Source organism: Streptomyces sp. NPDC098101 (assembly GCF_044760185.1).
Classification (GTDB): domain Bacteria; phylum Actinomycetota; class Actinomycetes; order Streptomycetales; family Streptomycetaceae; genus Streptomyces.
Map to the genome: position 1 here is coordinate 273775 of NZ_JBIWAS010000006.1, position 56101 is coordinate 329875.

Below are 56101 nucleotides of genomic sequence, written 5' to 3' on the forward strand. Positions count from 1 at the left end.
GGGGGGCCCCGCCCCCGCCCCCCCCCCCCCCGCGCCCCGCCCCCCCCCCCCCCCCCCCCCCCCCCCGGGGGGGGGGGCCCCCCCCCCCCGCCCCCGGGGGGGCCCCCCCCCCCCTCTGTGCGCAAGGGGCCTACGCGGCCTTCGCCTTGGTGGCGTACATGTCCACGTACTCCTGCCCGGAGAGCCGCATCACCTCGGCCATCACCGAGTCCGTCACCGCCCGCAGGACGTAGCGGTCGCGGTCCATCCCCTCGTACCGCGAGAACTCCATCGCCTCGCCGAAACGGACCGTCACCCGGCCCGGACGCGGGAAGCCCGCCCCGCCCGGCTGGATCTTGTCGGTGCCGATCATCGCGAACGGCACCACCGGCGCGCCCGTCATCAGGGTCAGCCGCGCGATGCCCGTACGGCCCCGGTACAGCCGGCCGTCGGGGGAGCGGGTGCCCTCCGGGTAGATCGAGAAGACCTTGCCCTCCTCCAGGATCCGGCGGCCCGTCATCAGCGCCGCCACACCGCCCCGGCCGCCGTCCCGGTCCACCGGGATCATGCCGACGCTGGTGAAGAACCAGGCCATCGCCCGGCCCTTGATCCCCTTGCCCGTCACGTACTCGTCCTTGCCGATGAAGTAGACCGGACGGTCCAGGCAGATCGGCATGATCATCGAGTCGATGAACGTCAGGTGGTTCCCCGCGAGGATCACGGGACCCGTCCCCGGAATGTTCTCTGCGCCCTCCACGCGGGGGCGGAACATCAGGCGCATGACCGGCCCGAGCACTGCCTTGATGATCGCGAGACGGGACAACGGTTCCTCCGGTGGGAAGCGGGTCGGGCGAAGGTGGCCGCACCGACGGTGCAGGTGGCGACGATACTCGCGGGTCACCACCGCGCGCACATCGGGTTCACCGGGTGGATACGCAGTGTTGACACGTGTTTCCGCCATGTTCGGCGCAGGTCTGCCGCCCGTAGGGGCTCCGTGCCTAGCGTCGGGGTCACCGCCGACAGGTGCGGGACATCACACCCCGGTCCACTCAGGAGGATCCCTTATGACCCAGGGCGAACGCCGGACCCCGGCACGGCGGACGGTTCTCGGCGCGGCGGGCGCCACCGTCCTCGGCGCCTCCGCGGCCCTCACCGCCGGCCCCGCGCAGGCCACCCCCGCCGCGGGGACGAGCGGCGCGCACGGCCACGGCCGCGGCTACCGCTCCCTGCCCGTCCCCACGGTCATCGGCCACCGCGGCGCGAGCGGCTACCGCCCCGAACACACCCTCGGCTCGTACCGGCTGGCCCTCGACCTCGGCGCCCACGTGATCGAGCAGGACCTCGTCCCCACCCGGGACGGACACCTGGTCTGCCGCCACGAGAACGACATCACCGGCACCACCGACGTCGCCGACCACCCCGAGTTCGCCTCCCGGAGGACCACCAAGACCGTCGACGGGACCGCGCTCACCGGCTGGTTCACCGAGGACTTCACGCTCGCCGAGCTCAAGACCCTGCGCGCCAAGGAGCGGATCCCCGGCAACCGCCAGGAGAACACCCTCTACGACGGGCGCTGGACGGTCCCCACCTTCGAGGAGGTGCTGCGCTGGGCCGACGAGGAGGGCCGCCGCCGGGGCCGCGAGGTCTGGCTGTACGTCGAGACCAAGCACCCCAGCTACTTCCGCTCCCTCGGCCTCGGCCTGGAGGAGCGGCTCGCCAAGCTCCTGCGCCGGTACGGACGCCACCGCGCGCACTCCCCGGTCATCCTCCAGTCCTTCGAGCCGAGCAGCATCCGGCGCCTGGCGAAGCTGGTCGACGCCCCCGGCGTGGTCCTGCTCTCCGGCGCGGGCAGCCGCCCCTGGGACTTCACCGAGGCCGGGGACCCGCGCACGGTCGCAGACCTGGTCACCCCTGAGGGCCTGCGGTGGATCTCCTCGTACGCGAAGGGCATCGGCCCCACGCTCGACCTGGTGATCCCCCGGAACGCGGAGGGCAGGCTCGGCACCCCGACCGCCCTGGTCCGCGACGCGCACGCGGCCGGGCTCGTCCTCCACCCGTACACGCACCGCAACGAGAACGCCTTCCTGCCCGCCGAGTTCCGCAGGGGCACCGACCCGAACGCCTACGGCGACTCCTTCGGCGCTCTGAGGACGTACCTGGAGACGGGCATCGACGGCATCTTCTCCGACAACCCGGACACCGCCCTGCTCGCCGCCGCGGACCTCACCGCCCGCCGCTGACGCCCCCGCGGGCCCGGCCCCCGGGCCCGCACGACCCCCTCCCGGGTGGTTTACGCCCCGTACCGCAACCACGGGCGCGTACCCCGGCATCGTGCGGGGCATGACCACCCCCGCCACCCCCGCCGACTCCACCACGGGCACCCCCGCCGCCCCCGACACCCCGGCCGACCTCCTCGCCGCGCTCGCCCCGCTCCTCGCCGCCGAGTCGGATGCCGAGGCACCGGCCGCCGGAGTCGAACCCGGCGACCTGGAACAGGCCGTCTGGCTCCGCCTCCTGGAACGCCTCCGGGACACCGGCGCCCCCGAGCGGCCCGCCGAATGGCTCCGCCGGGCCGTACGGGCCGAAGCCCGCCGCGCCCGCAGGACCGGCGACCGGGAACGCCCCTACCGGACCGAGCCCGTCCACGAACCGGCCGGCGCCGAGCCCCACGGCTCCCCGGAGGGCTCCCTCCTCGCCGCCGAGGGCCGCCGCACCCTGCGCGCCGCCGTCACCCGCACCCCCGGCCGCTGCCCCGGGGTCCTCGCCGCGATGCTCGACCCCAAGGACCGTACCTACCGCGAAATCGCAGGAGAGTTGGGTATCTCACAGGGGAGTCTGGGGCCGATGCGTTCCCGTTGCCTGGGATGCCTGCGCAGAATGCTGGCTGCGGAGGTTCCCGCCCCGAGCCGACGGGGAAGGGTGTGTTGAACCGATGATCGGCAGATGAGCGGGAGGCGTGCACACATGGGCCTGAGCGTGACCATCTCGGCGGCGGACGCGCGGGACGCGGAGCACATCCTGAAGCTGCAGTACCTCTGCTACCAGAGCGAGGCGGAGCTCTACGGAGACTGGTCCATCGAGCCGCTCACCCAGTCCCTCGACGCCCTGCGCACCGAACTGGAGGAGGGGCACGGGCTCGTGGCCCGCCTCGGCGACGAGGTCGTCGCCTCCGTACGGGCCCGCGCCGACGAGGACGGCACCGTACGGATCGCCAAGCTCATCGTCCACCCGCGGATGCGGCGGCACGGCCTCGGCGGCCGGCTCCTCGACGCCATCGAGCGCCACTTCGCCGACGCCCCCGAACCGGCCTTCCCCGCCAAGCGCTTCCAGCTCTTCACCGGCCACCGCAGCGAACTCAACCTGCGCCTCTACCGCAGCAAGGGGTACGCCCGGGTCGCCACCCGGGAAGTCGGCCCCGAGCTCACCCTGGTGACCCTGGAGAAGGCCGCCTAGGGACGACGCCCCAGTGCCGTCCGGCGGATCAGGGTCGGGAGGCCTTAGACGGCCTTGGACCTCCGCAGCCACCAGATCCCGGTCAGCGGCAGCAGCACCGGGATGAAGACGTAGCCGTAGCCGAAGTCCGACCAGACCGTCGCGTCCGGGAAGGCGGACGGCTCGACCAGCGTCCAGGTCCCCACGACCAGCACGCCCGCGAGCTCGGCGGCGCAGCACACCAGCGCCGCCCTGCGGGCCCTCTCCCCGCCCCGTACCAGCGTGTACGTGATGAAGACGTAGACGACCGCCGCCACCCCCGACAGGGCGTACGCGAGCGGCGCCCGGTCGAACTCGGTGGCGATCTGGTAGATCGAGCGGGAGACCGCGCCGACCGACATCACGCCGTACAGCCAGACGAGGAGCATCCCCGGCCCCTTGACCAGACGGGTCGTTCCCTCGGTCGCGGTCATGGTCAGCCCACCGTCCAGATGTCGTAGAGACGCACTTCGAGCACGGCCAGGACGACCGCGCCGGCCGCCACCGTCGCCGAACCCCACCGGCTGCGCTCCGCGAGCGACATGAAGCCGGCGATCGGCACCGCGCACAGCGCGCCGAGCAGATAGGCGACGAAGATCGTCGCGCCCTCCTCGGCCTTCTCGCCGCGCGCCAGCTGCACGATGCCGACGATCAGCTGGACCAGGACCAGGAAGGTCACCACGGCCATGCCGATGAAGTGCCAGTCCTTGGTCGGCAGGTCGCGGAAGGCGGCGAAGCCGCACCAGGCGGCGAGGGCGAGCGCGGCCACGGAGACCGCGACCGTCAGGGCGTCGAGCATGGGCCCGAGGGTATTACGGTCCGAATGACCCGATGCGCTCGGCCCTCCCCACCGCCCCCGCCCCCGCGTGGCCTTGGCCACAACCGGCACCCCGACGGGCCCCGCGCCCACCCCCGCCCGCACCGGCCCGCAGCCCCGTCCCCGCAGGCCACAGCGCGGTCCGCACGGCCGAAGGGAAGCGGAGGGGAAGCCTCCGAAGTGTCCGCATGGCGTCTCATCAACGTCCGCTATTCGGACAGCCCCCTTTCGCCCGCGACCGTGCGTGCTTTACTTGCAGACATGACCACGACGAGCAGCCGCACCCTTGCGACCGAGGCGATCACGACGCCCGGTGCTCGTTGTATGTGTCGAATGTGCGCCATCTGAGGGCTCCCGCTGCGTTTCGCGCCCCGAAGCGAGACCGACGGCCGCGCCGGCCCCCGCCCCACGGCGGCGGACCGTGCCCGCCCCGCGCACCCGCCGACGCCCGGCCATCCGCCGGACCGGCTCCGTGCGCCTGACTGTCCGATGACGAATGCCCCGTGCGTGACGGACCCCGCGTCGCGCACTCGACAGTGACGGAAACCCCTGTGATCACCACTTCGGGCCTGACCAAGGTCTATGAGTCGCGCGGCCGGCAGGTCACCGCTCTGGACGGCGTCGACCTCCACGTCCGCGAGGGCGAGGTGTTCGGCGTGATCGGCCAGAGCGGCGCCGGCAAGTCCTCCCTCATCCGCTGCGTCAACCTCCTGGAGCGCCCCACCTCCGGCACGGTGACCGTCGACGGCGTCGACCTCACCGCCCTCGCCGGGAAGGGCCGCCGCGCGGGCAAGGACCTGCGCCGGGCGCGCAGCAGCATCGGCATGGTCTTCCAGCACTTCAACCTGCTGTCCTCCCGCACGGTCAAGGACAACATCGAGCTCCCCCTGGAGATCCTCGGCATATCCGGCGCCGAGCGCTCCCGCCGCGCCCTGGAACTCCTCGACCTCGTCGGCCTCGCCGACAAGGCCAAGGCCTACCCCGCCCAGCTCTCCGGCGGCCAGAAGCAGCGCGTCGGCATCGCCCGCGCCCTCGCAGGCAAGCCCAAGGTCCTGCTCTCCGACGAGGCCACCAGCGCCCTCGACCCGGAGACCACCCGCTCCATCCTCCAGCTCCTGCGCGACCTCAACCAGCAGCTCGGCCTCACCGTCCTGCTCATCACGCACGAGATGGACGTCGTCAAGACCATCTGCGACTCCGCCGCCCTCATGCAGCACGGGCGCGTCGTCGAGTCCGGCACCGTCGGCGGACTGCTCGCCACCCCCGGCTCCCAGCTCGCCGCCGAGCTCTTCCCGGTCAGCGGCGCCCCCACCGGCCCCGACCGCACGGTCGTCGACGTCACCTTCCACGGCGAGGCCGCGACCCAGCCGGTCATCTCCCAGCTCTCCCGCACGTACAACATCGACATCTCGATCCTCGGGGCGGCGATGGACACCGTCGGCGGCAAGCAGATCGGCCGGATGCGGATCGAACTGCCCGGACCGTACGAGGAGAACGTCGTCCCGGTCGGCTTCCTGCGCGAGCAGGGCCTCCAGGTCGAGGTCGTGGAAGAAGCCGAGACCGCCGAAGAAACGGTTGTCCCGGAACCGGCGTCCGACGCGGCGACCGTACTGGTGAAGGAAGGTGCCAAGTGACCTGGTCCGAGATGCAGCCCCTGCTGGAGCAGGGCACCGTCGACACCCTCTACATGGTCCTGTGGGCCACCGTCGTCACCGTCCTCGGCGGCCTGCCGCTCGGCATCCTCCTCGTCCTCACCGACAAGGGCGGACTGCTCCAGAACCGGCCGGTGAACAAGGTCGTCGGCGCGATCGTGAACGTCGGGCGCTCGCTGCCCTTCATCATCCTGCTGATCGCCCTGATCCCCTTCACCACCTTCGTCGTCGGCACCTTCATCGGCCCGACCGCGATGATCGTGCCGCTCGCCATCGGCGCCATCCCCTTCTTCGCGCGCCTCGTCGAGACCGCGATCCGCGAGGTCGACCACGGACTCGTCGAAGCCGTCCAGGCCATGGGCGGCGGCATCCCCACCATCGTCCGCAAGGTCCTGCTCCCGCAGTCCCTGCCCTCCCTGGTCTCCGGCGTCACCACCACCGTGATCGTGCTCATCGGCTACTCCGCGATGGCCGGCGCGGTCGGCGGCGAAGGCCTCGGCTCCAAGGCCGTCACCTACGGCTACCAGCGCTTCGACACCACCTTCATGCTCGTCACGGTGGTCGTCCTGGTCGTCATCGTGACCGTCGTCCAGCTCATCGGCGACGGAGTCGTCCGACTCCTCGCCCGCCGGGGCCGCACGGCCTGAGCCGTCCCGCCCCGCCCCCCGACTTCGTCCTGCGAAGAACAGTCCGGACTTGTTGTCCAGACGACTACCACTCCACCCGAAAGAGGCACTCTTCGTGCGCAAGAACATCAAGCTCACCGCCGGCATCGCCGCCACCGCCGCCCTCGCCCTCGGTCTGAGCGCCTGCGGCACCTCCTCCGACCCGTCCTCCTCCAAGGACTCGGCCGGCGCCGCCGACAAGCCCCTCGTCGTCGCCGCGTCCCCGACGCCGCACGCCGACATCCTCAACTACGTCAAGGACAACCTGGCCGAGAAGGCGGGCCTGAAGCTGGAGGTGAAGGAGTTCACGGACTACGTCCTGCCGAACACCGCCACCCAGTCCGGCCAGGTCGACGCCAACTTCTTCCAGCACAAGCCGTACCTCGACGACTTCAACCAGAAGAACAAGACCACCATCGTCCCCGTGGTCAACGTCCACCTGGAGCCGCTCGGCCTCTACTCCAAGAAGCTGAAGTCGCTGAAGGACATCAAGCCCGGCCAGACCGTCGCCGTCCCCAACGACACCACCAACGGCGGCCGCTCGCTCCAGCTCCTCGCCGAGAACGGCCTGATCACCCTCAAGGACGGCGTCGGCACCAACGCCAAGCTCTCCGACATCACCGACAAGAAGGGCCTGGAGTTCAAGGAGCTGGAGGCCGCCACCGTGCCCCGCGCCCTGAACGACGTGGACGCCGCGGTCATCAACGGCAACTACGCCCTGGAGGCCAAGCTGGAGCCGGCGAAGGACGCCATCGCCCTGGAGAAGGCCGAGGACAACCCGTACGCCAACTTCCTCGCCGTCAAGAAGGGCAACGAGAAGGACGCCCGCGTGCAGAAGCTCGCCGAGCTCCTCAACTCGCCCGAGGTGAAGAAGTTCATCGAGGACACCTACAAGGGCTCGGTCATCCCGGCCTTCGGCGCCCCCAAGGAGTAACCGCCGTCCGAGGGACCGTCAGACCGGTTCCCCCGTACAGTCCTTGAGCGGAAGGCCCCGCGCACCCCGTCCGGTGCGCGGGGCCTTCCGCCGTACCCCACCCGGCCATGCGCACCGGCGGCGCCATGCTGCATGCTGTGCGTTCACGGTCGATTCGGACGGTCCACGGCATGGAGCTGCGCATGACTACCACCTTTCCGGACATCTCCATCAACACGGACCGGTTGGTGCTGCGCGCGTTCGAGGAGGCGGACGCCCCCGCGCTCGCCGAGATGATGAACGACGAACTCGTCGGCGCCTGGACCGCCGTGCCCCAGCCCTACACCGAGGCCGCCGCCCACCGCTGGATCACCGAGCACGCCCCCGCCGAACGCGCCGCCGGCCGCGGACTCGACCTCGCCGTCACCGAGTTCCTCACCCAGCGCCTCGTCGGCGTCGTCCAGCTGAGCAACACCGACTGGCGCGTCCGCTCCACCGAACTCTCCTACATCGTCGCCCCCTGGGCCCGGGGCGAGGGCTACGCCTCCGAAGCCGCCCTCGCCACCGCCCGGTGGCTCTTCAACGACCGGAAGTTCGAACGCCTGGAACTGCGCACCGCCGCCGACAACACCGCCTCCCAGCAGGTCGCCCAGAAGATCGGCTGCATCAGCGAGGGCGTCCTGCGCAACGCCTGCATAGCCCGCACCCGCACCGAGGACGGCGGCTGGACCGAGCTGCGCACCGACTTCATCCTCTGGGGCCTCCTCCCCGAGGACCTCGACGACGTCGCCGACCAGATGGCCGAGGCCGGATACTCCTCGTACACCGACTGGAGCTGACGACCGGGTACGCTCGGCACGCCCCCGACCTGCGACAACACCACAGGGAGACAGACGACGATGGCCGACCGCGTCACGGTGATCGGCTGGGACGGCTCGCCCCTTTCCCCGGCGGCCCTGTCCGCGCTCTCCGCCGCCACCCTGGTGGCCGGAGCCGGCCACCACCTGGCCCGGCCCGAGGTGCCCCCCGCCGCCGAACGCATCCGCCTCGGCAGCGTCGACCTCGCCGCCCGCCGCATCGCCGGCCACCGCGGCACCGCCGTCGTCCTCGCCGACGGCGACCCCGGCTTCTTCGGCGTCGTCCGCACCCTGCGCGCCCCCGAGCACGGCCTGGAGGTCGAGGTCGTCCCGGCCGTCTCCTCCGTCGCCGCCGCCTTCGCCCGCGCCGGGATGCCCTGGGAGGACGCCCGGATCGTCGTCGCCCAGCAGCGCACCCTGCGCCGCGCCGTCAATGTCTGCCGCGCCCACCCCAAGGTCGCCGTCCTCACCTCGCCGGGCGCGGGCCCCGCCGAGCTCGCCCTCCTCCTCGACGGCGTCCACCGCACCTTCGTCGTCTGCGAGGAGATCGGCACCGACCGCGAACGGGTCTCCGTCCTCACCTCCGACAAGGCCGCCGACCACACCTGGCGCGACCCCAACGTCGTCCTCGTCATCGGCGGGGGCGGCGGCACCCCGACCACCCCCTGGCTCGCGGGCCGGGACCCGTCCGTCCGCCCCGTCCGCGGCTGGGGCCTCCCCACCGAGGAGTACGACTCCGAGGAGCACGGCCCCGGAACCGATCGGGCCCGGCCGAAGGCGGGCGAGGACCCCGCCCTCCGCGCCGCCCAGCTCGCCCGTCTCGGGCCCCGCACCGGCGACCTCGTCTGGGACATCGGCTGCGCGGGCGGCGCCTTCTCCGTGGAGGCCGCCCGCTTCGGCGCCGCCGTCATCGCCGTCGACCCCGACCCGGCCGCCTGCGCCCGCACCGAGGCCGCCGCCCGCCGCCACGGCGTCCCCCTCCAGACCGTCCGGGGCCGCGCCCCGCACGTCCTGGAGAGCCTCCCCGAACCCGACGTCGTCCGGATCGCGACCGGCGGCGTCCAGGTCGTCACCGCCTGTGCCGACCGGCGCCCGGAGCGCATCGTCGCCCACGCCTCCACCCGCGACGAGGCCGAGGCGATCGCCGCCGCCCTCACCGCCGCCGGCGGCTACGCCGTCGAGGCCCTCCTCCTCCAGACCGTCGGACTCGACCCGGACACCTGGTCGGAACGCGATCGTTCGGCCGTCTTCCTGCTCTCCGGACGCAGGATCGACCGCGCCCCGTGACCCGGCCGCCCCGCCGGTCGGGGTAGGCTGGCCGATTGTTGTACCGCGTCCGGACGTTCGTCACTTCGTGTATCGATGTCCGGAAATGGTGGCCCCTCGGGGACACCGGTGTGGTACGCGACAAGGGGGGACCGCGCGACGTGGCGCAGTCCACAGCGCACCGTGGCGAATCTTCCTGCCACGGGGACCGAGGGCCGGGACAATGTGCAGGTGTCCGCGTCCTTCGTGCCGCGCGGCGCGCACGCTCGTTCTTGTCGACGGGCGCAGGTCTGAAGGAGCACAAGCGATGGGCGAGGGGTACGCATGACGGACACCGGCCAGGTCCCGGGCGAGGGGCTGCCGGAGAACGCAGGCATGGTCGAGCAGCCGGGCATCCCCGCACCGGGCGCGTACACCTTCCTGGACCCCTCCGAGCACACCCCCGAGGACGACGACCTGCTCCTGATGCCGGGCGCCCAGGGCGCCTGGAGCGAGCACCCGCCGGGCGTCGTGCCCGCACCGCCGGTCGCCGTGCCGCCCCCCGTGCTCCCGCACCAGGAGGCCCCGGTTCCGACGGGGGACCCGCTGACGGACCCCCTGCCGGACCCGCTCACGGACCCGCTCCCCGAGCCCGCCGCCCTCGGCGACGTCCCGTACGCCGGCACCCCGGCGCACGGCGTCCCCGCCGGTACTCCCGCGCACGGCGTCCCCGTGCCCCCGTACGAGCCGGTCCTCACCGACCACGGCTACGAGCCCGGCATCCTCGACACGGGCTCCGTCGACCTCGGCGGCGTCCAGGTGCCCCCGCAGGCCGCGGCGCAGACCCCGCCGCCCGCCCGCCGCCCGCTGCACATGGGCCCGCCCGTGCCCGAGGCCACCGGCGGAGTCGTCCGCTCGCTGGCCGACCGGGGCCCGGCCACCGCGCCCGCCCCCGTCCCGCAGCCCGCTCCGGAGCCCCTGGTGGCCACCGGCCCCGCCCCGGTGCCGGTCCGGAACCCGGGCCCGCCGACCACGGGCCCCGAGTACTTCGAGATCGCGCAGGAGCAGCAGCTCGCGCCGCAGGGCGCCGAGCCGTGGACCGCGCAGGAGCCGGTGGCGCAGCCCCCCGCAGAAACGGTCGTCCCGCAGCGGGACCACTCCGGCCAGTTCGTCCAGGTCGACGGCACCGTCCCGACGACCCCGCACCTGGCCCCCGAGCCGCCGGCCGAGTCGATTCCGGCGCCGGAGGAGCCCGCCGCCACGGCGGAGCCGACGCCCGAGGCCGCCCCGGAGATCTGGGAGGAGCCGACCGCCCCCGAGGCGATCGTCGTGCCCGCACCGCGCGAGCCCGAACCGACGGCACCGGAAGCCACCGAACCGGAGCCCGTCGCGCCCGTGGCCGAGGAGACGGCTCCCGAGCCCGAGGCCCCGGCGGAGCAGCCGACCGTGGAGCCGGTCGCGGAGGCGACCCCCGAGCAGCAGCCGCAGGAGACCCCGGAGACTCCGGAAGAGCCCCAGGAGCAGGCACAGGAGCAGGCACTCACCCCGGAGCCGACCCCGGCCCCGGAACCGGCCTTCGCCCCGGAACCGCTCCCGGCCCAGGACCAGGTGCCCGCCCAAGAGCCGACCCCGGCCCCAGAACCGACACAGGAGCCGACCCCGTCCCCGGAACCGGCACCCACCCCGGAACCGATCCTGTCCCCGGAACCGACCCCGGCCCCGGAACTGGCACCCACCCTGGAACCGGTATCCACTCCCGAGGTGCTCTCCACCCCGGAACCGGCACCCACCCCGGAGGCACTCCCCACCCCGGAGCCGACTCCGGCCCCGGCCCAGGAGCAGGTGTCCACCCCCGCGGCCCCCGAAGACCTCGCTGCCCCCGAAGCCCCCACGGCTCCCGCGGCCCCCGGCTACGACGACGCCGAGCGCGAGGCGGTCCTGCGCGTCATGCGCGAGCGCCGCGACATCCGCAACGGCTTCCGCTCCGACCCGATCCCGCACGAGGTGCTGCTCCGCGTCCTGGAGGCCGCCCACACGGCCCCCAGCGTCGGCCACTCCCAGCCCTGGGACTTCGTCGTCATCCGCTCCGCCGAAACGCGGCAGACGATGCACGAGCTGGCCCAGCGGCAGCGCGAGGCGTACGCCAGGTCGCTCCCGAAGGCCCGGGCGAAGCAGTTCAAGGAACTGAAGATCGAGGCCATCCTCGACACCCCGGTCAACATCGTGGTGACCGCCGACCCCACCCGGGGCGGCCGCCACACCCTCGGCCGCTACACGCAGCCGCAGATGGCCCCGTACTCCTCCGCGCTCGCGGTCGAGAACCTCTGGCTCGCGGCCCGCGCCGAGGGCCTCGGCGTCGGCTGGGTCAGCTTCTTCGACGAGCGCGAGATGGTCCGCGCCCTCGGCCTCCCCGAGCACCTCGAAGTGGTCGCGTACCTCTGCGTGGGATACGTGGACGAGTTCCCCGAGGAGCCCGAGCTGATGCAGGCGGGCTGGTCCAAGCGCCGCCCGCTGGCCTGGGTCGTCCACGAGGAGACGTACGGCCGCCGCGCCCTGCCCGGCGAGGAGCCGCACGACCTCCTCCAGGAGACCGTCGCGAACATCCGCCCGCTGGACGCCAAGGCGCTCGGCGAGGCCTGGGAACGCCAGAAGCGCATGACCAAGCCCGCAGGGGCCCTCGGCATGTTGGAGATCATCTCCGCCCAGCTCGCCGGCCTCTCCCGGATGTGCCCGCCGCCGATCCCGGAGCCCGCGGCCGTCGCGGTCTTCGCGGGCGACCACGGCGTCCACGCCCAGGGCGTCACGCCCTGGCCGCAGGAGGTCACCGGCCAGATGGTGGCCAACTTCCTCGGCGGGGGAGCGGTCTGCAACGCGTTCGCCAACCAGGTCGGCGCCGAGGTCTGCGTCGTCGACGTCGGCGTGGCCTCCGAGCTCCCGGCCACCCCGGGCCTCCTGCCCCGCAAGGTCCGCCCCGGCACCGCCGACTTCACCACGGGCCCCGCGATGACCCGCGAAGAGGTCCTGGCCGCGATCGAGGTGGGCATCGAGACGGCCCGCGACCTCGTGGCAGCGGGCAACAAGGCGCTGCTCACGGGCGAGATGGGCATCGCCAACACCACGGCGTCCGCCGCCCTGATCTCCGTCTTCACCGACGCGGACCCGGCCGAGGTCACGGGCCGGGGCACCGGCATCAACGACGAGACGCACGCCCGCAAGGTGGACGTGGTCCGCCGCGCCCTCGCCCTGCACACCCCGGACCCGGAGGACCCGATCGGCGCCCTCGCGGCGGTCGGCGGCCTGGAGCACGCGGCCCTCGTGGGCCTGATCCTGGGCGCGGCCTCCCTGCGCACCCCGGTGATCCTGGACGGCGTCTCCACCGGAGCGGCGGCCCTGGTGGCCCGGGCGATCGCCCCGGAGTCCCTCGCGGCCTGCATCGCGGGCCACCGCAGCGCCGAGCCGGGCCACGTGGCGGCCCTGAACAAGCTGGGCCTGCGCCCCCTGGTCGACCTGGACCTCCGTCTCGGCGAGGGCACGGGCGCCCTGCTCGCCCTCCCGCTGGTGCAGAGCGCGGCCCGCGCGATGCACGAGGTGGCCACGTTCGACTCGGCGGGAGTCACCGAGAAGTAGCACCACGGCGCGGCCCCCACCCACTCACGGGAGTGGGGGCCGCGCAGGAACAGGGTTCGGGACGTAAAGCGTGATTTGTGGCGCGACCAGCGGGTGAGGCTTCCATGGGCCTCGGGCGCCGTAAATCATGCAGTCCCGAACCCTGTTCCGGAGCGGCCCCCACGTCACGCCCCACGGCGGGGAGATCCGTCACAGGGTGACCCCCCGGGGCCACCGATATCGTGGGACCCGAAACCGGAACCGGACCCGGAACCCGAAGCCGGGACCCGAAACAGCGTCCCACCAGCCGCTCCACCGCCGCAGCGGCCGCACCTGCCACGCCCCGAGGAGCCGCTCACCCATGGCCGAGAACACCGAGAAGGCGACCCCCGACGCCCACCCCGCCTACCCGGTGGGCCTCCGCCTCGCCGGCCGCCGCGTGGTCGTCCTCGGCGGCGGCCAAGTCGCCCAGCGCCGCCTCCCGGCCCTGATCGCCGCGGGCGCCGACATCACCCTGATCTCCCCGTCCGCGACCCCGTCCGTGGACGTGATGGCGGAGACGGGCGAGATCACCTGGCTCAAGCGCCGGTACGAAGAGGGCGACCTCGCGGACGCCTGGTACGTCCTGGTGGCCACGACCGACCCCGTCACCAACGAGGCCGCCTCCGCCGAGGCCGAGCGGACCCGGACCTGGTGCGTGCGCTCGGACGACGCCGAGGCGGCCACCGCCTGGACCCCGGCCACCGGCCGCGGCGACGGCGTCACCGTGGCGGTGCTCACCGGCCACGACCCGAGGCGCTCGGCCGCCGTGCGGGACGCGATCGTGGAGGGCCTGCGGGACGGCTCGATCGCGGCGCCCCAGCACCGCGCCCGCACCCCGTTCGTCGCCCTGGTCGGCGGCGGCCCCGGCGACCCGGACCTGATCACGGTGCGCGGCCGCCGCCTGCTCGCGGAGGCGGACGTGGTGATCGCGGACCGCCTGGGCCCCCGCGACCTCCTGGACGAGCTGCCCCCGCACGTCGAGGTGATCGACGCGGCGAAGATCCCGTACGGCCGGTTCATGGCCCAGGAGGCGATCAACAACGCGCTGATCGAGCACGCGAAGGCGGGGAAGTCGGTGGTCCGCCTGAAGGGCGGCGACCCGTTCGTCTTCGGCCGGGGCATGGAGGAGGCGCAGGCGCTCGCCGCCGAGGGCATCGCCTGCACGGTCGTCCCGGGCATCTCCAGCTCGATCTCGGTGCCCGGCGCGGCCGGCATCCCGGTCACGCACCGGGGCGTGGCCCACGAGTTCACGGTGGTCAGCGGCCACGTGGCCCCCGACGACCCGCGCTCCCTGGTCGACTGGGCCTCGCTCGCCAAGCTGACGGGCACCCTGGTGATCCTCATGGGCGTCGACAAGATCGGAAAGATCGCGGAGGCCCTGATCGCCCACGGCAAGGCCCCGGAGACCCCCCTGGCGCTGATCCAGGAGGGCACGACGGCGGCCCAGCGCCGGGTGGACGCGACGCTGGCGACGGTCGAGGAGACGGTCAGGACCCAGGAGGTCCGGCCGCCGGCGGTGATCGTCATAGGCCCCGTGGTGACGGAAGGCCCGAACAGGCCGACGGCGTAAAAACACAATCCCACACCCGACCCCGAACGAGGCAGCAGCACCCCGTGGCCGAACTGATCACGATCGATACCCCCGACGACCCCCGCCTGCACGACTACACCGGCCTGACCGACGTCGAGCTCCGCCGCAGACGGGAGCCGGCCGAGGGCCTGTTCATCGCGGAGGGCGAGAAGGTCATCCGCAGGGCGGGGCAGGCCGGGTACGCGATGCGGTCGATGCTGCTCTCGGCCAAGTGGGTCGACACCATGCGGGACGTCATCGACGGGGCCGGGGCACCGGTGTACGTGATCGACCCGGACCTGGCGGAGCGGGTCACCGGCTACCACGTGCACCGGGGCGCCCTCGCGTCCATGCAGCGCAAGGAGCTTCCGGAGGCGTCCGGGCTGCTGGCGGAGGCCCGCCGGGTGGTGGTGATGGAGTCGGTCAACGACCACACGAACATCGGCGCCATCTTCCGCAGCGCCGCCGCCCTGGGCATGGACGCCGTCCTGCTCTCCCCGGACTGCGCGGACCCGCTCTACCGGCGCTCGGTGAAGGTGTCCATGGGCGCGGTCTTCTCGGTCCCGTACGCCCGCCTGGAGGGCTGGCCGCACGGCCTGGGAACGGTACGGGAGGCGGGCTTCCGGCTTCTCGCGCTCACTCCGGCGGAGCGGGCGGTCTCCATCGACGAGGCGGCCCCGCACAAGCTGGACCGGGTGGCGCTGATGCTGGGCGCGGAGGGCGAGGGCCTGTCGCAGAAGGCCCTGAAGGCCGCCGACGAGTGGGTCCGCATCCCGATGGCCCACGGCGTGGACTCGCTCAACGTGGGGGCGGCGGCGGCCGTCGCCTTCTACGCGGTGGCGACGGGCCGCCCCGAAGCCTGAGGCCTCGGGAGGCTCGGCCCCGGACGGCTCAGCTCTGGAGCGCCTGAGCGGCGGCGATGCCGAGGGCGACGACCAGGGTGACGACCACGAAGACGAAGAGCCGCTGCCGCAGCAGCCGGGGGTTGGCGGGGCGGCGGCCCGTCGAGGTGGAGCGGACGCCGGGCCGGGTGCCGGGCCGGGACTGCGGGGACCGCGAGCCCCCGGTCCGGGGCCCGGCGGAGGACCGGGAGGACGCCCCCCGCCCCTGACCGCGCTCGCGCTCCCGATCGGAGCCGCGCTCGACCCCCCGTTCGCCTGTCCGCTCGGGTCCACGCCCGCGTGTGTCCCGTTCGGTGTACTCGGTGTACCGCTCGGTGGGCCGGACGGTGTTCCGCTCCTCGGCGCGCTCCCGCTGCACGGGCGGCCGGGACACGGGCAGCCCCTGGGCCTCGCGGGCCGCGATCTCCTTGAGCCGCATCGACAGCTGGAGCGTGCTGGGCCGGTCCTCGGGGTCCTTCGCGAGACAGGCCCGGACGAGGGGCGCCAGCGCGTCGGGCACGCCGTTCAGGTGCGGTTCCTCGTGCACGACCCGGTAGAGCATGACTTCGGAACTGCCGTGTCCGAAGGGGGAGTCGGCCATCGCCGCGTACGCGAGGGTGGCGCCGAGCGAGAAGACGTCGGTGGCGGGGGTGACGGCGGCGCCGCGCACCTGCTCGGGGGCGAGGAAGCCGGGGGAGCCGACGGCGGTGCCCACGTGGGTGAGGGTGCTGGCGCCGGTGGCCCAGGCGATGCCGAAGTCGATGATCCGAGGGCCCTTGGGGGAGAGCAGGATGTTCGACGGCTTGAGGTCCCGGTGCACGACGCCGGCCTCATGGACGGCGACCAGGCCCTCCGAGAGCGCGGCCCCGATGGAGGCCACGTCGGCGGCCCGTAGGGGTCCCTCCTCGGCGACCCGGTCGTGCAGGGAGGGGCCGGGCACGTACTGGGTGGCGAACCAGGGGCGCTCGGCCTCCAGGTCGGCGGCGACGAGCCGGGCCGTGCAGCCGCCGCGGATCCGCCGGGCCGCGGACACCTCGCGGGCGAACCGCGACCGGAACTCCTGGTCCTCGGCGAGGTCGGGCCGGATGACCTTCAGGGCGACCCGCTGGCCGCGCCGGTCGGACCCCAGGTACACGACGCCCATTCCGCCGGCTCCCAGCCTGCGGTGGAGCCGGAACGACCCGACGATCCGCGGATCCTCGCGCCGGAGCCGCATCATCGCCATGTCCGTCCCCTCGTCCGTTCGACGTGGCACAGCTTACGTAGTGGCGCCCGCACGCGCTCATAGGCCGCGCCCTCGCACCGGGATCGATTGTCAGTACTGGGAGAACCCTCCGGAGCCCGACGGTCGCCCCCGCCGCCCAACCCCCTTCCCGCCCAGCCCACTTGAAGAGCCCTTCGGACCCCTCTCGCCCGCCCCCGGGGGAAGGCCTCCGGGACCCCGCAGACCGGGGCGCACCCGTGACGATCAAGGAAGTGAGCGATGTCACGCCGCTCGCCGCCCGTACACCTCTCCTGGACAACCCCTCGGGGATGACCCGGGGTTGTGCGCCCCCGTCTCCACCCAGGGGAGTACGCCGTGTGGGCGGCCGTCATCCTCCGGGAGGCCCGGAAGTCGGTACGCGGGCATGACGTGCCGGGGCTTCCCGCTTCCTAAGGTTGTTGTCACGCGGCGGGTGCAGCACTCGTCCCCCGAGGTTACGCACCCGCCGCGCCACACGACGGGAGAGGAACCATGGCCTACACGGCACCGAGGACGACCAGCCGGCCTCCGGGCCGCCGTCACCCCCTGGTGGCCACGGCCATGGTTCTTCCTCTCGCGGCCCTGCTGGTGGTCGTCTTCGGCGGCTGGGAAGCGGTGGTCACACAGGCGTCGTCCGTGGGCGTGATGCTGGGGCGCTGAGCGGCGCCCCGGACCCGGGAGAGCGGCCCGGGTCGGGACATCCGGCCATCAGCCCCGTGGGGACGGGGGTGCGACGGACGGCAGCGTGGGGCCGGTCGGCTGGGGAGCCGACCGGCCCTCGCGCGTTCCCACCCGCCTGCCGTACGAGCACCCCGCACCGAATCCCCCTACGGCCCCGCACGTGACCCCGCACCACCCTGGCGCACGAGCACCCGGCACCGCATCCACCTACGGCCCCGCACGTGACCCCGCACGGTCCTGCCCAAGGCGCCCCCGCACCCGACCCGTGCCCCAGCCCCCCGCACGGCCCTCCCACGAGAACCCGCCGCCCCACCCCGTACGCTCCCCGCGTGACCCCCACCCAGCCCCCGTCCGCCCGGCCGGCCCCCCTCGACCACCTCGCCGCCCTGGCCCGCGCCGCCGCCCACCCGCCCGGTGCCGCCCCCTGCGGCTGCGCGGACGGCGGGCTCGTCGGGGTGCTGGCGGACCGGGAGGACGGGACCGTCGTACGCCACGGGGCGCTCGTGGTGAAGGCGCACGCCCCCGACACCGACCCCGAGGCGCACCGCGCGCGGCTCGCTCTGGCCGCCCGCCCGGACCTTGCCGGGATCCTCCTGCCGCCGCTGCCGCTCCCCCCGTCGCTGGCCGTTCCGGACGGGCTCGGCGGGCGTCCGGTCACCGTCTGGCCGTACGGCCCGCCCGTGGACCCGGGGGATCCGGACGCCGCTCCCTGGGAGGAGGCGGCGCGGCTCCTCGCCCTGCTCCACCGCACTCCGCTCCCGCCGGGAGTCGCGGAGGGCCTTCCGGCGATGCGGGCCCCGCTCAAGGCGGCCCTCGCCGTGGACCGGATGCGCCGGGCGGCGCCGGACCACCCGGCCGCGGCCACCGTCCTCGCCGCCTGGCGGACGGTCCCCGTGGACCGCGCGGACGCCCCCCGGCTGCTCTGCCACGGCGACTTCCACCTGGGCCAGTTGGTCCGGCTCGCCCACGCCCCGTCGGATCCGCCGTCCTGGCGGCTCATCGACGTCGACGACCTCGGCGCGGGGGATCCGGCCTGGGACCTGGCCCGTCCGGCCGCCTGGTTCGCGGCCGGCATCCTGCCCCCGGAGGTCTGGTCCCGTTTCCTCGGCGCGTACCGGGAGGCGGACGGCCCGGCGGTGGGCGCCGATCCCTGGGCCCGGCTCGACGTGCCGGCCCGGGCCCTGACGGTGCAGACCGCCGCCCTGGCCCTCGCGAAGTCCACGGCCGAACGCCGGCCGCTCGACGAGGTCGAGGAGGTGATGATCGACACCTGCGCCCGCATCGCCGGACATCGAACCGGGTAGGCACTTTCGGCGTCCACGTAAGGTGAGGCCACCATTCGAACGGAAATGTCAGGGAGTTGAGCCGACCATGCAGTGTCCCAAGTGTCATGCGGCCATGCACACGTACAACCGCAACGGCGTCCAGATCGAGCAGTGCAGCGGCTGCCGGGGCATATTCCTGGACTACGGGGAGCTGGAGGCCCTGACCCGCCTGGAGTCCCAGTGGGTGCAGCAGGCCCCGCCGGCGCCGCCCGCCCCCCAGGCCTACCCGGCGCAGCCCGCTCCCGCCGCGCCCGCCTGGGGCGCCCCGCACCACGGCGGCCACCACGGCGGCGGTCACTACCGCCAGCGCGGCTTCGGCCGGATGCTCTTCTCCTCGTGAGGCACTGACACGAAGAAGCCCCGGCCGCGAGACGCGGCCGGGGCTTCGTTCTTCTGGTGCGCGATACTGGGATTGAACCAGTGACCTCTTCCGTGTCAGGGAAGCGCTCTCCCGCTGAGCTAATCGCGCGGGACGTGCACAACCTACCCGAAGGCGGTCGTGCTGCGTGCGCGATACTGGGATTGAACCAGTGACCTCTTCCGTGTCAGGGAAGCGCTCTCCCGCTGAGCTAATCGCGCGGGGGATCCGGAGATCCGGGACCCGAGGGTCCAGTGGACGATACTGGGATTGAACCAGTGACCTCTTCCGTGTCAGGGAAGCGCTCTCCCGCTGAGCTAATCGTCCTTGGAGGTGGAGACGGGATTTGAACCCGTGTAGACGGCTTTGCAGGCCGTTGCCTCGCCTCTCGGCCACTCCACCAGGAGTGAATACGGGGGTTCGGGAAGATCCCCCACATCGAGCGGACGACGAGATTCGAACTCGCGACCCTCACCTTGGCAAGGTGATGCTCTACCAACTGAGCCACGTCCGCTTGTCGTTTCCGTTCCGCTTGCGCGTCCCGGCGACGTGTTGAACTCTAGCGGATTCCCGGGCCAGTACAAAAACGCGTTTCCGCAGCGTGCTGACCTGCGGGCCGACCGGGGCACCGGCGACGCCCCCGGCCCGGCCGCCGCTCAGACCCCCGGAGGGTTCGCGCGGCGTTCACTCGCCGTGTTCCCGGGGTCGCGCGGAGCCCCCGGCGCACGCGGCCCGGTGCCCGGGCCCCGCCCGACCTAGACTCGACGCGTGTACGACCTCGCTCCCCTGGCCCGTTTCGGCGGCCTCGTCGCCACCGACCTCCGGGACGTCACCCACGACCCCGAGGCCCTGGACTCCACCGGCTTCTGGGCCGTCTGCGCGGACTTCGAGGGGCGCCTGACCTGCGCCCGCTTCGGGGACGTGCGGCCGGACCCGGTGCCCCCGCCCGTGCCGGGCGCCTGGCGCGGCCCCGCCGCCGACGCCTGGACGTCCTCCCTGGACCGCGCCGCGTACACCGCGGGCGTACGGCGCGTGCGGGAGCACATTGCGCGGGGCGAGGTCTACCAGGCGAACCTCTGCCGGGTCCTCACCGCGCCGCTGCCGGATCCGGCCGCCGCCGACGTGGACGCGCTCACCGCGCTGCTCGCCCGGGGCAACCCCGCCCCGTACGCCGGAACGATCCGGCTGCCCGCGCACGGCGTGGAGATCGCCACCGCCTCCCCGGAGCTCTATCTGCGCCGGGAGGGGGCCCGGGTCTCCTCGGGGCCCATCAAGGGCACCGGCCGCACCGCCGCCGACCTCCTGCCCAAGGACCACGCGGAGAACGTGATGATCGTCGACCTGGTCCGCAACGACCTGGGACGCGTCAGCGAGACCGGCTCCGTCGCCGTCCCCGCCCTCTGCGCGGTCGAGGAGCACCCCGGCCTGGTCCACCTGGTCTCCACGGTCACCGGCCTGCTGCGCGAGGACGCCGGCTGGCCCGAGCTGCTGACCGCCACCTTCCCGCCCGGCTCGGTCACGGGCGCCCCCAAGTCCAGCGCGCTGCGGATCATCGAGGCCCTGGAGACCGCGCCCCGGGGCCCCTACTGCGGGGGCGTCGGCTGGGTCGACGCCGACGCGGGCACCGGCGAGCTGGCCGTGGGCATACGCACCTTCTGGATCGACCGCCCCGAGGGCGTGCTGCGCTTCGGCACCGGCGCCGGAATCACCTGGGGCTCCGACCCGGAGCGCGAGTGGGAGGAGACCGAGCTGAAGGCGTCCCGGCTGGTCGCGATAGCGTCGGGCGCCCACGGACAAGGCGCCCCCGAGGCGACCGGAAAGGCCATTTCTCGATGAAACTCTGGGTCAACGGCGGGCTGCACGACGCGGAGACCGCCCGGGTCTCCGTACTGGACCATGGACTGACCGTCGGCGACGGCATCTTCGAGACGGTCAAGGCGGAGCGCGGCGAAACGTTCGCCCTCACCCTCCACCTGGAGCGTCTCACCCGCTCGGCCCGGGGCCTCGGCCTGCCCGACCCGGACCTCGACGAGGTGCGCCGCGCCTGCGCCGCCGTCCTGGAGGCCAACCCGATGGAGCTCGGCCGCCTCCGCATCACGTACACCGGCGGTCCCTCCCCGCTCGGCTCGGAGCGCGGCGACTCCGGCACCAGCCTCGTTGTCGCCCTCGGCGAGACCGGCCGCCGCCCCGACTCCACCGCCGTGATCACCGTGCCCTGGACCCGCAACGAGCGCGGCGCCCTCACCGGCCTCAAGACCACCTCGTACGCCGAGAACGTCGTCGCCCTCGCCAGGGCGCGTGAGGAGGGGGCCTCCGAGGCGCTCTTCGCCAACACGGTGGGACGGCTCTGCGAGGGCACCGGCTCCAACGTCTTCGTCGTGGTCGACGGCCGGATCCTCACCCCGCCCGTCTCCTCCGGCTGCCTCGCGGGCATCACCCGCGCCCTCGCCGTCCGGTGGACCGGCGCGGAGGAGGCCGATCTGCCGCTGGACGTCCTGGAGAGCGCCGACGAGGTCTTCCTGACCTCGACCCTCCGCGACGTGCAGGCCGTGCACCGGGTCGACGGGCGCGAACTGTCGCCCGCGCCCGGCCCGGTCACCGCCAAGGCCATGCGGACCTTCGACGAGCACGCGGCCCGCGACCGGGACCCGGGTCTCGGCTAGACCCTGATCCGCCGGACAGACCCTGGCGGACGCCGTTGCGCCGCAAAACCTGATGACGGGCGGCCCCGGGGTGGGTAGAACACCTCTGATGACCACCACCCTGCGGCCGGTCGAGCCGCTTCAGCAGCTGCCCGGCGGCGGCCGTTCCCGCACCTACGACGTGTGTGTGAACAGCCGTCGCGTCGGCTCCGTCCACCTCGCCACCGACCCCGGCTTCGGCGCCGCCTCGGGAGTGGTCCAGGACCTCCGGATCGACGAGCCGGACCGGGGGAGGGGCCGGGGCACGGTCGCCGCGCTCGCCTCCGAGGAGGTGCTGCGGAGCTGGGGCTGCGTCCAGGTGCGGGCGTCGGTGCCCGCCGACGCCGCGCCCGCCCTGCGCATGGTCCGCTCGCTCGGCTACGTCGAGCGCAGCCGGAACATGGTCAAGGAATTGCCCGCCGTCCCGCCCGCGCTGCCGGACGGCGTCGAGGTCCGGCCGATGACCGGCGCCGAGTACGGGGAGTGGGAGGTGCGGGCCCGGGAGGCCTTCGCGCGGGACTGGACCGAGCGGGGCGTCCCCGAGGAACTGGCGCGCGCGAAGGCCGACAACAGCCACCGCACCCTCCTGCCCGAGGGGCTCGCCACCCCCGGCGCCGCGTTCCACGTCCTGGTCAGGGACGGGCGGCCCGCCGGCGTCCTGTGGACCGGCCGGACCGAACTCGAACCGGGCCGGCGGGCCGCCTACGTGTACGACATCGAGGTGGACGAGGAGCAGCGCGGACACGGCTACGGGCGGGCGCTCATGCTGCTCGCCGAGCGGGTCGCGGGGGAGGCCGGGGAGACCCTGCTCGGACTGCACGTCTTCACGGACAACACCCCGGCGGTCCGGCTCTACGAGTCGCTCGGCTACCGCACGACCTACGTCAACAGCGCCAAGACGCTGCTGTAGCGGGCCGGTCGGGCGGGTCAGCCGGCGAGGAGGCGGTCGGCGATCGTCCCGATCCGCTCCCGCAGGCCCTCCTGGCTCTGGCCGCCGTCCAGGCGCTCGCCGCCGATGACGTAGGTCGGCGTGCCGGTGACCTTGATCGCCTTGCCCTCGGCCTCGTCCGCGTCGACGGTCAGCAGGTGCCGGCCGTCGATCAGGGCGGTGTCGAACTCCTCGGCGTCCAGGCCCAGTTCGGTCGCCAGCTCCAGGAGGACCGGCTCGCCCCGCTCGCCGAGCTCGGCGGTCCTGGCGAGCAGCGCCTCCGCGTACGGCCAGCCCTCGCCCTGCGCGAAGGCCTCCTCGGCGGCCTGGGCGGCGGCGTACGCGTGCTTGTGCTTCGCCAGCGGGAAGTGACGCAGCTGTACGTCGAGCCGGTCGCCGTACTCCTCGCGGAGCGCGCGGACGTCGTCGAGGGCCCGGAGGCAGTCGGGGCACTGGAGGTCGAACCACGCCTCCAGGACGACGGGGGAGACGGGTGCGGTGGTGGAGTCGCTCATGCCAGCAGTCTCCCCCACCGGGACCGGGGGAGGAGATCCCGGTCGGGGTGACCCGGAGATCTCCCTGAGACCGGCCGGGGAGCATGGCCCCGGGCCGATGCGCGGGTGCAGGATGGAAGGGACGTATCACCCGGGGACCTGGAGGACCACATGCTCGCCGAGACCATCTGTTCCGCGGTGTCCGCGGCGGGCCTGGGCATCGCCGCGATCGCGGCGTACCGGAAGCGCTTCCTGCCCGCCGCCCGGATCGCGGCCTACGCGCTGGTGCCCCTCGGCCTGGTGATGACGGGGGCCGTCGCCTGGATCGCGAGCACGGCGTTCAGCCCGGTGGCCTGGGCCGGCTTCGGCCTGCTGGGCCTGGCCTGGGTGCTCTTCCTGTCCACCCGGGCCGTCGAGCGGCGCCGGGCCGGCCGGGGAGGGGCCGCCGTCGCGGAGGCCGCACCGAGAGCCGCGGCTCCCGGTGCCCCGGCGGCTCCGAGGGCCGTGACGGGGAAGCCGCGGGCCGCCGCCGAGCCCGCGGGCGACGACTTCAGCGACATCGAGGCGATTCTGAAGAAGCACGGAATCTGACCGCTTCTGGCGATTCCGCTGTCCGTCCCCGTTCGGTGATCCACGGGAAGGAGTGAACCCCCCGGTCGGAAGGCGTGTTCCGTGAGGTCGGGCGCGCGGCGTGCGCGATCATCCCCCCGAGATGCTGGATACCTCGCGGGACCCCGTCCCCGCCCCCACCGACGCCCCCGTCGACGCCCCCGGCGAAGAACCGCGCGGCTGTCTGTACGCGCTCTCCCAGCCGCCGCTGATGATCTTCCTCGGCGTCATCGGCTGTCTGCTGCTCGTGGCCGCCGTGCACGACCTCTTCGTGCTGTGACCCTCGTGCCGTGACCCTCCGGGCCGGGGCCGTCAGCCCGCCGCCTCCTTGCGGCGCGCCCGGTACGCGGCCACGTGCAGCCGGTTGCCGCAGGTCCGGCTGTCGCAGTAGCGGCGCGAGCGGTTGCGGGAGAGGTCGACGAAGGCCCGGCCGCAGTCCGGCGCCTCGCAGCGCCGCAGCCGCTCCTGCTCGCCCGCCACGACGATGAACGCCAGGGCCATGCCGCAGTCGGCCGCCAGGTGGTCCGCCACCGAGGCGCCCGGCGCGAAGTAGTGGACGTGCCAGTCGTAGCCGTCGTGGTCGGTGAGCTGCGGGGTGGTGCCCGCGCCCGCCACCAGCTGGTTGATCAGGGGGGCCGCGATCCGGGCCTCGGGCGCGGAGAAGACGGCCGCGAACTTCTCGCGCACCTGGCGCACGGCCCGCAGGTCGCCGGGGCCGAGGTCGCCCACGTCGCTGATCTTGTGTGCGTGTACGAAGGTGTGGAGGCCCCGGAGGTCGGCGAGCGCGTCGGGGCGGTCGCCCTGGGGCGCGGTGTTCATCAGATCGACGACGGTGTCGAGGGCGATCCGGGTGTCGTGAGGGATCAGCACGATTCGCTCCCTGGCCGGCCGCGGGCGGGCGCCCGCGGAATGGCGCTGACTTTAGCGCGACCCGGACATGGCACCGGCGCCCACCACCGCGCCGGCTGCGCGGTGGTGGGCGCCGGATGACGTGCCTGTGTGGCTGCCCGCGCGGCGCCGTCTCCCCGAGTCGGACGGCGCCGTGCGGCTCTCGGCCTGGCTCAGCTGTCGGCCAGGATGTGGGAGAGCTCCGTGTCGAGATCGAAGTGCCGGTGCTCGGTGCCCGGTGGCACGGCGGCGTCGGTCCGCTTCAGGAACGACTCCAGGGCCCTCGCCGGGGCCTCGAGCAGGGCTTCTCCCTCGGGAGAGCTCAGAGCGATGCAGACGACTCCCTGGCCGTGACTACGAGATGGCCAGACGCGGACGTCGCCCGTGCCGGTGGGCCGGTGCAGCCCCTCGGCGAGAAGGTCGCGGGCGAAGACCCACTCGACCGTCTCCTCGGCTCCGGTGTGGAAGGTGGCGTGCACGGCATACGGATCGGCCGTGTCATACCGCAGGCCCGCGGGTACAGGCAGTGAGGACTCGCTCGACACAACGAGGCGCAGGTGCAGCTCGCAGCTGACCGTGGTGTTCATAAGCGCCAGGGCCTTTCGCTCAGTGTGCGCTCGGGGATTCGCACGTCGGCGAAATCGACATGCCACCTCCGGTGCCGTTGTAAACCCCTCTGTCGGTTTTGTGGTCGTTCAGGTCCCTCGTACGGGCCCGTGTAACTTTGGGTAATACGGCCATTCAGGTATCGGCCCGGCGTCCGGTAGGTTGGGAGGCATGAATGCGGAGAGTGACGAGCGCACGGGGGAGTCCGCGGCCGACCAGGACGCCGAACTCGGATCCCGCGCACCGGAGTTCATCAAGTCCCGCCGGACCCTGCACATCAGCTGGCAGGTCGGCGTCTTCGTCGTGGGACTCGCGGTCGTCGTCGCCGGCGTGCTCATGCTCGTGCTGCCCGGACCCGGCTGGCTGGTCATCTTCGCCGGCATGGCGATCTGGGCGACCGAGTTCGTCTGGGCACAGCTCGTGCTCCGCTGGACCAAGCGCAAGGTCACCGAGGCCGCCCAGCGCGCCCTCGACCCCAAGGTCCGCCGCCGGAACATCATCCTCACCGGCATCGGCCTGGTGATCGTCGCCGTCCTGCTCGGCATCTACCTCTGGAAGTTCGGCTTCGTCATGCCGTGGAAGATCGACGAGTGACCTCCGCGTGGTGCGGGAGCCCCGCTGACATGGGGTAATGTGTGCGGTGCACCGGGCGATTAGCTCAGTGGGAGAGCGCTTCGTTCACACCGAAGAGGTCACTGGTTCGAACCCAGTATCGCCCACCACCCGGACCGAGGGCCCGGAGACGACCACCGTCTCCGGGCCCTCGGCGTTCCCCCCCGGAACGCCTCACCGCATCCGCGCCAGCCGCTCCCGCAGCCTCCGCGCGTCCCGCAGCCGCTGCTCGTACGTGGCGCCCACCGCGAGCAGCAGCAGCCCGGCCAGGGCCGGCGGTAGCCAGCGCGGCAGCGCGCCCACCACCTGCACCACGTACGGCGCCAGCTCGTGCAGTCCGTCCAGGGCGAGCACCGTGCCGCCGAGCAGCAGCAGGGCCTGGAGCCGGAACCGCGCCCCGAGCAGCGTCACCACGAGCGCCGCCACCCCCAGGACCAGCGGCCGCACCCACTCCGGGTCCGTCCAGGCCGCGCCGAGGCTCGGCAGCAGCGTCACCGCCAGACCGGGGCCGTACGCCGCCCAGGACGAGGCCTCCGGGTCCCGGCGCCGCCGCAGGAACCCGACGACGAGCGCCGGGACCGTCACCGGCAGCGTGTACGCCTCCGGAGTCGTCACGCCCCAGGCCCCCAGCCGCACCCAGGCGGCGAGGAGGAACAGCCCCGCCGCCGCCCAGGAGGCGAACCGGCGCCGCTCCGGCCGGACCGCCGTCGCCGCCGCGATCACCCCGCCGAGCGCCAGGACCAGCGCCAGGAACGCGGGCCGCGACCCGGCGAGCCCGACGGAGCAGAGGCCCACGGCCGCGCCGGTGATCTCCACCGGCAGCGCCACCGGACGCGCCTTGGCGCCGACGACCGCCGTCGCCGCCGGGACGAGGAGCAGAACCACCCCCGCCCAGTGGCCCTCCAGGCCACCGGCCGCCGCCCCCGCGAGCACCAGACCCGTCGCCGCGAGCACCGCACCGCACGCCGACACGACCCGCCGCGCACCCGCACCGAGGACCGCGACGCCCGCGAGGAGCCCGAGGACCGCCCCGAGCACGACGAACGTGGCCACCCGCACGTCCAGGGCCAGGGCGACCGCGCCCCCGGCGGACAGCAGCCCGCCGGCGTATGCGATCCACCCCAGGACGGTCCCGGGCTCCGCCGGGGGAGCCTGCGGCCGGGGCCGGGGCGACGCCCAGCCGGACCAGGGGGCGGCGGGACCGGCGGGACTGGCTGCCGGAGCCGGTTCCCCAGTCTTCTCCGCGGCCTGCTCGGCGCCCTCGGACACGCCCGGCCGGGGCAGACCCCGGGTCAGCGGGGCCGGACGGACGGCGATCCACAGGGCCCCCGCCGTCGTGAGGAGCTGGAGGGCGAGCGTCGCCGCGTACGGCAGACCCAGGGAGACCGGCAGGGCCGTGAGCAGCGCCCACCCGAGGACGAGCGCCCCGCACCGGGCCCACAGCCGGGGCACGGACGCCAGAACGGCGGCGACCACCGCGAGGACCGGGACCGCCGTCGCGGGATGCGAGCCCAGGACCGGACCGGCGTGCTCGCCCGACCAGACGTCCGTCGTCCGCGCCAGGGGACCCAGCGCCCCCGCCACCACCGGCGGCAGCGCCCACGAGAGCCCCAGCGCCGTCACCGACGCCCCCGCGCCCGCGAGACCCGCCCGGACCCCGCGCGGCAGCCGGGCACCCGCGCCCGCCCGCCACACCGACGCCAGGACCAGCGCGCACAGCACGTACCCCGGGACCTCCCAGTCACCGGGAAGCGCCGACCGCAGCAGACCGCCGACCGCCGCCAGCGCCGCCAGGCCCGCGACCACCGAGGCCGCCACCGCCACCGCGGGCGTCCGCCACGCCACGTACAGGCACACCGCCGCACCCACCAGGAGCAGCGGCGCGCCGCTCCACGGCGAGGAGAAGGAGAGCCAGCCGCCCGTCAGGAGCGCCCAGCCGCCCAGGACCGCCGCACCGACGCCCGCCGTGACCCGCACCGGCAGCGGCCGCGCCCACAGGACCGCCGCACCGTCCGCCGCGGCCGTGACGAGCGCCGCCCACGCGAAGGCCGTCGGCCCGCCACCGGCCGCGAGCACACCGAGCGGCAGCGGCAGCTGCGCCGCGACCACGGCCGCCGGCAGCGGCACGCGCAGCCGGGACAGCGCCGTACCGTACGCCGCCCACGCCCCCGCCAGGACCGCCGAGGCCACCGCCGCGTACCCGAGCCCGTCCGTGTCCGCCAGCGCCACCCGGTGCAGCGCGTACGCGTCGAGCACCGTCAGGACGAGCCCCAGGACCGCCACCGACTCGGCCGTCGACCCGAGCCCCCTGCGCAGCAGCGCCACCGGCGCCGCGAGCGCCGCGCCGGTCACCGCGCACAGCACCGCCGCACGGCCGCCGATCCCCATCGAACCCCAACTCACCAGGGTGAACGCGACCGCCGCGATCGTCAGCAGCGTGCCGCCGAGCGTCAGCAGCACGTTCTGCGCGCTCCGCGGCGTCGAGTCCGCCACCGGCGCCGCCGGCCACGACGGCCCCACCGGCCGGACCGGCTGGTACAGGACCTGGACCAGCCAGGCCCGCCGGGTCAGCAACTGGTTCCGGCGCACTTCGAGCTGGGCCAGCTCACGGTCGACGAGCACCAGCTCGTCCGCGGGCGGCAGGGAGTTGTCCATGAGCCGAGTGTCGTCCCGGCCGCGCCCGCCGGGAATGGGCGCCCGTACTCAGATTCCCCCCGCCTCCCCCCTGAGTACGCCCACACTGGGGCCATGGACTGGTGCCACTACCGATTCCGCTGCGTCTGGCGGCTCGCCGCCCCGCCCGACACCGTCTACGCCGTCCTCGAACGGGCCGAGGACTACCCCCGCTGGTGGCCCCAGGTCCGCGAGGTAGTCCCCCGCGACGGGACCTCCGGCACCGCCCGCTTCCGCTCCCTCCTCCCGTACGACCTCGTCGTCACCGTCCGCGCCCTGCGCCGCGACCCCGCCGGCCGCGTCCTGGAGGTCGGCCTCGGCGGGGACCTGGAGGGCCGGGCCCGCTGGACCCTCACCCCCGAAGGAACCGGCACCCACGTCCTGTACGAGCAGGAGGTCGAGGTCCGCGCCCGGCTCCTGAGGGCCCTCGCCGTCCCCGGCCGACCCCTCTTCCGCGCCAACCACGCCCTGATGATGCGCGGCGGCAGACGGGGGCTCGCCGCCCACCTGCGATCGGTTTGAAGGAAGGGCCGGGAGACCTGTATGGTTCAACCCGTTCCCGGGCGATTAGCTCAGCGGGAGAGCACTTCGTTCACACCGAAGGGGTCACTGGTTCGATCCCAGTATCGCCCACCGGGAGAGGCCGGTCCGTCGAAAGACGGACCGGCCTCTGTCATTCCGGGTGCGCCCCGCGGATCACGCCGCCGTCCGCAGCTCCGGCCGCAGCGGCCACGACGGATCCACCGTCTCCGGCGTCCCCTGCCGCGCGAACCACGCCTGGAGGCCCCGCGCCTGGGCCGCGTGCCACACCGCCTGGAGCGTGTGCAGCTCCGCCGGCGTCAGCCGTTCGAGCCGGGACGAGAACCGCCGCGCCACCGCCCGTACGACGTCCATCGCCGCCGTCGCGTCCGCCGCCGCGTCGTGCGCCCCCGCCAGCTCCACCTCGTAGTGGGCGCACAGGTCCGTCAGCGTCCTGCGCCCCTTCCGGTAGCGGTCCAGGTGCTTGTCCAGGACCCGCGGGTCGAGCACGCACAGGGGCGCGCCCGCCAGATAGGTGCCCAGCGACGACGCCCGGTGCCGCCGCAACTCCCGGTCCAGGAGCGTCAGATCGAACGGCGCGTTCATCACCACCAGCGGACGCCCCGCCGCGATCTGCTCCGACAGCGCCCGCCCCAGCTCCTCCATCACCGGAGCCGGCCACCGGCCGTTCCGCTGGAGGTGATCGTCCGTCAGGCCGTGCACGGCGGTGGCCTCCGCGGGCACCGGTATGCCCGGATTCACCAGCCACCGCGTCACCCGGGGACGCGCCCCGGCCGTGTCCTGCACGACGAGCGCGGCCGACACGATCCGGTCGCCCTCGACGTCGATCCCCGTCGTCTCCGTGTCGAAAGCCGCCAGGGGCCCTTCGTACCAGTGCATCGTCATCCCCGAACTCCCTGCACACGTGCGGCAGATGGCCAACCCCCTGCCCCGAAACGGTGATACCCGGACTGTTTGCGCCGTACGCGGACCGGTCACAACAGAAGGGACGGGGAAGGAAGACGACATGGCGCTCGCCCAGCCCGAGTCGGGAGGGCTGCCGCCCCAGCGGGCAGCTCCGACGCGCGGCTCACTCGCCACCACCGCCTGCATGGAGACCCTCCAGGTGGGATACCTGCACGCCGTCGCCGCCGCAGCGGGCTGCTCGCTGTCCCAGCCCTTTCCGGACAACGGCATCGACTGGCACGTGAGCCACAGCGCTCCCGGCCACACCGTCGACGACGAGGTGACCATCAAGGTGCAGCTCAAGTGCACCTACCAGATACCGCCGCGCCCCCGGGGGAGCGCGTTCTCCTTCACCCTGGACAACGACCACCTGGTGAAGCTCGCCCGGACCCCCGTGTCCGTGCACAAGATCCTGGTCGTGATGCTCGTCCCGAGGTCCCGGGACGACTGGCTGAGGGCGGACCACGACGGGCTCGACCTGCGGCACTGCTGCTACTGGATCAACCTGGCCGGGCACCCGGTCACGGGACGGCGCCGGACCACCGTGCGCGTCCCGACGACACGGATCTTCGACGACCGGGCGCTCTGCGAGATCATGACCCGGGTCGGGGTGGGAGGGAGACCTTGATGCACCGACCGATCGACGACCCCGGGTTCGGAGACGACCGGGGGTTCGGGGGAGGGGAATCCGGCGGGCACGGACCCGTCCCCCCGCCCTACCGGCCCCACCCAGTGCCCGGCGCCCCCTCCGGACCCCGGCCCGACCTTTCCGGGGCACGGTCCGACGCCCCCGGATCCAGGTCCGACGTCCCGGGATCCAGGTCCGACGTCCCCGGCTCCAGGTCCGACGCTCCCGGCTCCCGGTCCGGAGCCCCGGGGCCCCGGGCCGCGATCCCCGTCGCCCCGCCCGCCGGTCCCTGGGCCGACGTCCACGGTGTGCCCGACCCCGGTCGTGTCGACCCGCGGGTCCTCGGCGCCCTGCTCGCCCGCCACGGCTGGCGGCGGCGCGGCGGCGCGGCCGGCCGCTACAGCCGCTGGACCCCGCCCGGGACCGGCACCGGCACGAGCCTGCTCGTGCCCGAGAGCCGCGCCTTCCCGGACTGCGAGGACCTGCTCGGCGAGGCCCTCGCCGCCCTCGCCCACAGCGCCACGCCCTCCGCCCGCGAGGTCCTCACCGGCCTCGCCGTGCCCAGCGACGAGATCCGCTGGTGGCGCGACGTGCCCCCCGGCCCCGCCGGCACCGTCCCCTGGACCGTGCGGGAACAGCTCGGCTCCGCCGCCCGCCAGCTCCTCCTCGCGGGCGCCCTCGCCGTGCGCGGCCGGGCCGGCTACTACGGCGCCCGGCACCGGCGTCCCGCCCAGGCCTCCCTGGAGACCGTCCTCGTCGGCGCGTCCCCCGGCGGGCGCGGCCTCACCGCCTTCCTGCCCGTCGAACCGGGCCGCCCGATCGCCGTCCGGCTCTACCACGCGCTCCACGCGGCCCGCGAGGCCGTCGACTACCAGCGGGCCACCGGCGGCACGGAGGCCTTCGATGCCGCCGTCGAGGCGGGCGTCAGCCGCGAGCTCACCGAGGCCCTCGTCGCCCTCGTCCGGGGCACCGAGGGCGCCCGGATCGCCCTGGAGTGGGCCCCGGCCGCCGGACCGCCCGAGGGGTGCGCCGCCCGGCCCGAACCGGTCGAGTTCTCGCCCGGCGACCTGCCCGCCCTGCGCGAGGCGAGCGCCCGCTACCGGACCGGCGAGCCCGCCGTGCCGGTCCGCCTCACCGGCGCCGTCGTCCGGATGCGCCGCTCGGGACCCCGGGGCGCGGGCACCGTCCGGCTCCGCGTCCTGGGCGGGGCCGAGGTCCCGCACGTCCGCGTCACCCTCGACGAGGAGGCGTACCGCACCGCCGGCCACGCCCACCTCGTCGGCCTCCCCATCCGGGTCTCCGGCCGCCTGGAGAGCCGGGGCGGCTTCCGCCGCCTCACCGACGCGTCCGAGGTCGTCCCCGTCCAGGTCGACGAGGTGGAACGGGACCGCCTGATGAAGGCGCTCCACGAGAACCTGGACTTCTTCGGGGAGGCCTGCGGGCCGGAGGACTGAGGGCGGGGGCGGGGCCCGGCCCGTAATGCGGACGCCGGGTCCGGGGCCGAGCCCGTAAGATCGGCGGTGCGCGGCACCTCGTCTCTGCCGCGCGCCACCGACGCCGGCACCTCGTGTCTGCCGGCGCCCCGATGTATGGAGCACCCGTGTCTGATGTCCGTGTGACCGTCCAGTCCGCCTCGGAACCAGAGGAGAGGGCGGTGAGCGCGGGCACCACCGCCGGCGCCCTGTTCGCCGACGACCGTACGATCGTCGCCGCCCGCGTCGGCGGTGAGCTGAAGGACCTGTCGTACGAGCTCGCCGACGGCGACGTCGTCGAGGGCGTCGAGATCTCCTCCCCGGACGGTCTCGACATCCTGCGCCACTCGACCGCGCACGTCATGGCCCAGGCCGTGCAGGAGCTCTTCCCCGAGGCCAAGCTGGGCATCGGCCCGCCGGTCCGGGACGGCTTCTACTACGACTTCGACGTCGACAGGCCCTTCACCCCCGAGGACCTCAAGGTCATCGAGAAGAAGATGCAGGAGATCCAGAAGCGCGGGCAGCGCTTCGCCCGCCGCGTGGTCTCCGACGAGGCCGCCCGCGAGGAGCTGGCCGACGAGCCGTACAAGCTGGAGCTCATCGGCATCAAGGGCTCCGCGTCGACCGACGACGGCGCGAACGTCGAGGTGGGCGGCGGCGAGCTGACCATCTACGACAACCTCGACGCCAAGACCGGCGAGCTGTGCTGGAAGGATCTCTGTCGCGGTCCGCACCTGCCCACCACCCGGAACATCCCGGCGTTCAAGCTGATGCGGAACGCCGCCGCGTACTGGCGCGGCAGTGAGAAAAACCCGATGCTCCAGCGCATCTACGGGACCGCCTGGCCGTCGAAGGACGAGCTGAAGGCCCACCTCGACTTCCTCGCCGAGGCCGAGAAGCGCGACCACCGCAAGCTGGGCAACGAGCTGGACCTCTTCTCGATCCCGGACGAGATCGGCTCCGGCCTCGCGGTCTTCCACCCCAAGGGCGGCATCATCCGCCGGGTCATGGAGGACTACTCGCGCAAGAAGCACGAAGAAGCCGGCTACGAGTTCGTCTACACCCCCCACGCGACCAAGGGCAAGCTGTTCGAGAAGTCGGGCCACCTCGACTGGTACGCCGAGGGCATGTACCCCCCCATGCAGCTCGACGAGGGCGTGGACTACTACCTCAAGCCCATGAACTGCCCGATGCACAACCTGATCTTCGACGCGCGCGGCCGCTCGTACCGCGAGCTGCCGCTGCGCCTGTTCGAGTTCGGCACCGTGTACCGGTACGAGAAGTCCGGCGTCGTGCACGGACTGACCCGGGCCCGCGGCTTCACCCAGGACGACGCGCACATCTACTGCACCCGCGAGCAGATGGCGGAGGAGCTGGACAAGACCCTCACCTTCGTCCTCGACCTGCTCCGCGACTACGGTCTGAACGACTTCTACCTGGAGCTGTCGACCAAGGACCCGGAGAAGTACGTCGGCTCGGACGAGGCGTGGGAGGAGGCCACCGCGGTCCTCCAGCAGGTCGCCGAGAAGCAGGGCCTCCCGCTGACCCCCGACCCGGGTGGCGCCGCGTTCTACGGCCCGAAGATCTCGGTGCAGGCGCGGGACGCCATCGGCCGGACCTGGCAGATGTCGACCGTGCAGCTCGACTTCAACCTGCCGGAGCGCTTCGACCTGGAGTACACCGCGCCGGACGGCACCAAGCAGCGCCCGGTCATGATCCACCGCGCGCTGTTCGGCTCGATCGAGCGCTTCTTCGCGGTGCTCCTGGAGCACTACGCGGGCGCGATGCCGCCGTGGCTGGCGCCCGTGCAGGCGACCGGCATCCCGATCGGCGACGCGCACGTCGAGTACCTGCAGGAGTTCGCCGCGAAGGCGAAGAAGCAGGGGCTGCGGGTGGAGGTCGACGCCTCCTCGGACCGGATGCAGAAGAAGATCCGCAACGCCCAGAAGCAGAAGGTCCCGTTCATGATCATCGCGGGTGACGAGGACATGGCCGCCGGTGCCGTCTCCTTCCGCTACCGCGACGGTTCGCAGGAGAACGGCGTCCCCGCCGACGAGGCCCTCGCCAAGATCGCCAAGCTCGTCGAGGACCGCGTCCAGGTCTGACGGACCGGAGCGCGTTCAGGAGGCCCCCGGGGAATCCCCCGGGGGCCTCTTCTCGTCCTCCCTCGTGAACGACTGGATCAGCCAGGACGAGAACGAACCCGTCACCGCCCCCAGCAGCGCCAGGCCGCAGGCCATCAGGCCCACCGCCGTCACCCGGCCGACCGGGGTCACCGGGGACACGTCCCCGTACCCCACCGTCGCCAGCGTCGAGCAGGTCCACCACACCGCGTCGCCGAAGGTGACGATCGTGGCGCCGGGGGCGTCCACCTCGTGGTGGTAGACCGTGAGCGCCCCCGCGAAGCCGAGGAGGGCCGTGGTGAGCCCGGCGTAGACCATCACCCGGCCGTAGAGGCCGAGCACCGGCTCGCCGCGGCGGTACTGGAGCCGGCCGTAGATGCTCACCATCCGCACCGGCCGCAGCAGGGGGAGCAGCAGGACCACGGTGTCGAGGGCGTGGAAGCGCAGGAAGCGGAGCGGGGAGAGGCCGCTGAGCCGGAGCCGTACCGCGTAGTCCACGGCGAAGACGGCCCAGCAGGCGAGCGTGACGGAGACGCAGACGTCGAGCCAGTCCCGGGGGAGGCGGTGGCGGGCCAGGACCCGGACCGCGTACGAGGCGAGGAAGGCGAAGGAGGCCACGGCGAGCGGGATCTCCATGCGGCGGTCCCAGCGCTCCTGCCGGGACGGTGTCGGTGGCCTGTCGCTCATCGCAACAGCATGGACGGCGGATGGATCCGCCGCCCCGGCGACACGTTCCGAACGGACGACGCAATATGCTGCACGGCATGACGACTGAGCCGGAGCAGCAGATCGGAGTGGGGACGCAGGACGCGTTCCAGCGCCTGTGGACGCCTCACCGGATGGCGTACATCCAGGGCGAGAACAAGCCGACCGGGCCGGGTGCCGAGGACGGCTGTCCGTTCTGCTCGATTCCGTCGAAGTCGGACGAGGACGGCCTGGTGATCGCGCGCGGCGAGAGCGTGTACGCGGTCCTCAACCTGTACCCGTACAACGGCGGTCACCTGATGGTCGTCCCCTACCGGCACGTCGCCGACTACACGGACCTGGACGCGGCGGAGACGGCGGAGCTGGCCGACTTCACCAAGCGGGCGATGGTGGCGCTGCGGGCGGCGTCCGGCGCGCACGGCTTCAACATCGGCATGAACCAGGGCGCGGTGGCGGGCGCGGGCATCGCCGCGCACCTGCACCAGCACGTGGTGCCGCGCTGGGGCGGGGACACCAACTTCATGCCGGTCGTCGGGCACACGAAGATCCTGCCCCAGCTGCTCGCGGACACCCGGAAGATGCTGGCCGACGCCTGGCCGGCCGGCGTCTGATCCGTACGGTTCACAAGGCAGTCCGTAAGGCAGTCCGTAAGGTGGCCTGTACGGCGGTTCGTACAGCGGGAAGACCCGGACCCCCGGCACACGAGGGGTCCGGGTCTTCCCGGTGTACGGGGCCGGTCAGGCGTCGTAGACGTCGGCCTTCCGGGGGCTCGCGTCCTGGGTGCCGCCGCTGAGGACGAGCGAGCGGTTGGTGAAGCGCTCGGTTTCGACGTTGTGCTCGTCGAGGACCTTGATGGTGGCCGCGTGGACCGCGCGCAGGACCGGCGTCGCCATGCGGATGGCGTCGTCGGCCATGAAGCGGTTCCTCCAGAGCGGTCCGGCCCAGACGTGGCGCAGGCCGAAGGGCTCCGGCAGGACGAGCTTGCCGCCGAGGAACTCCAAAACCGGCGGGAACCAGGTGAGCGGGGCGCGGACGGCCGTCCGGACGACGTCGTCGGTGGTGGTCAGCGGCAGTTTGACCTCGCGGGTCTCCCAGAAGCGGACGGACTTGGAGACCGTCTTGCTCTTCCCCGCGGGCTTCTCGCTGAAGAGGCCGTGGACGGGGCCGAGGGCGTGGCCGGTGACCTCCACGCGGAGCGTGTGGAGGAGGGAGGTCACGGTGACCATCATGGTGAGGACGAGGTTCCCGTCCCAGAGGGTGAACTGCACGCCGAGGTAGTGGCGGTTGCCCGCGCCGAACTGCTGGTCGTTGCAGATGCGCTGTATCTCGTGGGGCTTCACCTGGTAGTGGACGATGTTGTCGCCCTCGGGGCGGCTGACGGACTCGGCCCCCTCGCCCACCGGGGAGACGATCCAGTGCTTCACCGTCGGCTTGGGGAAGCCGGTCTTGAGCGAGCCGCGCTCCAGGAGGGTGAGCTGCTCGTGGATCTTGCGGACGACGTCCCAGGCGCGGAAGTCGTGGATCTCCTTGCCGGCCTTGGGGACGATCTCCTCGGCGAGCGTCCAGCTGCCCCAGCGGGTGCCCAGGCCGAGTATGCCCTTGGGGCCCGCGTAGAAGACGACGTTGGACTGCTGCTCGGCGGAGAGCTTCTCCAGGTTCTGGCGGAGCTCCTCGGCGGCCTTCTCGCCCGGGTCCCGGGGCGCCGCCTCGGGGATCTTGGCGCCGATGCCGCCGCCGCCGAGCAGGGCGCTCCAGCGCTCGCGCAGCTCGACGGCGGTCTTCTCGCAGACGCGGCGGGCGAGGAACCAGCCGATGACCGGGGCCACCAGCATGGCGCGCAGATAGGTCGGCAGGATCCCGGCGAAGGGCAGCTTGAACATCACGAGCAGGGCGAGGAACCCGGCGGCGACGAGCACCGCGTTGCCGAGGAAGCCGGTGCGCTTGTTGTCGGAGCCGGCGGCGAAGCGGCGGAGCTGGATGACGGCGAGCCAGAGCAGCAGGCCGGGCAGGAAGAGGACCCCGCAGACGAGCGTGATCAGGGTCAGCTTCACGTCCCGCTGCTTGCGGATGCGGTTGGCGGCGAGGCAGTGGACGACCACCGGCTGGGGCTCCACGCCGAAGGACTGGACGAGGGCGCCGCGGGCTCCGCCGAGCATCCGCACCTGGACGGCGCGGGAGAAGGCCTCGCCGAGGTCGGGGCGGAAGAGCTTGTGCCACTTGCCCGGGGTGACCTTCGACTTGTACAGGTCGTTGTCGGCGTCCAGGATCTTGTCGACGGGCCCGTCGCGGTACGCGGCGGAGGCGAGGGCGTGGGTCGCCGCCGTCTGCCCGTCCGAGCCCTGGAGGGGGATCTGCGCCCCGAGACCGAAACCGTCCATCGCCACTGCCGCCCCCATCGCGCCGAGTCCCTGTGCGGGCTGTTTCCCAACTGCGGTGCCCCGCACACCTTCTGAGCTGGGCACCCCAGCGTAACCGGGTACCCCCCGACGCGTCACCGGAGTGCGCGGGGACGGCCGAATGCCGCCCGCCCCGCGACGGCGGAACGGGCGGCCCGGGCTGTCGGGGCGTCAATCAGGGTCTTCTTCAGGCCTGTTGCCGGACCTTCTCCGCCAGGTGGGGCGGCATCGGTTCGTGCCGGGCGTACGTGCGGTCGAACCGCCCGGTGCCGTGCGACACGGACCTGAGGTCCACCGCGTACCGCACGATCTCGGTCTCCGGCACCTCGGCCCGCACGAGGGTCCGTCCGGGGCCCGCCCGGTCGGTGCCGACGACGCGGCCGCGCCGTCCCGAGAGGTCGCTCATGACCGGGCCGACGTACTCGTCGGGGACGAGGACCCCGATCTCGTCCACCGGTTCCAGGAGGTGGACGGGGACGGCGGCGGCCGCCTCGCGCAGCGCGAGGGCGCCGGCGGTCTGGAAGGCGGCGTCGGAGGAGTCGACGGAGTGGGCCTTGCCGTCGCGCAGGGTGACCCGGACGTCGACGAGCGGATGACCGGTGGCGATCCCGCGCGCGGCCTGGGCGCGCACGCCCTTCTCGACGGAGGTGACGAAGGGGCGGGGGACCGCGCCGCCGACGACCTCGTCGACGAACTCGACGCCGCTGCCCGGCGGCAGCGGCTCCACGTCGATCTCGCAGACGGCGTACTGGCCGTGGCCGCCGGACTGCTTGACGTGCCGGCCCCGGCCGGAGGCGGCGCCGCCGAAGGTCTCGCGCAGCGCCACCTCGTACGGCACGGCGTCGACCCGTACGCCGTGGCGCTCGCGGAGGCGTTCCAGGGCGACGTCCTGGTGGGCCTCGCCCAGGCACCACAGGACCGTCTGCCGGGTGTCCGGGTTCTGTTCGAGCCGCAGGGCCGGGTCCTCGGCGACCAGCCGGGCGAGGCCCTGGGAGAGCCGGTCCTCGTCGGCCTTGCCGTGGGCGCGGACGGCGAGCGGCAGCAGGGGTTCGGGCAGGGTCCACGGCTCCATCAGGAGCGGGTCGTCCTTGGCGGAGACGGTGTCGCCGGTCTCCGCGTGTCCGAGGCGGGCGACGCAGGCGAGGTCTCCGGCTACGCAGTGCGCCACGGGGCGCTGTTGTCTGCCGAAGGGGGAGGTGAGGGCGCCGATCCGGTCGTCCGCCTCGTGGAGGTCCCGCCCGCCGGGGGCGGGGGCCGGGCCCGTACGGTCCGCGAGGCCGCGGCCGGAGACGTGGACGGTGTCGTCGGGGCGCAGGGTGCCGGAGAAGACCCGGACCAGGGAGATCCGGCCCACGTAGGGGTCGGTGGCGGTCTTGAGGACCTCGGCGACCAGGGGTCCCCCGGGGTCGCAGACGACCGGGGGCCGGGGCTGTCCGTCGGGGGTGGTGACGGCGCGCGGCCCGTGCTCCAGGGGGGAGGGGAAGCCGCGGGCGATCAGGTCCAGGAGTTCGACGGTGCCGAGGCCCTGCGTGCCGCCGTCGGCGGCGGGGGCGGCCGCGAGGACCGGGTGGAAGACGCCCCGGGCGACGGCCTTCTCCAGGTCCTCGACGAGGGTCTCGGGGGCGATCGGCTCGCCGCCGAGGTAGCGGTCCATGAGGGTCTCGTCCTCGCTCTCGGCGATGATCCCCTCGATGAGCCGGGCGCGGGCCTCCGCGATGAGCTCCCGCCGGTCCTCGTCGGGCGGTTCCTCCCGCCGCGCGCCCGTGGAGTAGTCGAGGATCCGCTCCGAGAGCAGGCCGATCAGGCCGGTCGCGGGCGCGTGCCCGTCGGCGCCCTCGGGGCCGTACACGGGCAGGTACAGGGGAAGGACGGCGTCCGGGTCGTCGCGGCCGAAGAGCCCGGCGCAGACGCCGGTCAGCTCGGCGAAGCCGGTGCGGGCGGTGTCGAGGTGGGTGACGACGACGGCGCGGGGCATCCCGACGGCGGCGCACTCCTCCCAGAGCGCGCGCGTGGAGGCGGCGACGGCGTCGGCCTCCTGGGCGGCCGAGACGACGAAGAGGGCCGCGTCCGCCGCGCGCAGACCGGCCCTCAGTTCCCCGACGAAGTCGGCGTACCCGGGGGTGTCGATCAGATTGATCTTGTGGCCGTCCCAGCCGACCGGGACGAGCGAGAGCTGGACGGAGCGGTGGCGGCGCCGCTCGATCTCGTCGTGGTCCGAGACCGTGCCGCCGTCCTCGACGCGTCCGGCCCGGTTGAGCGCGCCCGCGGTCTGCGCGAGGGCCTCGACGAGCGTCGTCTTGCCCGATCCGCCGTGGCCGACCAGCACCACGTTCCGTATGTCCGAGGGCCGGTCGGCCGTCGGAGCCCTGCCGGCGGCCCCGGCGGGTGTCTTCGCCCTGTCACCCATGACGTGTTCCTCCCGACTGCTCGCACGGTGCGGCGGGACGCGGGCGCGGGGGAGCGGGGGTGTCGCGGCGGTACGGCTGCGGTACGGCTTCCGCGGTGCCCGCGGTGCCTTGCGGTGGTCCTTCGAGCTTGGCACCGACACCGGGGCGCGTCCATCGGTCGGGGACCCCCGCACCGGGTCTGCCGGGCTCCCGGGGGGACGCCGACGCGGCGGGGCGGGTACCCGCCGGTAGCCGGGGGCGCGCGTGGCTACGATGGGCGGGCCGGTGGTCGCAGGGGCCGCGCGGCCCACCGAACCTCGGGAAGGCCATGCTGAACAAGTACGCGCGTGCCTTTTTCACGCGTGTCCTCACACCGTTCGCCGCGTTTCTGCTCCGCAGGGGCGTCAGCCCCGACACGGTCACGCTCATCGGCACGGCGGGGGTGATGGCCGGTGCGCTGGTCTTCTTCCCGCGCGGAGAATTCTTCTGGGGCACGATCGTCATCACCCTGTTCGTCTTCTCCGACCTCGTCGACGGCAACATGGCCCGGCAGGCGGGGATCTCCAGCCGCTGGGGCGCCTTCCTCGACTCGACGCTCGACCGGGTCGCGGACGGCGCGATCTTCGGCGGCTTCGCGCTCTGGTACGCGGGCAAGGGCGACGACAACGTGATGTGCGCCGTGTCGATCTTCTGCCTGGCCAGCGGCCAGGTCGTCTCGTACACCAAGGCCCGGGGCGAGTCGATCGGCCTGCCGGTCGCCGTCAACGGTCTGGTCGAGCGCGCCGAGCGGCTCGTGATCTCCCTGGTCGCCGCCGGACTCGCCGGACTGCACGCCTTCGGCGTCCCCGGCATCCAGGTGCTGCTGCCGATCGCCCTGTGGATCGTCGCCGTCGGCAGCGCGGTCACCCTGGGGCAGCGGGTGGTCACCGTACGGCGGGAGTCGGCCGAGGCGGACGCCGCCGCGGCCGGGGGCGGCGGGGCGGTCTCGTGAGCGACCTCAGGGACCGGCTCAGTGACGGGCTGTACGGCCTGGGCTGGGCGACCGTGAAGAAGCTGCCCGAGCCGGTGGCCGCGGGCCTCGGCCGGCGGATCGCCGACCTCGCGTGGAAGCGGCGCGGCAAGAGCGTCCTGCGCCTGGAGTCCAACCTCGCGCGCGTGGTGCCGGACGCCACGCCCGAGCGGCTCGCCGAGCTGTCGAAGGCCGGTATGCGCTCGTACATGCGGTACTGGATGGAGTCCTTCCGGCTGCCGACCTGGAGCAAGGAGCGGGTCGAGCGCGGGATAGACATCAAGGACATCCACTATCTGAAGGAGGGCCTCGCCTCCGGGCGCGGGGTCGTCCTGGCGCTGCCGCACCTGGCGAACTGGGACCTCGCGGGCGTGTGGGTGACCCGCTCGCTCGGCGTGCCGTTCACCACAGTCGCCGAGCGGCTGAAGCCGGAGTCGCTGTACGACCGGTTCGTCGCCTACCGCGAGTCCCTGGGCATGGAGGTCGTGCCGCACACCGGGGGCTCCGCCTTCGGCAGGCTGGCGCGGCGGCTGCGGGCGGGCGGCCTGGTCTGTCTGGTCGCGGACCGGGACCTGTCGGCCTCCGGCACCGAGGTCACGTTCTTCGGGGACACCGCGCGGATGCCGGCGGGCCCGGCGATACTCGCCCAGCAGACGGGCGCCCTGCTGCTGCCGGTGACGCTCTGGTACGACGACACGCCGGTCATGAAGGGCCGGGTCCACCCGCCGGTGGACGTGCCCGAAGCGGGTACACGGGCGGAGAGGACGGTGGTCATGACCCAGGCCCTCGCCGACGCCTTCGCCGAGGGCATCGCGGACCACCCGGAGGACTGGCACATGCTGCAGCGGCTGTGGCTCGCGGACCTGGAGGACCGGGGGACGGGCGAAGGGGAGGGCGGGGCGGCGTGAAGATCGGGATCGTCTGCCCGTACTCCTGGGACGTGCCGGGCGGCGTCCAGTTCCACATCCGCGACCTCGCCGAGCACCTGATCCGGCTGGGCCACGAGGTCTCCGTCCTGGCGCCGGCCGACGACGAGACCCCGCTGCCGCCGTATGTGGTCTCGGCCGGGCGGGCCGTCCCCGTGCCGTACAACGGCTCGGTGGCCCGGCTCAACTTCGGCTTCCTGTCCGCCGCGCGGGTGCGGCGCTGGCTGCACGACAACGGCTTCGACGTCGTCCACATCCACGAGCCGACCTCGCCGTCGCTGGGGCTGCTCACCTGCTGGGCGGCGCAGGGGCCGATCGTGGCCACCTTCCACACCTCGAACCCGCGCTCGCGGGCGATGATCGCCGCGTATCCGATCCTCCAGCCCGCCCTGGAGAAGATCAGCGCGCGGATCGCCGTGAGCGAGTACGCGCGGCGCACGCTCGTCGAGCACCTGGGCGGCGACGCCGTCGTCATCCCCAACGGCGTCGACGTGGACTTCTTCGCCCGCGCCGAGCCGAAGAAGGAGTGGCAGGGCGAGACCCTCGGCTTCATCGGCCGGATCGACGAGCCCCGCAAGGGCCTGCCCGTCCTCATGAAGGCGCTGCCCCGCATCCTCACCGAGCGGCCCGGGGCGCGGCTCCTGGTCGCCGGGCGCGGCGACGAGGAGGAGGCGGTGGCGTCGCTGCCGCGCGAGATGCGGTCCCGGGTGGAGTTCCTCGGCATGGTCAGCGACGAGGACAAGGCGCGGCTGCTGCGCAGCGTCGACGTGTACGTGGCGCCCAACACCGGCGGCGAGAGCTTCGGCATCATCCTGGTCGAGGCGATGTCGGCCGGCGCGCCCGTGCTCGCCGCCGACCTGGACGCCTTCGCGCAGGTCCTCGACCAGGGCGGCGCGGGCGAGCTCTTCGCCAACGAGGACGCGGACGCCCTCGCGGACGCGGCGATCCGCCTCCTGGGCGACGAGGCCCGCCGCACCGAACTGAGCACCCGCGGCTCGGCCCACGTCCGCCGCTTCGACTGGTCCACCGTCGGCGCGGACGTCCTCGCGGTCTACGAGACCGTCACGGACGGCGCGGCGGCGGTGGACACGGACGAACGCGCGGGCGGGCTGCGGGCGCGGCTGGGGTTGTAGCGGCCGGGGCTGCGGGGGAGCCCGTACTCGGGCCCGGCCCGGCTGTTCCCCCGCCCGCCCCGGCCCGGCCGTTCCCCAGTCCGGCCCCGGACGTGGGCGTCGCGCCCGCGCGGGCCGGGCGGCGGGACCGTATCCACATCCACGCGCGTGCGTGCCCCCGCCCATGGGGCGGGCACCCCGCCCCCGCCCCGGTAGCCTGTGCGCCCGTGACCCAAACCCTGATCTGGACCGTCGTCGCGCTGATCGTCATCGGCGTCTACCTCAGCTGGACCGCCGGGCGGCTCGACCGGCTGCACTCGCGGATCGACGCGGCGCGCGCGGCCCTGGACGCGCAGTTGCTGCGCCGGGCCTCGGTCACCCAGGAACTGGCCACCTCCGGGGTCCTCGACCCGGCCGCCTCGATCGTGCTGTACGAGGCCGCGCACGCGGCCCGGCAGGCCGAGGAGGACCAGCGGGAGGTCGCCGAGAGCGAGCTCAGCCAGGCGCTGCGGGCCGTCTTCGGCGAGCCCGAGCAGATGGACCTCGTACGGGAGGCCCCCGGCGGCGAGGAGGCCGCGGGGGAGCTCGCGCAGGCCGTGCGCCGGGTGCCGATGGCCCGCCGCTTCCACAACGACGCCGTACGGGCCGCCCGCGCCCTGCGCCGCCACCGCACGGTCCGCTGGCTCCGGCTCGCGGGCCACGCCCCCTTCCCGCTGGCCTTCGAAATGGACGACGAGCCCCCGGTGGCCCTTGCCGATCGCCCGGCTTGATCCTTTCGACCTGCGAAAACGAGCCACCGGGTCCACATTGGCCCTTGCCGTGGCCCGCGAGTGGACTGTTTCCTCGTCTCTGTCGTCAACCCCCGTTGTCACCAGTGAGGTATCCGTGTCCACCACGCCTTCCACCCCCTCCTCGTCCCCCGAGACCGGCACCGCGCGCGTGAAGCGCGGCATGGCCGAGCAGCTCAAGGGCGGCGTGATCATGGACGTGGTCAACGCCGAGCAGGCGAAGATCGCCGAGGACGCCGGCGCCGTGGCCGTCATGGCCCTGGAGCGGGTCCCCGCGGACATCCGCAAGGACGGCGGCGTCGCCCGCATGTCCGACCCGAACATGATCGAGGAGATCATCGGCGCGGTCTCCATCCCGGTGATGGCCAAGTCCCGCATCGGCCACTTCGTCGAGGCCCAGGTCCTCCAGTCCCTCGGCGTCGACTACATCGACGAGTCCGAGGTCCTCACCCCGGCCGACGAGGTCAACCACTCCGACAAGTGGGCCTTCACCACCCCCTTCGTCTGTGGCGCCACCAACCTGGGCGAGGCCCTGCGCCGCATCGCCGAGGGCGCGGCCATGATCCGCTCCAAGGGCGAGGCCGGCACCGGCAACGTCGTCGAGGCCGTCCGCCACCTGCGCCAGATCAAGAACGAGATCGCCAGGCTGCGCGGCTTCGACAACAACGAGCTGTTCGCCGCCGCCAAGGACCTCCGCGCCCCGTACGAGCTGGTCAAGGAGGTCGCCGAGCTCGGCAAGCTGCCGGTCGTCCTCTTCTCCGCCGGTGGCGTCGCCACCCCCGCCGACGCCGCGCTCATGCGCCAGCTCGGCGCCGAGGGCGTCTTCGTCGGCTCCGGCATCTTCAAGTCGGGCGACCCGGCCAAGCGTGCCGCCGCCATCGTGAAGGCCACCACCTTCTACGACGACCCGAAGGTCATCGCGGACGCCTCCCGCAACCTGGGCGAGGCCATGGTCGGCATCAACTGCGACACCCTCCCCGAGGCCGAGCGCTACGCCAACCGGGGCTGGTAAGCACCGATGAGCAGCACTCCCGTGATAGGTGTCCTGGCCTTCCAGGGCGACGTACGGGAGCACCTGATCGCCCTGGCCGCGGCGGACGCCGTGGCCAGGCCGGTGAGGCGCCCCGAGGAGCTCGCCGAGGTCGACGGCCTGGTCATTCCCGGTGGCGAGTCCACCACCATCTCCAAGCTGGCCGCGCTCTTCGGCCTCATGGAGCCGCTGCGCGAGCGCATCGCCGCGGGACTGCCGGTCTACGGCACCTGCGCCGGCCTGATCATGCTCGCCGACAAGATCCTCGACCCGCGCTCGGGCCAGGAGACCTTCGGCGGCATCGACATGATCGTCCGCCGCAACGCCTTCGGCCGGCAGAACGAGTCCTTCGAGGCCGGCGTCACCGTCGCGGGCATCGAGGACGGCCCCGTCGAGGGCGTCTTCATCCGGGCCCCCTGGGTGGAGTCGGTCGGCGCGGACGTCGAGGTCCTCGCCGAGCACGGGGGCCACGTCGTCGCCGTACGGCAGGGCCGGGCGCTCGCGACCTCGTTCCATCCCGAACTCACGGGCGACCACCGCATCCACGCCCTGTTCGTCGACATGGTGCGCGCGGCGGGCTGATCCGATCCCGGTAGGATCTCTGGGGTTCGTTCAGAAAAGGGTTACGCGAAGGAGACAGGCAGATGTCCGGCCACTCTAAATGGGCTACGACGAAGCACAAGAAGGCCGTGATCGACGCCAAGCGCGGCAAGCTCTTCGCGAAGCTGATCAAGAACATCGAGGTCGCGGCCCGCACGGGCGGCGCCGACCCCGAGGGCAACCCGACCCTCTTCGACGCCATCCAGAAGGCGAAGAAGAGCTCGGTCCCGAACAAGAACATCGACTCCGCGGTGAAGCGCGGCGGCGGCCTGGAGGCCGGCGGCGTCGACTACGCCACGATCATGTACGAGGGCTACGGCCCGAACGGCGTCGCGGTGCTCATCGAGTGCCTCACCGACAACCGCAACCGCGCCGCCTCCGACGTGCGCGTGGCCATGACCCGCAACGGCGGCTCCATGGCCGACCCGGGCTCCGTCTCGTACCTGTTCAACCGCAAGGGCGTCGTCGTGCTCCCCAAGGGCGAGCTGTCCGAGGACGACGTCCTGGGCGCGGTCCTCGACGCGGGCGCCGAGGAGGTCAACGACCTCGGCGAGTCCTTCGAGGTCATCAGTGAGGCCACCGACCTGGTCGCGGTCCGCACCGCGCTCCAGGAGGCCGGCATCGACTACGACTCCGCCGACTCCAGCTTCGTCCCGACCATGCAGGTCGAGCTGGACGAGGAGGGCGCGCGCAAGATGTTCAAGCTGATCGACGCGCTCGAGGACAGCGACGACGTGCAGAACGTCTTCGCCAACTTCGACGTCAGCGACGAGGTCATGGCGAAGGTCGACGCCTGATCACCTGCTTCACGCGGCGGGCCGACGGGGACACGCTCCCGTCGGCCCGCCGCGTTGTCGGTGGCAGCCGATAGCCTGCTCAAACAGGAGATCGAAGAGAGGGGGCGACGTGCGCGTACTCGGAGTGGACCCCGGGCTCACCCGGTGCGGCGTCGGCGTCGTCGAGGGCGTCGCCGGCCGGCCCCTGACCATGCTCGGCGTCGGAGTGGTGCGGACGCCCGCGGACGCCGACATCGGGATGCGCCTGGTCGGCATCGAGCAGGGCATAGAGGAGTGGATCGACCGCTTCTCGCCCGAACTCGTCGCCGTGGAGCGGGTGTTCAGCCAGCACAACGTCCGTACGGTGATGGGCACCGCCCAGGCCAGCGCGGTCGCCATGCTCTGCGCCTCCCGCCGCGGCATCCCCGTCGCCCTGCACACCCCCAGCGAGGTCAAGGCCGCCGTCACCGGCAGCGGCCGCGCCGACAAGGCCCAGGTCGGCACCATGGTGACCCGGCTGCTCCGGCTCTCCGAGCCGCCCAAGCCGGCCGACGCCGCCGACGCCCTCGCCCTCGCCATCTGCCACATCTGGCGGGCCCCCGCGCAGAACCGCCTCCAGCAGGCCGTCGCCGCCCAGAACCGTCTCCAGGAAGCGGCCGCCCGGCACGCGTCCGCAGTGAAAGGCCGAACCCGATGATCGCCTTCGTCAGCGGCCCGGTCGCCGCCCTCGCCCCCACCACGGCCGTCATCCAGGTCGGCGGCGTGGGCATGGCCGTCCAGTGCACCCCGGCGACCGTCGCCGGACTGCGGATCGGCGAGGACGCCCGGCTCGCCACCTCCCTCGTCGTCCGCGAGGACTCCCTCACCCTGTACGGCTTCGCCGACGACGACGAGCGGCAGGTCTTCGAGCTCCTCCAGACCGCCAGCGGCGTCGGCCCCCGCCTCGCCCAGGCCATGCTCGGTGTCCACAGCCCCGACGCGCTCCGCCTCGCCGTCTCCACCGGCGACGAGAAGGCCCTGACTGCCGTCCCCGGCATCGGGAAGAAGGGCGCGCAGAAGCTCCTGCTCGAACTGAAGGACAAGCTCGGCTCGCCCCTCGGCAGCAGCGGTCTCGTCGGCGCCCAGCGTGCCGCCTCCGGCCCCGCCCCCTGGACCGAGCAGCTCGCCGCCGCCCTCATCGGCCTCGGCTACGCGAGCCGCGAGGCCGAGGAGGCCGTCGGCGCCGTCACCCCGCAGGCCGAGGCCGCCCTCGCCGAGACCGGCACCGCCCCCGTACCGCAGCTGCTCCGCGCCGCCCTGCAGACCCTCAACCGCGCCCGCTGACCACCCCCGACCCCGCCCGGCCGGGCCGTACGAACGAGAAGGCATCCACCGTGAACTGGGACGACGACACCACCGCCGAGGCATCCGACGCCGAGGCGCGCATCGTCGGCGCCGCCGCCGAGGGGGACGACCAGGCCGTCGAGGCGGCCCTGCGCCCCAAGGACCTCAGCGAGTTCGTCGGCCAGGAGAAGGTCCGCCAGCAGCTCGACCTGGTCCTCAAGGCCGCCCGGCAGCGCGGCGCCACCGCCGACCACGTCCTGCTCTCCGGCGCCCCCGGCCTCGGCAAGACCACCCTCTCGATGATCATCGCGGCCGAGATGAACGCGCCGATCCGCATCACCTCCGGCCCCGCCATCCAGCACGCCGGCGACCTCGCCGCGATCCTCTCCTCCCTCCAGGAGGGCGAGATCCTCTTCCTCGACGAGATCCACCGCATGTCCCGGCCCGCCGAGGAGATGCTCTACATGGCGATGGAGGACTTCCGCGTCGACGTCATCGTCGGCAAGGGCCCCGGTGCCACCGCCATCCCCCTCGAACTGCCGCCCTTCACCCTCGTCGGCGCCACCACCCGGGCCGGACTCCTGCCGCCCCCGCTGCGCGACCGCTTCGGCTTCACCGCCCACATGGAGTTCTACGACCCGTCCGAGCTCCAGCGAGTCATCCACCGCTCCGCCGGACTCCTCGACGTCGAGATCGACCCGGCCGGCGCCGCCGAGATCGCCGGCCGCTCCCGCGGCACCCCCCGCATCGCCAACCGCCTGCTGCGCCGCGTCCGCGACTACGCCCAGGTCAGGGCGGACGGAGTGATCACCCGGGAGATCTCCGAGGCCGCCCTCAGCGTCTACGAGGTCGACGGCCGCGGCCTCGACCGGCTCGACCGCGCCGTCCTGGAGGCCCTCCTCAAGCTCTTCGGCGGCGGACCGGTCGGCCTGTCCACCCTCGCGGTCGCGGTGGGGGAGGAGCGCGAGACCGTCGAGGAGGTCGCCGAACCCTTCCTCGTACGCGAGGGTCTGCTGGCCCGCACGCCCCGTGGTCGCGTCGCCACGCCCGCCGCCTGGACGCACCTCGGACTCGTTCCGCCGCAGGCAGCGGGCCCGGGCGGCGCGGGGAGCGGCACGGGAACGGGACAACAGGGGCTCTTCGGGGCGTGACGGAGCGGACACTCGCCCGGACCGGAACCAGGGTGCGATGCTGGACGTTGTTCCATCGATGCGGACTCGCCTAGACTCCGCCGATGCCGCCCCTTTCCGGTCGGCGCGCCCACCCCCGAAGATCAGGCCGCGGGTTCTCCGCGACCGTGCGAAGGAAACCCGTCCCGTGAGCATCGTGACCCTCCTCCCCTTCATCGTCCTCATCGGGGCCATGTTCCTGATGACCCGCTCCGCCAAGAAGAAGCAGCAGCAGGCGGCGCGTATGCGTGACGAGATGCAGCCCGGCACCGGCGTGCGCACGATCGGGGGGATGTACGCCACCGTCAAGGAGATCGGCGACGAGACCGTCCTCCTCGAGATCGCCCCGGGCGTGCACGCCGTCTACGCCAAGAACGCGATCGGCGCGGTCCTCGAGGACTCCGAGTACAACCGGATCGTCCACGGCGACGACGACACCGAGGAGTCCTCGGACTCCGCCGCGGTCGTCCCGGACGACGCCTCCTCGCTGACCGGTGGCGCCACCGACGTCACGGCCGAGGACGCGCCCAAGGCCGACCTGACGAAGAAGTCGGACGCGGCCGAGGCCGTGGCCGAGGGGGAGAAGGACGGCAAGACCGACGGCGAGACCGACGCGAAGTAATCGCGACGGGGGACCGCGCGCACGCCCACCGGCGTGCGCGCGCCCCCGAACGGTTCCACGTCTGCGGGGGATGGTCCCCACACATACTTCGTGGCCGTCGCGCGCACACCCGTCGCGCGGCGGTTGGACAGGGAGATACGACAGGTGGCAGCACCGAAGAAGGGCCGAAGGCCGGCGGGGGGACAGAGCCGGCCGGGCCGCGCCCTGGCACTCATCCTGATCGCCATGGTCGCGCTCACCGGCGGGATGTTCTGGTCGGGGCACACCACCCCGCGCCTCGGCATCGACCTCGCCGGCGGTACGTCGATCACGCTCAAGGCCAAGGCCGACCCCGGCCAGGAGTCGGCGGTCAACGAGACCAACATGAACACGGCGGTCGGCATCATCGAGCGCCGCGTCAACGGTCTGGGTGTCTCCGAGGCCGAGGTCCAGACGCAGGGCCGCGAGAACATCATCGTCAACATCCCTCGCGGGACGAACGAGAAGCAGGCCCGGGAGCAGGTCGGCACCACCGCCCAGCTCTACTTCCGGCCCGTTCTCGCCGTCGCGGCCGCCGCGCCGCAGCCGGCCCCGACGGCCACCGGCTCGGCCTCGCCGAAGCCCTCCGCCTCGGCCTCCGCCCCGACCGCGAGCGACAAGTCGGCCACCCCGACGGCCACCGCCTCCACCCAGGGCCGCGCGCTCACCGAGGCCCTCAAGGCCCCGAGCCCGACGCCCACCGGCAGCGCCTCCCCCTCGTCCTCCGCGACGCCCAAGGCCACCGGCACCCCGCAGGCGACCCCCACGCCCGACCCGGCCTCCGCGGCGCTCGAGCAGAAGTTCACCACCCTGAACTGCCTCGACCCCAAGCAGCGCACCGCCGCCGGCCAGGGCGTCAAGCCGAGCGAGCCCACCGTGGCCTGCGGCAAGAACGCGATCGACCAGTGGGAGAAGTACCTCCTCGGTCCCGCCGAGGTCGAGGGCAAGGACGTCGACGACGCCAAGGCCGCGCTCGACCAGCAGACCGGCCAGTGGATCGTGGACATGGAGTTCACGAGCGCCGGCTCGAAGAAGTTCCAGGCGATCACCAGCAAGCTCTCGCAGCAGAGCGAGCCGCAGAACCAGTTCGCCATCGTCCTGGACGGCGAGGTCGTCTCCGCGCCCCGCGTCCAGACCACGCTGAGCGCCAGCGCCCAGATCTCCGGCAGCTTCAACCAGCAGTCCGCCCAGGACCTCGGCAACATCCTGTCCTACGGCGCCCTGCCGCTCTCCTTCCAGACCCAGAGCGTCGACACCGTCACCGCCGCGCTCGGCGGCGAGCAGCTGGAGGCCGGCCTGATCGCCGGCGCCATCGGCCTCGGTCTCGTCATCCTCTACCTGGTCGTCTACTACCGCGGCCTGTCGCTGGTCGCCATCCTCAGCCTCGGCGTCTCCGCGCTGCTCACCTACGTGATCATGGCCCTGCTCGGCCCGGGCATCGGCTTCGCGCTGAACCTGCCGGCCGTCTGCGGCGCCATCGTCGCCATCGGCATCACCGCGGACTCGTTCATCGTCTACTTCGAGCGCATCCGCGACGAGCTCCGCGAGGGCCGCACGCTCCGCCCGGCCGTCGAGCGTGCCTGGCCGCGCGCCCGCCGCACCATCCTGGTCTCCGACTTCGTGTCGTTCCTGGCCGCGGCCGTGCTCTTCATCGTCACCGTCGGCAAGGTCCAGGGCTTCGCGTTCACGCTCGGCCTGACCACCCTGCTCGACATCGTCGTGGTGTTCCTCTTCACCAAGCCGATCATGACGCTGCTCGCGCGGACCAAGTTCTTCGGCGACGGCCACCCGTGGTCCGGCCTGGACCCGAAGCGCCTCGGTGCCAAGCCGCCGCTGCGCCGCACCCGCCGCACCACCGCCCCCGCCGGCCCTGTCGACCCGAAGGAGGCGTGAGATGTCGAAGCTCGGAGATCTCGGCGCCCGACTCCACCGCGGTGAGGTCGGCTACGACTTCATCGGCAACCGCAAGATCTGGTACGGCCTGTCCGTCCTGATCACCATCACCGCCATCGTCGCCCTGGCCGTCCGCGGCCTCAACATGGGCATCGAGTTCCAGGGCGGCGCCGTCTTCACCACCCCGAAGACGGACGTCTCGGTCAGCCAGGCCCAGGAGTACGCGGAGGAGGCCTCCGGCCACGACGCGATCGTCCAGCAGCTCGGCAACGGCTCGCTGCGCATCCAGGTCGGCGGCCTCGACACCGCGCAGTCCGACCAGGTCCGCTCGGAGCTCGCCAAGGACCTGAACGTCGCCGAGGACAAGATCGCGGCCGAGCTGGTCGGCCCCAGCTGGGGCGAGCAGATCGCCAACAAGGCCTGGACCGGCCTCGGGGTCTTCATGATCCTGGTGGTGATCTACCTGGCCATCGCCTTCGAGTGGAGAATGGCGGTCGCGGCGCTCATCGCCCTCATCCACGACCTCACCATCACCGTGGGCATCTACTCCCTGGTCGGCTTCGAGGTCACCGTCGGCACGGTCATCGGCCTCCTGACGATCCTCGGCTATTCGCTGTACGACACGGTGGTCGTCTTCGACTCCCTCAAGGAACAGACGAAGGACATCACGAAGCAGACCCGCTTCACCTACAGCGAGATGGCCAACCGCTCGATCAACGGCACCCTGGTCCGCTCGATCAACACCACCGTCGTGGCGCTCCTCCCGGTCGCCGGTCTGCTCTTCATCGGCGGCGGCGTCCTCGGCGCCGGAATGCTCAACGACATCTCGCTGTCGCTGTTCGTGGGCCTCGCGGCCGGCGCGTACTCGTCGATCTTCATCGCCACCCCGCTGGTCGCCGACCTCAAGGAACGCGATCCGGCGATCAAGGCCCTCAAGAAGCGGATCCTGGCCAAGCGGGCCGGTGCCGCCGCCAAGGGCGAGCCCGCGGACGGCACGGACGCGTTCGGCGACGGCGCGGAGACCGCCGTCGTCGGCCCGCGGACCGGCCGCCGGGGCCGCGCCCAGGAGCACCGAGGATGACCGCCGGGCCCCAGGACGTCGCCGGCCTCCTGCTCAGCCGCATCCGCGACGTACCGGACTATCCGAAGCCCGGCGTGCTGTTCAAGGACATCACGCCGCTGCTCGCGGACCCGGAGGCGTTCGGGGCCCTCACCGGCGCCCTCGCCGGGCTGTGCTCCGCGCACGGCGCGACGAAGATCGTCGGCCTGGAGGCCCGCGGCTTCATCCTGGCCGCCCCGGTCGCCGTCCGCGCGGGCCTGGGCTTCATCCCGGTCCGCAAGGCCGGAAAGCTCCCCGGGGCCACGCTCCGCCAGGCGTACGAGCTGGAGTACGGCACCGCCGAGATCGAGGTGCACGCCGAGGACCTGGCGGCGGGCGACCGCGTCATGGTCATCGACGACGTCCTCGCCACCGGCGGTACGGCCGAGGCCTCCGTCGAGCTCATCCGCCGCGCCGGCGCCGAGGTCGCGGGCGTCGCCGTCCTCATGGAACTGGGCTTCCTACCGGGCCGCGCCCGCCTGGAACCGACCCTGAGGGGCGCTCCGCTCACGGCGCTGATTCAAGTCTGATCACCTCCTGGCCGATGTCACCTGTGGACACGCGGCGACGGGCGCCCGGGACCTCCCGCGGCGCCCGTCACCGCGTTCCGGGACCGTGTCGCCCCACAGGAGGAACCCCATGCCGATCGTCCGCAAGCCGTTCGCCGGAGCGGCGTGCCTGCTCGCCCTCGCGGCGGCTCCGCTCGCCGCCGCTCCCGCCACCGCGACCCCGCCCTCCGCGGCCGTCCGGCCGGCCGCCGTCTGCGAGGGCTGGAAGAACGCGGGCAGTGTGCCCCTGGAGTGGAGCAAGGTCAGCGACGGCTGCGGTCACTTCGGGGCGAACGGCATGAAGATGTCCTATGCCTGGAAGGTCTACCGGGGCGGCAGCGTCTGCGTACGGGCCAAGGGCTTCGACGCCCGCCGCAAGGAGTTCTGGTCGGCCCCGCTCTGTTCCAAGAACGGCCGGGTCGAGGTCGCCTGGGGCAATGTCGCGGCGAGCAAGGAGATCCTGGTCAAGGGCGGTCCCTCGCTCCTCCGCTGGAACTGACCGCCTCCGCTCCGGCCCGCACGGGGGCGCCCCGGGGAATCCCCGGGGCGCCCCCGTCGTTTTCCGGAGTGTCCCGGTCCGGCGGTCGGGGGCGGGTGTCGTCCGTGGCCGGATCCGTTCACTCCCCGGGCACGTGAGCAGCGTGGGGCCGGGGTCGATACCATGGCCGTTCCGGGCCTGACCGGGGGACCCGGAACCTTCCCCGGAGTCCGTCCGGGGGGACCCCCAGAGGAGCGCTCTTGCCAGACGAGGCCCAGCCACTCTCCGCCGCGCAGCCCGACCCGAAGGCCGAGAAGGCCGCGCCGGGAACCGGCACGCCCCAGAACAAGCCCGCGGAGACCGGGCCCGCGCCCGAGTCGGCCGCCCCGGCCGCGCGCCCCGCACCGGCCGCGCCCGCCCGCTCGGGCGGCTCGTCCAACCGCGTCCGCGCCCGCCTCGCCCGGCTCGGCGTGCAGCGCTCCTCCCCGTACAACCCGGTCCTCGAACCGCTGCTGCGGATCGTCCGCTCCAACGATCCCAAGATCGAAACGGCCACTTTGCGCCAGATCGAGCGGGCCTACCAGGTCGCCGAGCGCTGGCACCGGGGACAGAAGCGCAAGAGCGGCGACCCGTACATCACGCACCCGCTCGCCGTCACCACCATCCTCGCCGAGCTGGGCATGGACCCGGCGACCCTGATGGCCGGGCTCCTGCACGACACCGTCGAGGACACCGAGTACGGCCTCGACACCCTCCGCCGGGACTTCGGCGACCAGGTCGCCCTCCTCGTCGACGGCGTCACCAAGCTCGACAAGGTCAAGTTCGGCGAGGCCGCCCAGGCCGAGACCGTCCGCAAGATGGTCGTCGCCATGGCCAAGGACCCGCGCGTCCTGGTCATCAAGCTCGCCGACCGCCTGCACAACATGCGCACCATGCGCTACCTCAAGCGGGAGAAGCAGGAGAAGAAGGCCCGCGAGACCCTGGAGATCTACGCCCCGCTGGCCCACCGCCTGGGCATGAACACCATCAAGTGGGAGCTGGAAGACCTCGCCTTCGCGATCCTCTACCCCAAGATGTACGACGAGATCGTCCGGCTCGTCGCCGAGCGCGCCCCCAAGCGGGACGAGTACCTGGCCGTCGTCACCGACGAGGTCCAGGCCGACCTGCGGGCCGCCCGCATCAAGGCCACCGTCACCGGCCGCCCCAAGCACTACTACAGCGTCTACCAGAAGATGATCGTCCGCGGCCGGGACTTCGCGGAGATCTACGACCTGGTCGGCATCCGCGTCCTCGTGGACACCGTCCGCGACTGCTACGCGGCCCTCGGCACCGTCCACGCGCGATGGAACCCGGTCCCCGGCCGGTTCAAGGACTACATCGCGATGCCGAAGTTCAACATGTACCAGTCGCTGCACACGACGGTCATCGGACCCAACGGCAAGCCCGTCGAGCTCCAGATCCGCACCTTCGACATGCACCGCCGCGCCGAGTACGGCATCGCCGCGCACTGGAAGTACAAGCAGGAGGCCGTCGCCGGCGCCTCCAAGGTGCGCACCGACGTGCCGAAGAAGACCGGCAAGGACGACCACCTCAACGACATGGCGTGGCTCCGCCAGCTCCTGGACTGGCAGAAGGAGACCGAGGACCCCGGCGAGTTCCTGGAGTCCCTGCGCTTCGACCTCTCCCGCAACGAGGTCTTCGTCTTCACCCCCAAGGGCGACGTCATCGCGCTGCCCGCCGGAGCCACCCCCGTCGACTTCTCCTACGCGGTCCACACCGAGGTCGGCCACCGCACGATAGGAGCGCGGGTCAACGGGCGGCTGGTCCCGCTCGAATCGACCCTCGACAACGGCGACCTGGTCGAGGTCTTCACCTCCAAGGCCGCCGGTGCCGGGCCCTCCCGCGACTGGCTCGGCTTCGTCAAGTCCCCGCGCGCCCGCAACAAGATCCGCGCCTGGTTCTCCAAGGAGCGCCGGGACGAGGCCATCGAGCAGGGCAAGGACGCCATCGCGCGGGCCATGCGCAAGCAGAACCTGCCGATCCAGCGGATCCTCACCGGCGACTCCCTCGTCACCCTCGCCCACGAGATGCGCTACAGCGACATCTCCTCGCTGTACGCGGCGATCGGCGAGGGCCACGTCACCGCCCAGTCCATCGTGCAGAAGCTGGTCCAGGCGCTCGGCGGCGAGGAGGCCGCCACCGAGGACATCGACGAGTCCGCGCCGCCGACCCGGGGCCGCTCCAAGCGCCGCTCCAACGCGGATCCCGGCGTCGTCGTCAAGGGCGTCGAGGACGTCTGGGTGAAGCTGGCCCGCTGTTGCACCCCCGTCCCCGGCGACCCGATCATCGGCTTCGTCACCCGCGGCAGCGGGGTGTCGGTCCACCGCAGCGACTGCGTCAACGTGGACTCGCTGTCCCGGGAGCCGGAGCGGATCCTGGACGTCGAGTGGGCCCCGACCCAGTCCTCGGTCTTCCTGGTCGCCATCCAGGTCGAGGCCCTGGACCGGTCCCGGCTGCTCTCCGACGTCACCCGGGTCCTCTCGGACCAGCACGTCAACATCCTCTCGGCGGCCGTCCAGACCTCCCGCGACCGGGTGGCCACCTCCCGCTTCACCTTCGAGATGGGCGACCCGAAGCACCTGGGACACGTCCTGAAGGCCGTGCGGGGCGTGGAGGGCGTCTACGACGTCTACCGCGTGACCTCGGCCCGCCGGCCGT

Annotated in this window: 52 protein-coding genes and 7 tRNA genes (1 of these 59 cut by a window edge); 42 read left to right on the forward strand and 17 right to left on the reverse strand. The window is 73.1% G+C overall.

What is annotated here, in order from left to right; genetic code table 11:
- Positions 1-130 precede the first annotated feature (130 nt).
- Positions 131-802: a lysophospholipid acyltransferase family protein gene (locus tag ACIQVI_RS26715; RefSeq protein WP_351971451.1), complete on the reverse strand. Its 672-nt coding sequence runs from the start codon at positions 800-802 to the stop codon at positions 131-133.
- Positions 803-1043: 241 nt separating this feature from the next.
- Between ACIQVI_RS26715 and ACIQVI_RS26720 the strand changes: the two genes are divergently transcribed.
- The 3 genes from ACIQVI_RS26720 to ACIQVI_RS26730 all read left to right on the forward strand — a co-directional run bounded on the left by ACIQVI_RS26720 (position 1044) and on the right by ACIQVI_RS26730 (position 3432).
- Entirely contained in the window at positions 1044-2219 is a 1176-nt protein-coding gene (locus ACIQVI_RS26720) for a glycerophosphodiester phosphodiesterase (RefSeq protein ID WP_403600262.1), read from the forward strand.
- 100 nt (positions 2220-2319) lie between these two features.
- Positions 2320-2907: a sigma-70 family RNA polymerase sigma factor gene (locus ACIQVI_RS26725; RefSeq protein WP_403600265.1), complete on the forward strand. Its 588-nt coding sequence runs from the start codon at positions 2320-2322 to the stop codon at positions 2905-2907.
- Between the two features lie 36 nt (positions 2908-2943).
- A complete protein-coding gene (locus ACIQVI_RS26730; RefSeq protein WP_351971456.1) occupies positions 2944-3432 on the forward strand; it encodes a GNAT family N-acetyltransferase in 489 nt (162 codons plus the stop codon).
- Between the two features lie 44 nt (positions 3433-3476).
- Here ACIQVI_RS26730 and ACIQVI_RS26735 read toward each other — a convergent pair whose 3' ends face one another.
- Both ACIQVI_RS26735 and ACIQVI_RS26740 read right to left on the reverse strand, forming a co-directional pair.
- Positions 3477-3884: a hypothetical protein gene (locus ACIQVI_RS26735; protein ID WP_351971454.1), complete on the reverse strand. Its 408-nt coding sequence runs from the start codon at positions 3882-3884 to the stop codon at positions 3477-3479.
- A 2-nt stretch (positions 3885-3886) separates the two neighbouring features.
- Positions 3887-4249 carry a hypothetical protein gene (locus tag ACIQVI_RS26740; RefSeq protein ID WP_121829007.1) on the reverse strand — a complete coding sequence of 121 codons (363 nt, stop codon included), beginning with the start codon at positions 4247-4249 and terminating at the stop codon, positions 3887-3889.
- Positions 4250-4818: 569 nt separating this feature from the next.
- Between ACIQVI_RS26740 and ACIQVI_RS26745 the strand changes: the two genes are divergently transcribed.
- From ACIQVI_RS26745 to ACIQVI_RS26780, 8 genes are all read left to right on the forward strand, one after another.
- Entirely contained in the window at positions 4819-5901 is a 1083-nt protein-coding gene (locus tag ACIQVI_RS26745; RefSeq protein ID WP_403600268.1) for a methionine ABC transporter ATP-binding protein, read from the forward strand.
- Positions 5898-6566, forward strand: coding sequence for a methionine ABC transporter permease (locus ACIQVI_RS26750; RefSeq protein WP_121829005.1), 669 nt, complete (start codon positions 5898-5900; stop codon positions 6564-6566). Before ACIQVI_RS26745 ends, ACIQVI_RS26750 begins: the two co-directional genes overlap by 4 nt.
- A gap of 94 nt (positions 6567-6660) precedes the next feature.
- The gene (locus tag ACIQVI_RS26755) at positions 6661-7518 is read left to right on the forward strand and encodes a MetQ/NlpA family ABC transporter substrate-binding protein (protein ID WP_351974269.1); all 858 of its coding nucleotides are present in this window, start codon (positions 6661-6663) and stop codon (positions 7516-7518) included.
- A 182-nt stretch (positions 7519-7700) separates the two neighbouring features.
- Positions 7701-8336: a GNAT family N-acetyltransferase gene (locus ACIQVI_RS26760; protein WP_351973038.1), complete on the forward strand. Its 636-nt coding sequence runs from the start codon at positions 7701-7703 to the stop codon at positions 8334-8336.
- Between the two features lie 60 nt (positions 8337-8396).
- Positions 8397-9641: a precorrin-6y C5,15-methyltransferase (decarboxylating) subunit CbiE gene (gene cbiE / locus ACIQVI_RS26765; protein WP_403600273.1), complete on the forward strand. Its 1245-nt coding sequence runs from the start codon at positions 8397-8399 to the stop codon at positions 9639-9641.
- Positions 9642-9944: 303 nt separating this feature from the next.
- A complete protein-coding gene (cobT, locus tag ACIQVI_RS26770; RefSeq protein WP_403600276.1) occupies positions 9945-13226 on the forward strand; it encodes a nicotinate-nucleotide--dimethylbenzimidazole phosphoribosyltransferase in 3282 nt (1093 codons plus the stop codon).
- Between the two features lie 340 nt (positions 13227-13566).
- The gene (gene cobA, locus ACIQVI_RS26775) at positions 13567-14817 is read left to right on the forward strand and encodes a uroporphyrinogen-III C-methyltransferase (protein WP_351973035.1); all 1251 of its coding nucleotides are present in this window, start codon (positions 13567-13569) and stop codon (positions 14815-14817) included.
- Between the two features lie 44 nt (positions 14818-14861).
- The gene (locus ACIQVI_RS26780) at positions 14862-15680 is read left to right on the forward strand and encodes a TrmH family RNA methyltransferase (protein WP_403600279.1); all 819 of its coding nucleotides are present in this window, start codon (positions 14862-14864) and stop codon (positions 15678-15680) included.
- A gap of 28 nt (positions 15681-15708) precedes the next feature.
- Here the strand turns inward: ACIQVI_RS26780 and ACIQVI_RS26785 are convergent, their stop codons facing one another.
- Positions 15709-16923 (reverse strand): serine/threonine-protein kinase, encoded by a 1215-nt coding sequence (locus ACIQVI_RS26785; RefSeq protein ID WP_403600281.1) that lies wholly within the window; start codon positions 16921-16923, stop codon positions 15709-15711.
- A gap of 1028 nt (positions 16924-17951) precedes the next feature.
- On the opposite strand from ACIQVI_RS26785, the gene ACIQVI_RS26790 reads away from it, so the two are divergent.
- Positions 17952-18926, forward strand: a complete 975-nt coding sequence (locus ACIQVI_RS26790; protein ID WP_403600284.1) for a phosphotransferase family protein — start codon at positions 17952-17954, stop codon at positions 18924-18926.
- 67 nt (positions 18927-18993) lie between these two features.
- Complete coding sequence (locus ACIQVI_RS26795; RefSeq protein ID WP_053644148.1) at positions 18994-19287, forward strand: zf-TFIIB domain-containing protein; 294 nt, start codon at positions 18994-18996, stop codon at positions 19285-19287.
- Between the two features lie 54 nt (positions 19288-19341).
- On the opposite strand, the gene ACIQVI_RS26800 is transcribed toward ACIQVI_RS26795, so the two are convergent.
- The 5 genes from ACIQVI_RS26800 to ACIQVI_RS26820 form a co-directional block, all read right to left on the reverse strand.
- A tRNA-Val gene (locus ACIQVI_RS26800) sits at positions 19342-19416 on the reverse strand.
- A gap of 38 nt (positions 19417-19454) precedes the next feature.
- Positions 19455-19526 (reverse strand) — tRNA-Val (locus tag ACIQVI_RS26805).
- Between the two features lie 34 nt (positions 19527-19560).
- A tRNA-Val gene (locus ACIQVI_RS26810) sits at positions 19561-19632 on the reverse strand.
- A 1-nt stretch (position 19633) separates the two neighbouring features.
- Positions 19634-19707, reverse strand: a tRNA-Cys gene (locus tag ACIQVI_RS26815).
- A 39-nt stretch (positions 19708-19746) separates the two neighbouring features.
- A tRNA-Gly gene (locus tag ACIQVI_RS26820) sits at positions 19747-19819 on the reverse strand.
- A gap of 254 nt (positions 19820-20073) precedes the next feature.
- On the opposite strand from ACIQVI_RS26820, the gene ACIQVI_RS26825 reads away from it, so the two are divergent.
- The 3 genes from ACIQVI_RS26825 to ACIQVI_RS26835 all read left to right on the forward strand — a co-directional run bounded on the left by ACIQVI_RS26825 (position 20074) and on the right by ACIQVI_RS26835 (position 22896).
- Positions 20074-21141: a chorismate-binding protein gene (locus ACIQVI_RS26825; RefSeq protein WP_403600287.1), complete on the forward strand. Its 1068-nt coding sequence runs from the start codon at positions 20074-20076 to the stop codon at positions 21139-21141.
- Positions 21138-21968, forward strand: coding sequence for an aminotransferase class IV (locus ACIQVI_RS26830; protein WP_403600290.1), 831 nt, complete (start codon positions 21138-21140; stop codon positions 21966-21968). The genes ACIQVI_RS26825 and ACIQVI_RS26830 overlap by 4 nt, the downstream gene beginning before the upstream one ends.
- 88 nt (positions 21969-22056) lie before the next feature.
- Positions 22057-22896 (forward strand): GNAT family N-acetyltransferase, encoded by an 840-nt coding sequence (locus ACIQVI_RS26835; protein ID WP_403600293.1) that lies wholly within the window; start codon positions 22057-22059, stop codon positions 22894-22896.
- Between the two features lie 17 nt (positions 22897-22913).
- Here the strand turns inward: ACIQVI_RS26835 and ACIQVI_RS26840 are convergent, their stop codons facing one another.
- Positions 22914-23429, reverse strand: a complete 516-nt coding sequence (locus ACIQVI_RS26840) for a DsbA family protein (RefSeq protein ID WP_403600297.1) — start codon at positions 23427-23429, stop codon at positions 22914-22916.
- A 150-nt stretch (positions 23430-23579) separates the two neighbouring features.
- Between ACIQVI_RS26840 and ACIQVI_RS26845 the strand changes: the two genes are divergently transcribed.
- Entirely contained in the window at positions 23580-23999 is a 420-nt protein-coding gene (locus ACIQVI_RS26845; protein WP_351970598.1) for a hypothetical protein, read from the forward strand.
- Between the two features lie 121 nt (positions 24000-24120).
- Positions 24121-24297 (forward strand): hypothetical protein, encoded by a 177-nt coding sequence (locus tag ACIQVI_RS26850; RefSeq protein ID WP_351970599.1) that lies wholly within the window; start codon positions 24121-24123, stop codon positions 24295-24297.
- Positions 24298-24329: 32 nt separating this feature from the next.
- Here ACIQVI_RS26850 and ACIQVI_RS26855 read toward each other — a convergent pair whose 3' ends face one another.
- Both ACIQVI_RS26855 and ACIQVI_RS26860 read right to left on the reverse strand, forming a co-directional pair.
- Positions 24330-24887, reverse strand: coding sequence for a CGNR zinc finger domain-containing protein (locus tag ACIQVI_RS26855; protein ID WP_403600301.1), 558 nt, complete (start codon positions 24885-24887; stop codon positions 24330-24332).
- A 191-nt stretch (positions 24888-25078) separates the two neighbouring features.
- Complete coding sequence (locus ACIQVI_RS26860) at positions 25079-25492, reverse strand: SsgA family sporulation/cell division regulator (protein WP_015032345.1); 414 nt, start codon at positions 25490-25492, stop codon at positions 25079-25081.
- Positions 25493-25682: 190 nt separating this feature from the next.
- Between ACIQVI_RS26860 and ACIQVI_RS26865 the strand changes: the two genes are divergently transcribed.
- Both ACIQVI_RS26865 and ACIQVI_RS26870 read left to right on the forward strand, forming a co-directional pair.
- Positions 25683-26105, forward strand: a complete 423-nt coding sequence (locus ACIQVI_RS26865; protein ID WP_351972791.1) for a TIGR02611 family protein — start codon at positions 25683-25685, stop codon at positions 26103-26105.
- Positions 26106-26158: 53 nt separating this feature from the next.
- A tRNA-Val gene (locus ACIQVI_RS26870) sits at positions 26159-26233 on the forward strand.
- 64 nt (positions 26234-26297) lie between these two features.
- Here ACIQVI_RS26870 and ACIQVI_RS26875 read toward each other — a convergent pair.
- Positions 26298-28778 (reverse strand): SCO7613 C-terminal domain-containing membrane protein, encoded by a 2481-nt coding sequence (locus ACIQVI_RS26875; protein ID WP_403600304.1) that lies wholly within the window; start codon positions 28776-28778, stop codon positions 26298-26300.
- A 93-nt stretch (positions 28779-28871) separates the two neighbouring features.
- Between ACIQVI_RS26875 and ACIQVI_RS26880 the strand changes: the two genes are divergently transcribed.
- The gene (locus ACIQVI_RS26880) at positions 28872-29318 is read left to right on the forward strand and encodes an SRPBCC family protein (protein ID WP_403600307.1); all 447 of its coding nucleotides are present in this window, start codon (positions 28872-28874) and stop codon (positions 29316-29318) included.
- A 39-nt stretch (positions 29319-29357) separates the two neighbouring features.
- Positions 29358-29429 (forward strand) — tRNA-Val (locus ACIQVI_RS26885).
- 63 nt (positions 29430-29492) lie between these two features.
- Here the strand turns inward: ACIQVI_RS26885 and ACIQVI_RS26890 are convergent.
- Positions 29493-30221 carry a 3'-5' exonuclease gene (locus ACIQVI_RS26890; RefSeq protein ID WP_403600310.1) on the reverse strand — a complete coding sequence of 243 codons (729 nt, stop codon included), beginning with the start codon at positions 30219-30221 and terminating at the stop codon, positions 29493-29495.
- 121 nt (positions 30222-30342) lie between these two features.
- Between ACIQVI_RS26890 and ACIQVI_RS26895 the strand changes: the two genes are divergently transcribed.
- From ACIQVI_RS26895 to thrS, 3 genes are all read left to right on the forward strand, one after another.
- Positions 30343-30909, forward strand: coding sequence for a DUF4365 domain-containing protein (locus tag ACIQVI_RS26895; protein WP_121831730.1), 567 nt, complete (start codon positions 30343-30345; stop codon positions 30907-30909).
- A 263-nt stretch (positions 30910-31172) separates the two neighbouring features.
- Positions 31173-32363 carry a hypothetical protein gene (locus ACIQVI_RS26900; RefSeq protein ID WP_403600576.1) on the forward strand — a complete coding sequence of 397 codons (1191 nt, stop codon included), beginning with the start codon at positions 31173-31175 and terminating at the stop codon, positions 32361-32363.
- Between the two features lie 146 nt (positions 32364-32509).
- Positions 32510-34486, forward strand: a complete 1977-nt coding sequence (thrS, locus tag ACIQVI_RS26905; RefSeq protein WP_403600313.1) for a threonine--tRNA ligase — start codon at positions 32510-32512, stop codon at positions 34484-34486.
- A 15-nt stretch (positions 34487-34501) separates the two neighbouring features.
- On the opposite strand, the gene ACIQVI_RS26910 is transcribed toward thrS, so the two are convergent.
- On the reverse strand, positions 34502-35191 hold the full coding sequence (locus tag ACIQVI_RS26910; protein WP_351973798.1) for a potassium channel family protein: 690 nt from the start codon (positions 35189-35191) through the stop codon (positions 34502-34504).
- Positions 35192-35256: 65 nt separating this feature from the next.
- Between ACIQVI_RS26910 and ACIQVI_RS26915 the strand changes: the two genes are divergently transcribed.
- Positions 35257-35820, forward strand: coding sequence for an HIT domain-containing protein (locus tag ACIQVI_RS26915; protein WP_351973799.1), 564 nt, complete (start codon positions 35257-35259; stop codon positions 35818-35820).
- Positions 35821-35946: 126 nt separating this feature from the next.
- Here ACIQVI_RS26915 and ACIQVI_RS26920 read toward each other — a convergent pair whose 3' ends face one another.
- Together ACIQVI_RS26920 and ACIQVI_RS26925 are read right to left on the reverse strand one after the other, a co-directional pair.
- Positions 35947-37605 carry a hypothetical protein gene (locus ACIQVI_RS26920; RefSeq protein WP_351973151.1) on the reverse strand — a complete coding sequence of 553 codons (1659 nt, stop codon included), beginning with the start codon at positions 37603-37605 and terminating at the stop codon, positions 35947-35949.
- Positions 37606-37792: 187 nt separating this feature from the next.
- A complete protein-coding gene (locus tag ACIQVI_RS26925; protein WP_403600317.1) occupies positions 37793-40012 on the reverse strand; it encodes an elongation factor G-like protein EF-G2 in 2220 nt (739 codons plus the stop codon).
- A gap of 308 nt (positions 40013-40320) precedes the next feature.
- On the opposite strand from ACIQVI_RS26925, the gene pgsA reads away from it, so the two are divergent.
- The 16 genes from pgsA to ACIQVI_RS27005 all read left to right on the forward strand — a co-directional run.
- The gene (gene pgsA, locus ACIQVI_RS26930; protein ID WP_403600320.1) at positions 40321-40983 is read left to right on the forward strand and encodes a phosphatidylinositol phosphate synthase; all 663 of its coding nucleotides are present in this window, start codon (positions 40321-40323) and stop codon (positions 40981-40983) included.
- Positions 40980-41909: a phosphatidylinositol mannoside acyltransferase gene (locus tag ACIQVI_RS26935; RefSeq protein ID WP_403600323.1), complete on the forward strand. Its 930-nt coding sequence runs from the start codon at positions 40980-40982 to the stop codon at positions 41907-41909. The genes pgsA and ACIQVI_RS26935 overlap by 4 nt, the downstream gene beginning before the upstream one ends.
- Positions 41906-43060, forward strand: a complete 1155-nt coding sequence (locus ACIQVI_RS26940) for a glycosyltransferase family 4 protein (protein WP_351973155.1) — start codon at positions 41906-41908, stop codon at positions 43058-43060. The genes ACIQVI_RS26935 and ACIQVI_RS26940 overlap by 4 nt, the downstream gene beginning before the upstream one ends.
- Positions 43061-43266: 206 nt before the next feature.
- A complete protein-coding gene (locus ACIQVI_RS26945) occupies positions 43267-43809 on the forward strand; it encodes a hypothetical protein (RefSeq protein WP_121831720.1) in 543 nt (180 codons plus the stop codon).
- Positions 43810-43924: 115 nt separating this feature from the next.
- The gene (pdxS, locus tag ACIQVI_RS26950) at positions 43925-44839 is read left to right on the forward strand and encodes a pyridoxal 5'-phosphate synthase lyase subunit PdxS (RefSeq protein WP_121831719.1); all 915 of its coding nucleotides are present in this window, start codon (positions 43925-43927) and stop codon (positions 44837-44839) included.
- Between the two features lie 6 nt (positions 44840-44845).
- Positions 44846-45439: a pyridoxal 5'-phosphate synthase glutaminase subunit PdxT gene (gene pdxT, locus ACIQVI_RS26955; protein WP_403600327.1), complete on the forward strand. Its 594-nt coding sequence runs from the start codon at positions 44846-44848 to the stop codon at positions 45437-45439.
- Positions 45440-45501: 62 nt separating this feature from the next.
- Positions 45502-46254: a YebC/PmpR family DNA-binding transcriptional regulator gene (locus tag ACIQVI_RS26960; protein WP_351973157.1), complete on the forward strand. Its 753-nt coding sequence runs from the start codon at positions 45502-45504 to the stop codon at positions 46252-46254.
- A 109-nt stretch (positions 46255-46363) separates the two neighbouring features.
- Positions 46364-46930 (forward strand): crossover junction endodeoxyribonuclease RuvC, encoded by a 567-nt coding sequence (gene ruvC / locus ACIQVI_RS26965; protein WP_121831716.1) that lies wholly within the window; start codon positions 46364-46366, stop codon positions 46928-46930.
- Positions 46927-47556, forward strand: coding sequence for a Holliday junction branch migration protein RuvA (gene ruvA, locus ACIQVI_RS26970; protein ID WP_351974244.1), 630 nt, complete (start codon positions 46927-46929; stop codon positions 47554-47556). Before ruvC ends, ruvA begins: the two co-directional genes overlap by 4 nt.
- Before the next feature lie 50 nt (positions 47557-47606).
- A complete protein-coding gene (ruvB, locus tag ACIQVI_RS26975) occupies positions 47607-48707 on the forward strand; it encodes a Holliday junction branch migration DNA helicase RuvB (RefSeq protein ID WP_121831714.1) in 1101 nt (366 codons plus the stop codon).
- A 166-nt stretch (positions 48708-48873) separates the two neighbouring features.
- Complete coding sequence (yajC, locus tag ACIQVI_RS26980) at positions 48874-49347, forward strand: preprotein translocase subunit YajC (RefSeq protein ID WP_403600332.1); 474 nt, start codon at positions 48874-48876, stop codon at positions 49345-49347.
- A gap of 144 nt (positions 49348-49491) precedes the next feature.
- Positions 49492-51258, forward strand: a complete 1767-nt coding sequence (gene secD, locus ACIQVI_RS26985) for a protein translocase subunit SecD (protein WP_351974252.1) — start codon at positions 49492-49494, stop codon at positions 51256-51258.
- Between the two features lies 1 nt (position 51259).
- The gene (gene secF, locus ACIQVI_RS26990) at positions 51260-52339 is read left to right on the forward strand and encodes a protein translocase subunit SecF (protein WP_403600335.1); all 1080 of its coding nucleotides are present in this window, start codon (positions 51260-51262) and stop codon (positions 52337-52339) included.
- Positions 52336-52887 carry an adenine phosphoribosyltransferase gene (locus ACIQVI_RS26995; protein ID WP_403600338.1) on the forward strand — a complete coding sequence of 184 codons (552 nt, stop codon included), beginning with the start codon at positions 52336-52338 and terminating at the stop codon, positions 52885-52887. The genes secF and ACIQVI_RS26995 overlap by 4 nt, the downstream gene beginning before the upstream one ends.
- A 109-nt stretch (positions 52888-52996) precedes the next feature.
- On the forward strand, positions 52997-53404 hold the full coding sequence (locus ACIQVI_RS27000; RefSeq protein ID WP_403600341.1) for a hypothetical protein: 408 nt from the start codon (positions 52997-52999) through the stop codon (positions 53402-53404).
- A gap of 239 nt (positions 53405-53643) precedes the next feature.
- A protein-coding gene (locus tag ACIQVI_RS27005) for a RelA/SpoT family protein (RefSeq protein WP_403600343.1) crosses the window boundary here: on the forward strand, positions 53644-56101 show its 5' portion. Its footprint extends 2 nt past the window's final position; 2458 of the gene's 2460 nt are visible here — the first part of the coding sequence; the start codon lies at positions 53644-53646; the stop codon is cut by the window's right edge — 1 of its three bases falls inside, at position 56101.

Bases quoted from the DNA above. Each gene is read 5' to 3' on its own strand.
- ACIQVI_RS26895 (WP_121831730.1), top strand. From the start codon at position 30,343: ATGGCGCTCGCCCAGCCCGAGTCGGGAGGGCTGCCGCCCCAGCGGGCA.
- ACIQVI_RS26860 (WP_015032345.1), bottom strand. From the start codon at position 25,492: ATGAACACCACGGTCAGCTGCGAGCTGCACCTGCGCCTCGTTGTGTCG.
- ACIQVI_RS26830 (WP_403600290.1), top strand. From the start codon at position 21,138: ATGAAACTCTGGGTCAACGGCGGGCTGCACGACGCGGAGACCGCCCGG.
- ACIQVI_RS26925 (WP_403600317.1), bottom strand. From the start codon at position 40,012: ATGGGTGACAGGGCGAAGACACCCGCCGGGGCCGCCGGCAGGGCTCCG.
- ACIQVI_RS27000 (WP_403600341.1), top strand. From the start codon at position 52,997: ATGCCGATCGTCCGCAAGCCGTTCGCCGGAGCGGCGTGCCTGCTCGCC.
- ACIQVI_RS26920 (WP_351973151.1), bottom strand. From the start codon at position 37,605: ATGGGGGCGGCAGTGGCGATGGACGGTTTCGGTCTCGGGGCGCAGATC.
- ACIQVI_RS26850 (WP_351970599.1), top strand. From the start codon at position 24,121: ATGCTGGATACCTCGCGGGACCCCGTCCCCGCCCCCACCGACGCCCCC.
- ACIQVI_RS26915 (WP_351973799.1), top strand. From the start codon at position 35,257: ATGCTGCACGGCATGACGACTGAGCCGGAGCAGCAGATCGGAGTGGGG.
- cobT (WP_403600276.1), top strand. From the start codon at position 9,945: ATGACGGACACCGGCCAGGTCCCGGGCGAGGGGCTGCCGGAGAACGCA.
- cobA (WP_351973035.1), top strand. From the start codon at position 13,567: ATGGCCGAGAACACCGAGAAGGCGACCCCCGACGCCCACCCCGCCTAC.
- ACIQVI_RS26910 (WP_351973798.1), bottom strand. From the start codon at position 35,191: ATGAGCGACAGGCCACCGACACCGTCCCGGCAGGAGCGCTGGGACCGC.
- ACIQVI_RS26735 (WP_351971454.1), bottom strand. From the start codon at position 3,884: ATGACCGCGACCGAGGGAACGACCCGTCTGGTCAAGGGGCCGGGGATG.
- ACIQVI_RS26845 (WP_351970598.1), top strand. From the start codon at position 23,580: ATGCTCGCCGAGACCATCTGTTCCGCGGTGTCCGCGGCGGGCCTGGGC.
- ACIQVI_RS26795 (WP_053644148.1), top strand. From the start codon at position 18,994: ATGCAGTGTCCCAAGTGTCATGCGGCCATGCACACGTACAACCGCAAC.
- ruvA (WP_351974244.1), top strand. From the start codon at position 46,927: ATGATCGCCTTCGTCAGCGGCCCGGTCGCCGCCCTCGCCCCCACCACG.
- ACIQVI_RS26960 (WP_351973157.1), top strand. From the start codon at position 45,502: ATGTCCGGCCACTCTAAATGGGCTACGACGAAGCACAAGAAGGCCGTG.
- ACIQVI_RS26725 (WP_403600265.1), top strand. From the start codon at position 2,320: ATGACCACCCCCGCCACCCCCGCCGACTCCACCACGGGCACCCCCGCC.
- ACIQVI_RS26890 (WP_403600310.1), bottom strand. From the start codon at position 30,221: ATGACGATGCACTGGTACGAAGGGCCCCTGGCGGCTTTCGACACGGAG.
- ACIQVI_RS26865 (WP_351972791.1), top strand. From the start codon at position 25,683: ATGAATGCGGAGAGTGACGAGCGCACGGGGGAGTCCGCGGCCGACCAG.
- pgsA (WP_403600320.1), top strand. From the start codon at position 40,321: ATGCTGAACAAGTACGCGCGTGCCTTTTTCACGCGTGTCCTCACACCG.
- ACIQVI_RS26880 (WP_403600307.1), top strand. From the start codon at position 28,872: ATGGACTGGTGCCACTACCGATTCCGCTGCGTCTGGCGGCTCGCCGCC.
- cbiE (WP_403600273.1), top strand. From the start codon at position 8,397: ATGGCCGACCGCGTCACGGTGATCGGCTGGGACGGCTCGCCCCTTTCC.
- ACIQVI_RS26835 (WP_403600293.1), top strand. From the start codon at position 22,057: ATGACCACCACCCTGCGGCCGGTCGAGCCGCTTCAGCAGCTGCCCGGC.
- pdxT (WP_403600327.1), top strand. From the start codon at position 44,846: ATGAGCAGCACTCCCGTGATAGGTGTCCTGGCCTTCCAGGGCGACGTA.
- ACIQVI_RS26730 (WP_351971456.1), top strand. From the start codon at position 2,944: ATGGGCCTGAGCGTGACCATCTCGGCGGCGGACGCGCGGGACGCGGAG.
- secF (WP_403600335.1), top strand. From the start codon at position 51,260: ATGTCGAAGCTCGGAGATCTCGGCGCCCGACTCCACCGCGGTGAGGTC.
- ACIQVI_RS26740 (WP_121829007.1), bottom strand. From the start codon at position 4,249: ATGCTCGACGCCCTGACGGTCGCGGTCTCCGTGGCCGCGCTCGCCCTC.
- ACIQVI_RS26785 (WP_403600281.1), bottom strand. From the start codon at position 16,923: ATGGCGATGATGCGGCTCCGGCGCGAGGATCCGCGGATCGTCGGGTCG.
- ACIQVI_RS26760 (WP_351973038.1), top strand. From the start codon at position 7,701: ATGACTACCACCTTTCCGGACATCTCCATCAACACGGACCGGTTGGTG.
- ACIQVI_RS26720 (WP_403600262.1), top strand. From the start codon at position 1,044: ATGACCCAGGGCGAACGCCGGACCCCGGCACGGCGGACGGTTCTCGGC.
- ACIQVI_RS26995 (WP_403600338.1), top strand. From the start codon at position 52,336: ATGACCGCCGGGCCCCAGGACGTCGCCGGCCTCCTGCTCAGCCGCATC.
- ACIQVI_RS26875 (WP_403600304.1), bottom strand. From the start codon at position 28,778: ATGGACAACTCCCTGCCGCCCGCGGACGAGCTGGTGCTCGTCGACCGT.
- ACIQVI_RS26840 (WP_403600297.1), bottom strand. From the start codon at position 23,429: ATGAGCGACTCCACCACCGCACCCGTCTCCCCCGTCGTCCTGGAGGCG.